The following is a 57,671-nucleotide window of genomic DNA, read 5'->3' as shown; positions in this document are numbered from 1 at the left end:
CTGCTGTTTCTTCTATTATGCTTGTATGTCTATATCGGTCTGTATTATCAACAAGTGTTACCCGGTATGCTGTATGCCACCCGAACCTTAGTGCGCTTGCGTCACTGGATCATGGTGGACGTATTTTTTATCGCCACTCTGGTGGCCTACATCAAAATCATCGGTATGGCTCAGATCCATTTCGGCCTAGCGTTTTGGTTGATGATGGTGCTGGCCATATTACTCATTCGTACCTCACAAGGCGTGCCAGAACATTGGATTTTTTATCAGATTCAAACCTTGACCGGTAACGATCCCACACTCATTAAACATAGTGAACACACCGTCAGTTGTAATTATTGCTTATTTGAGCAACCAGCCACTCAAAACATCTGTGGGGTATGCGGCTCATTTCTAAGCAGACGAAAACCACTCAGCCTGCGTATTAGCATGGCATTTTTACTGAGTGCCATCATCCTGTATATCCCTGCAAACCTATTGCCCATGATGATTACTCGTTCGCCAAATTCAAATTTGGCCAGTACCATTCTGGACGGCATTGAATACATGTGGAAAGATGGCGATATCTTGATTGCCATTGTCATATTTAGTGCCAGTATGGCTATACCCATATTAAAAATTATCTCCATGTTAGTATTATTATATTCGGCTGCTTACAAACCTTTAATGTCTCCAGCCAAATTGACCATACTTTATCGCATAACGGAATCTATCGGGCGCTGGTCTATGATTGACATCTTTGTCGTGATTATTTTGATGTCCGTATTTACTTCCCCGTTAGCGAAAGTGACTCCTGGAGCCGCCACAGTTTATTTTTGTGGCGTGGTCATCCTGACCATGGTTTCCGCATTAAGTTTTGATTCACGTTTACTTTGGGATGAAGCGAAAAAAACTCATCATCCTTATCGCCGCAGAAAAAGGCACCAACTATGACCCAATCTGAAGATACTCAACAGCAAACCACCGCCACGGTCAAGCACGCACCGCCTTTTAATGTTTTAGTTTGGATCATTCCTGCTTTAGCATTATTAACTGGAGCATGGCTACTATTCCAACATATTCGCAATACCGGTCCAGAAATTACCTTGTACCTAAATGATGCAGACGGCATTGAAATCAACTCCACAACCATCAAAGTATTAAATGTAACCGTTGGCAAAGTGACTGCAATCAACATCAGTCCGGATGAAAAAGGGGTGCAGATTAAAGCCAAAATGAGTGCAGATGTAAAAAGCATGCTGCGTGAAGACACTCAATTTTGGATTGTCAAACCACGTATTGATCAAAGTGGTATTACTGGGCTGAACACCTTGGTTTCTGGATCTTATATCGCTTTTACTCCGGGTCACAGCAAAGAAAAGGCCGATTCATTTAAAGTACTTGATTTACCGCCGGTGTCTGCCATTTCACAAAGTGGTCTGCGATTACGCCTGAAAGGTTACAGCGATAAATTGCTTACCCCAGGCAGTCCAGTACTTTATGGAGACATGGCCGCAGGTCAGATCGAAAAAGCCTATTTTGATCCAAAAGATCATAGTGTGCACTATCAAATATTCGTCAACGCACCTTATGACAGCCTTATCAACGATAAAGTCAAATTTTGGTTACAAACCGGCATCCAAATCAAAGCATCCGGTGGTGGAGTACACATAGACTCTGCGCCCTTGCCTGCCTTACTTTCTGGTGCCATATCTTTTAAAACAACTGAAAACGGTACGGGCAAACCTATTGCAAAAGATGCTGAAATGCCTCTATACCGCAGCGAGCAAGAACTGGATAATCTTCCCTCTAAACGAGCGCTTTATTATGTTATCTTCTTCAAACAATCCATTCGTGGCTTAAAAGTTGGTGCTCCAGTAGAGTTTCAAGGGTTAAATATAGGATCTGTTGCCGACGTTCCCTATTTCGCCCAAAATGACAGCCATCAACTGTTGCAACATGGCTGGATTCCGGTTCGCATCCGTATTGAACCTGCCCGTATGGAAATTAATGCTTCCGAACAGGATAATAAAATTTGGCAACAAAAAATCCAGCAAGCCATGCATAACGGCATGTTTGCTTCTCTAGAAAAAGATAACTTACTCACTGGAAATCAGTTTATTCTTCTGTCAACCAATCAGTCGTCTACAGCAATAGTCAGACCGGCAGAGGTTTATCAGGGCTATAGCGTTATTGGAAGCACCAATAATGGCTTAGATCTGCTGCAAAATCAGCTTTCTGCATTGTTGACCAAATTAAATAAACTGCCGATCGAACGATCCTTGCAGCAATTAGATGGCACCATGATCCAGTTGAAAAATACCTTGGCCAGTGCGGATCGATTGCTAAAACAAAATCAGACTCAACAAATTCCAGCACAACTGAATGCCACCCTACGCGAGCTGCGTACTACCCTACAGGGAGTGTCCAGCACATCTCCGTTATATGGCGATATTCAGCAAACATTACACAGTATCGACAGAACTTTAAAAGATGCTCAGCCAACTTTGAAAACCCTTAAACAGCAACCTAATGCCTTAATTTTCAATCGACGCGGGCAAGACCCAGAACCACAAGGAGCCCAATAATGAAAATCTTGTTATCGCTCATCTGTGCCTGCACACTGACCTTAGCCGGCTGTGCTGGCACACCTGTAACCTATTACCAGCTACCTAATAGTCATTACCAGCTACCAAGCGGTTATTACCGTACACCGGTACATATTAAAGTGGTTTTAACTGATAGCCTCAACCAAGGAAATTTGGTTTATCAGGATAGCCCGACTACCCTACATTTCGCCCAAAATCATCTTTGGGCTGACGATTTAGATCAGGAAATCACCCACATATTGGCCAACGAGCTAAATAAATATAGTCAACACTTCTCATTCATGCCCCAAAGCAACAGTAAACATACCCTTACTGTGTATATATCAGCCTTCCAAGGCAGTTATGATGGTCATATTCACATCAAAGGCTACAGCATGTGGGATGGTAGTAAAGAAAAAGGACAAAATTTCAATATTCGTTTGTCCCAACAGGGAAATGGCTACAGTAATATGGTCAAAGCATTGACCAAAGGATTAGAACAAGTAGCTATAACCATTGCCCCATAATCAAGATCAAACATATATTTTTCAACGACAAAGACTAAACATGAAACCATACCCATTAATCTTATGGATTGCCTCTTGTCTGACTGCTTGCAGTATCGGCATGCCCAACAATATTGCAGTTGGCATAGGCGGAGGCAACAGCAGCTTTGGTTTAGGCACCACCATCAATTTTCCCATCAATACTAAGCCTCTTCCTGCCGATCCTCCAGAAATTGCTGGAACAGAAAACCAACCTAAAGAAAAACCCAAACCAAGAAAACCTGTTTACTAGTCGCAACAATTTTCATAACAACCATAGAGACTATCAATTTCAACTTGGCTTTTGCATAGTGAGAAAAAGCGTCGGGTAACCAGCATCAACTAAAACCAATTTGAGTTGTTTAGTCCCCCGAAACCTAGATCTAGGCAAAAAATTAAACAGTTAAAAATCTTATGCAAAAATATATCGCAAAATAATTGTAACTAAACTGATTGAAGATTCAAACTGCATATAATCTGAGAAAAATCATTTTATTTAGTGCAGGTATTCCATCTTATCCAGAGAAATTCAGGGAATATGGATGAAAAAATTCATATCGATTACATAGCTTAAATAATTCATTCTAGAGTAAGCAGAAAATAGAAAACATATCCGTTAAAAGGTTGTGCAATGGCTAATGGCAATAAGATTATATCCTCTGCCTTGTTAGTCAGCATGGTCTAAAAACAATGCCAAAAAATCCTCCTCATGATTTAAAAGGCGATTATTTAAATTTAATAAGCTTTATTCTTGCTGCTCGATAATAATTAATCATAGATAAAGTAACATGATCTTAGAAAGCCATAATCGATCTTTTATATCTTTAAACAGCCAAAGTGATTAATGCATACTCATTGTTTTTTCGAATGTAATAAATTTACTCATGACAAGACTTAGCTAAAATACTTTCTGAATTTCCTACCCAATTTTATTCATACCCAGATTACAAATCTTATTATTTATCGTCACCTTTCCAACCAATACTTATGGTTTTAAGCTTTGTTCCAGCAAATACATTGACGAATAGATGACTGCATCTTTATTTGCTGCAGCCAATCAATTTCAACCATTTTTGCTGCTGCAACAGATAGCGAGCCAGCTATAATAAGATGTCAGGCGAATATATGACTATATGGTTAATATTGATGATTTATTAAACATAAAAAATCACATAAACCCATTATAATATGCCTAAACCTTATAAAAGCATGCTACACTTTTAAATTAAACTTCTTCTATTACACAACAGAGAAAGCTTTATGGCGGGCAATACTTTCGGGCAAATTTTCACAGTTACCACATTTGGTGAGAGTCATGGACCAGCGTTAGGTTGTGTTGTTGATGGTTGTCCTCCTGGTTTAGCTTTGAACGAAACCGACATCCAGCACGATCTCGATAGACGCAAACCTGGCACAAACCGTTACGTTACACAGCGTCGTGAAGATGATCAGGTGGAAATTTTGTCTGGCGTATTTGAAGGGAAAACCACTGGCACACCAATTGCATTACTAATTCGCAATAATGACCAACGAAGTAAAGACTATAGCTCTATTGCGCGCAGTTTTCGACCTGGTCATGCTGATTATACTTACTGGCATAAGTACGGTATTCGCGATTATCGTGGTGGTGGTCGGAGTTCTGCGCGGGAAACAGCAGCACGTGTGGCTGCTGGGGCAATCGCTAAAAAATGGTTAAAACAGACTTTTAATACCGAAATAATGGCTTATGTTACGCAGATTGGTGATAAAACCATCGCTTATGAAGACGTGGCATTTATCGCTGAAAACCCTTTTTTTGCCGCTAACCGCAGTCAGATTGAAGAGTTAGAGCAGTATTTGGACGAAATTCGTAAAGCACAGGATTCCATCGGTGCTAAATTGCATGTCCGTGCTACAGGTGTACCGGTAGGCTTAGGCGAGCCGGTATTTGATCGCCTTGATGCAGATATAGCACATGCAATGATGAGCATTAATGCAGTTAAAGGAATTGAAATTGGAGCTGGTTTTGCAAGCATTAGCCAGAAAGGCAGTGAACATGGTGATGAAATCACCCCTGAAGGCTTTTTGACTAATCATGCTGGTGGCATCTTAGGTGGTATTAGCAGCGGTCAGGATATTTATCTTAATCTGGCCATTAAGCCAACCAGTAGTATCGCTATGCCACGTCGCTCCATTGATATAGATGGACAGGCAATAACCATCTCAACTCATGGCAGGCATGACCCTTGTGTGGGTCTACGTGCGGCCCCCATTGCAGAAGCGATGTTAGCTTTAGTGCTAATCGATCACGCATTGAGACACAGAGCACAAAACAAGTGAGTTAAAAGCAATAAAGGTAAATAGCCAAACCAACGGTAGGGTTATATTTTCAACAGTTAGTAACTTATGCGATAATAACCGAGAATGTCCATCATCAACTGAACTACTCTTTTTGGAAAGAATACGTTGCGATGGTTTAATACCACAAGGATATACCTTATGAGTCAAGAAACAGCTTTGGGTGCAGCTTTGAAGTCTGCTGTACAAACCATGAGCAAAAAGAAACAGACCGATATGATTGCTGAGCATATCTATCGTAAGTATGACGTGTTTAAATATTTTAAACCATTAGCTATAGGCATTGATCAGGATCTTATTGCTGCATTGCCACAATATGATGCAGCTTTGATTGCCAGAGTACTGGCCAATCACTGTCGTCGTCCGCGTTATATTAAATCCCTAGCTCGAGGCGGCAAACGCTTTGATCTGAATAACAGATTCAAAGGCGAAGTATCAGCTGAAGAAAAAGCAATTGCTCAGCAACACCCTTCGATGCAAACTGCAAAAGCTGCTGAAGACGCACCTGCTCAAACTGCCCCCAACACGGTGGAAAATACTGCCGAAATTAGTGAAAATAATGAAAGCAAATAAATAATTTAAGACGATTTTTCTTTCTTCAAACATTTTTCATCATGCTATTTGATAGCCATTGCCACCTTAGCCATGAGCCTCTGGTCGAAAATCTACCCGAGATATTGGCTCAGGCGGCACACAAGCATATCAATGGTTTTCTCGTACCAGCCACGCAACCACCAGATTGGGAAGCTACCCTTCAGCTGGCGAAAGTGTATCCCCAAATTCATGCCGCAATCGGTATACATCCATGGTATATCTCTGCTTGCACCCTAACTGATTATGAAAAATTAGAGCAATTACTCGGAGAAAATTCTGATCTTTTGCTAGGCGAAATTGGATTGGATTTTGTACACGCACGAGATGCAGAAAGCCGTCAGCATCAAATTCAAAGATTTGAACAACAGTTAGACATTGCTAAATCAGCATCCCGACCCATCATTATTCATCACGTTCATGCTACTGCCGCCTGTCTAAATAGTATAAAGCGCTGTGCCTTTAAACACGGCGGATTCGCCCATGCCTTTTCAGGAAGCTTAGAAGAAGCGCAAGAATGGATCAAACAAGGTTTTTTAATTGGCATAGGCTCATTGCTATTACGTCCTCATGCTAAAAAAGCACGCTTGGCTGCTCAGACCTTGCCGTTGGAACATATGGTTATTGAGACAGATGCTCCTTATATGCCACCACAGGACAAACCCTACAATTCTCCCGCTAATCTACAGCAAATTGCTCAAATTATTGCTGAGCTTCGTGGCATAGCATATGAACAGGTAGCGCGCATTACCACACAGAATGCTATGGCGATTATTAACAAGATCCATTAATGCGCCTTCAGCATAATCCATAAACATCTCAAACCTTATCTAATTGCTTAAGATTCGCTGCGACACACCATTTGATTAGTGGCTCATCTCTAACCTATTCCAATTTATTGTCATGCGAGTTTATTCTGAGCACGCGATCGACATGACCGATGACACATACACTTAACCAAATCAATGAAGCTAAGGCTTAACCAGATGATTTTACAGAAACTAGTTATAAGCTGTTATTATGTTTTAACAAAGTATATGACCGACCAAATATAAAAATATGGCGAAGATTCAAACGTTAATTGATGATATATCTTAACCTAAACCAAATTTTCTAAAAATGGTTCACCAACCAATTTCTGTTAAATTAAATCATCCAAAGGAGCGGAACATATCAAAATCAACATACAAGATAAATCCATTCAGATCATTGATTATTTTTAACCATAATCATCTAAGAGCTCAGTATCGAAAATGGACATACTGTATGCCTGAAACTTACTTCACAAGTTGAGCAGAAACCGTTCTTGCGCCTTGTCGAGGATGCAACGACCAAATCTATTTTGCTAAAAGCACAATAGTAAGACGTTTTAGCTTAGAAGAAATAAAAAGAAGCCCAGATATAATCTGGGCTTCTTTTATTAATGATGGCGGAGAGTAAGGGATTCGAACCCTTGATACAGGTTTTGCCCATATACTCCCTTAGCAGGGGAGCGCCTTCGACCACTCGGCCAACTCTCCATCAAGAAGAGCGCACTATACCTAAATCCCGCCGAAGTGTCAAACAAATTTAGTGCCAGCAACAGTGAAAAAATTAACTTTCATTACTAACATATTAACTTTACTAAAGAATTAAGCAAACCGAAATTTAAGCATGATGAATCCTTTATACATTCTTACGTTTTTATTATAAACTTAGGGCTAGACAACATAAGATACTGAGTATGATCTTAATGAGTAGCGATCGCTGGATTATTAGCTAATGACTTAGCATTAGATTACTTTATGGCAACAAATATATAAATTTTTCTGATTATACTAGAATCATTTACGCTATCAACATACCAAGTTTTCACTATACAGGTATAATAGTATGCCTAAAAACTATACCAGTTTTAATGTTGTTAAATATTGTTTGTCCTGTTTTACCTAACTATCTCTGATATAAAATCGTGGAGACCTGCATGAGTGCAATTATCGATATTTTTGCGCGTGAAATTCTAGATTCACGTGGTAATCCTACAGTTGAGTGTGATGTGCTGCTTGAGTCTGGGGTAATGGGAAGAGCGGCCGTCCCTTCTGGTGCTTCCACTGGAGAAAAAGAAGCGTTGGAGTTACGTGATGGCGATCAGGATCGTTATCTTGGTAAAGGCGTATTACAGGCAGTAGAAAATGTAAATAACGAAATTGCACAGGCCTTAATCGGCATTGATGCTAGCGAACAAAGTTATATTGATCAGATCATGTTAGATCTGGATGGAACCGAGAATAAAGGTCGTTTAGGCGCCAATGCTACTTTAGCAGTTTCTTTGGCTGTCGCTCGCGCAGCAGCGGAAGATGCCGGACTGCCCTTGTATCGCTATATCGGCGGTGCAGGACCCATGGCGATGCCAGTACCGATGATGAACGTGATCAATGGTGGTGCACATGCCAATAATAGTTTAGATATTCAAGAATTCATGATTATGCCTGTTGGGGCTAACTCTTTCCGTCAAGCCTTAAGATGTGGCGCAGAGGTATTTCACCACCTCAAAAAACTATGCCATGATCAAGGTTTATCCACTACAGTTGGGGATGAAGGTGGCTTTGCTCCTAATCTCGCCAGTCATGAAGAGGCAATTAAGCTGATTTTGGCTGCCGTAGAAGCAGCTGGCTATGTAGCAGGTGAAGATGTTGTTCTGGCACTAGATTGTGCTTCCAGTGAATTTTACCATGACGGTCACTACAAACTGACTGCGGAAGGTTTGAGCCTAACCAGCGAAGAGTTCGCGAATTATTTGGCCGATCTGGTCAATAAATACCCCATAGTATCGATTGAAGATGGCATGAGCGAACATGATTGGGACGGTTGGAAAATACTGACAAAACTTCTTGGTCAAAAAATTCAGTTAGTGGGTGATGATCTATTTGTGACTAATCCCTCTATTCTAAAAGAAGGTATCGCAGAAGGTCTGGCCAATTCTCTTTTAGTCAAAGTTAATCAGATTGGAACATTATCTGAAACATTGAAAGCAGTTGATTTAGCTAAGCGCTATCGTTATACCAGTGTGATGAGTCATCGTTCAGGTGAAACTGAAGATAGCACCATAGCCGATCTAGCCGTAGCCACTAATTGTATGCAGATCAAAACGGGTTCTTTATCAAGATCTGACCGAATGGCTAAATATAATCAATTGTTGCGCATCGAAGAAGAACTGGGTACCGCTGCTTATTATCCGGGCAATAAAGCTTTTTATCAGCTTAATTAAAAGCATTACAGTTACAGGTAAATGCAATGAAGTGGGTTACGTTGGTATTAATATTAGCTTTAATTGGTCTGCAATATGATCTATGGTTCGGGCATGGTAGTTGGCATGACATGATCAGACTAGAAGAAAGTGTGATTCAGCAAAATGCCAACAATGAAGCTTTGGTTCAGCGTAATCGAGCCTTGACTGCGGAAGTTAAGGATTTGGCTGAGGGCAAAGATGCCATTAATGAAATGGCTCGAGCCAAGCTTGGCTATATTCAAAATGGTGAAGTGTTCTATCGTTTTACCCCACCAGCAACTGTGCCTACTGCGACAGGAGTTACCCAGTCAGCCACTGTAGCTGACAGATAATTCAACCGCAACGATCAAAAAAATGCAGCATTCTAACGGATGCTGCATTTTTGTTTCAGTGCAGATTACTTGATTTGATTCATCACTTAGAAAGTTGTTAAGTTGTAACTCTGAGACAAAATTTTATCGCGTGTTCAGATTTTTGATTAGGGCTAAGCTCTGTATCAACTTAAGTCTGCATGAACTCGAAGAGTATGTTATTTTATGATGGCTATTAGATATTGAATTAGAAATCTGCGTTGGAGACTATGGCATGATCCTGATCCATGAAGAAGGCTATGGCCTGAAAGTAGTGTTGCATGATGAATTTACCTTACAAGATTTTCAAAAACTTGAAGAAGCGCTGCTTAAAACACGTGAACTAGCACACTTACCGGATCTTTTGCTGGATTTAAGTGAATTGAAAGATTTCACCGTCGATATGGCTTTTGAACATTTGCGCTTCTTACGTAAACATTCACATCATTTCGGTCGTACCGCAATCGTAGTCTCAGATATTTGGATACGTTTAGGCTCTCATTTGGCCAATCTGCTGACGTTGTACCATCCAAAATATTTCGATGATGTTGGCAGCGCAGAAAATTGGTTAAAGCAAAATGGCGGTAAATAATAAGTCAGTTTATCAGTAAAAAAGTGACTCATTTGCGTACTAATCAATCACTTCAAAGAGATATTGAACTTTCAATGGAATTAAGCAAACGGAAAATTTGATCATTGCACTATAAAAATGAATTTCCTTTATTCCTGTTTAGCATTTATATAGTCTCGGCAGTTCAGTATCTAATCATTATATTGTATTTAAACGGCGATGAATGAACTCATCGCCGATTTAGCATTAACCACTATATGGATAAAAAATTAACTGTTGATGCCTTAAGATAGCCAATAAATCAATTTATCAACTTAAGGAATTGATCAGGTTAATGACCATTTTGGCAGAATTTTTGCCCGCCACTTGCAAAAATTCATCAAAGCTGATGCTGGCGTGAGCATCTCCGTTGTCAGATATCGCCCGAATAATGACAAAAGCCACACTAAGCTGATGGCAGGTTTGCGCAATCGCTGCGGCTTCCATCTCTACCGCCAAAACATCTGGGAAATTATTGGTGATTCTTTGATTTTGTTCCGCAGTGCCGATAAATTGATCGCCGCTGACAATCAGTCCTTGATGAATACCATGTTGATGATTAGATTCTTTCACAGCCAGCTTGGCGGCCTGAATTAAAGATTGTGCTGAATGATATCGGCTTGGTAATTGTGGTACCTGCCCGATGTCATAGCCAAATGCGGTGACATCCACATCGTGATGGGCAACCTCGGTTCCTATTACGACATCACCTATTTGCATCCCCTGCCCCAGTCCACCTGCACTACCAGTATTAATCACATATTGTGGAGCAAAGCGTTCAATAACGATGGCGGTTGTTACCGCAGCATTCACTTTACCAATCCCGCTTAACGCCAGCACCACATCGCATTGATCAATTTTGCCAACATGGAATTTGAATGCACCCATCACAATATCATTTCTTTGTTGTAATTGATCGAGCAGATAATCCAATTCAGGTTGCATTGCAGCAATGATGGCAAATAGAGGTTTTGACATAATTTTTATCTCTGTATGATTTTTATTGACCCAATGGATAGTATACAAAATATGAAAAAATAAAAATACTGCTTTCCTTTGATTGAGCAATATCATTGAGCTAACAGACAAATTAAGTTTCAACTAATAAATCAATACACTGTAATAACATTTTTAGATTAATGATTTTCTAATACTCTACATTCGATCACTCGGTTACTTTAAGTCATATAATTTTGGAATGGATTTTTTGGCAACAATAAAAGTTAATTATGCTGGAAACATTTTTAATAGCGACAAAATCATCCTCTAAATCAATAGTAATGAAACAATTCATAAGTGATTCAAGCTGGCTATTTATTCCAGCAGCTTTAAAAATTAACCCTAAATTTCTGCAGCACAGCATACAAGCTAATCCGAAGCTTCAATGAACATAAACAGCAGAAAGAGACATGGATGTGAACCATTAAATTGCATTGCGATGACAGTAGGATTTTAAGCCGCTGAGAAAAGCCGATTAGGACGGCGATTGCATAAGTTGATTAAGCGCTGTACGCAATCCACTGCGACGATGATCACTATTTTTAATCGCTTGCGTCAGCTGGGTGATGCTGCCACAAAAGGTGAAATGCTGTCGCGCGCGCGTTAAGGCAGTGTACATTAATGCACGATTGAATAACGGATCATCTGAAGACGCTTCTGATTGCGGTGCCAACAACCACACCTGATCATATTCCGAGCCCTGACTTTTATGCACCGTAATGGCGAAGGCGGGTTCATGCTGGGGTAAACGACTAAGAGCGATTTTGCGGAAAGTGTGCCCATGGGCAAAATAGGCCAATAGATGCTGAGCATCATCAGGATCAGGTAACATGACACCAATATCACCATTATATAGCCCTATATCATAATCATTTTGCGTGATTAGAATAGGTAAACCGGCAAATCCATTTTCAGTATCAACTTGCCATTGACGGGCAAGATATTGACGGTACAACTGGTTGAAAGTATTGGCATCAGCTTTTCTCACGGCTAAAAGAATGATATCAGTTAAATGAGAAAAAATAGTTTCAACATCATGCTCCCTCACCGCTTTCCACCACGAATGTTGTAATTGGTACCAGATTTCACATAATTCAGCTAAGCTAACTTGTCGACGTTCTAACTGCTGAAAAGACTCTATTGCCTGTACAGCCGCGTTGTCATCCCCACTGATACAAGCTGAAGCCAATGCCCCAATGCCTTTTTTCGGATCAAAACGATAGCTATGGGTAAGCGTAGCCACATGCGCAGCAATTCCGGCATCTGGTTGATAAGGCGGCAAAGATTGTTGCGGGAGTATCTGCTGCAATTGTTGGCTCAAAGCTGGCGTTAGAATTGTTGAAACGGATAAATCCGCCAGCACGTTACCCAATCCGACAGCGGGTAACTGGTTAGCATCTCCTAACAGGATCAATCGAATATTGGGCTTCAAAGAACGCAACAATGCCCTGAATAACGATAAATCCAACATGGATGATTCATCTACGACCAGAATATCCACTGGTAATGGATTGGTGGGATTGAATGGCCCAGTAAGTAATGGTGGACGCAATTGTAATAAACGATGAACAGTTTGACCACTCAGTTGTGACAAGGATTTGAGAATATCTGCCGACAAATCAAGTTGTTGTATTGCGTGATGTAAGGCACTTGCCATATGCGTGGCTGCTTTACCGGTTGGCGCAATTAAAGCGATCTGAGGCGGATATGGCGCTTGCCAGACGTGTTTCAATAGCAGTGCCAAAATTTTGGCAACGGTGGTGGTTTTTCCGGTTCCCGGCCCACCATTGATCAGAACAAACGGTTGTAACAAGGCTAAGGCAGCTGCAAACCGCTGTTCTGAGGCATGCTGATCAGGAAACCACTTTTGCAGATCTTCAGCTACAGATTTATCAAGGGATTGAGTTGACGGAGCACACAGCTTACTGATACAAGTGGCGACATCTTGTTCGAGCTGCCACATTCTGCCAAAAAATAATTGTTGCTGATTTAATATAAAAGGTGAATAGCTATATATATTGCCTACCAGCGTGCCACAGCAGCGTAGTTCAGCAAGATGATCTCGGGGAACAATGATGTAGCTATCACCTCGGTTTAAAGCTGATAATAAAGCTTCTGCCCAAGGCTGCACAATTTCCCATTCTGCTGGAGCCACTGTGCTTAACACTTTAGCAATAGCAGCCAGCGCGGGATGATGTGGGTGAGTGCTTTCTGAAAACTCAACAACTGGATCGGACATAAAGACTAAATGTGAATATCCACACCCATTAAGATGCAACCTGAGGAACTAGCTTACCATCGTACATGGTCATCACATGGTCAAAACGGGTGGCTAATTCATCATCATGAGTGACCACCACCAAGCTGGCACCCAATTCAGACTGCAATTCTAACAACATATCCAATACATTTTGCGCATTTCTGCGATCCAAATTTCCAGTCGGTTCATCAGCCAGTAGACATGCAGGATGAGAGACTAAAGATCGAGCAATGGCCGCCCGCTGCCGCTCACCACCGGATAACTCTCCTGGTCGATGCAGAACACGTTGTTTCAAGCCGACCTTGTCCAGCATCGCTAATGCCTTTTCTTCCGCTTCTGCCCTGCTTTTACGAGCAATTAATAATGGCATCATGACATTTTCCAGAGCAGTAAAGTCTGGCAATAAATGATGAAATTGATAGACAAAACCCAAATATCGATTACGCAGTTTACCAATGGCTTTTTGGCTAAGCTGAGACAGATCTTCACCCATAAGACGGACAGTACCGCTGGTTGGCTTATCTAATCCACCAAGCAAATGCAGTAAAGTTGATTTGCCACTGCCTGAAGCGCCAACTATGCTGACACTTTGACCGTGTTCAACACGAAAATTTAAATTTTCCAGCACCGAAACCTGCAAATCTCCATCATCATAGGATTTAGTAATCTGTTCACAATCAATAATATATTGAGGATTATTCATATCGCAAAGCCTCCGCTGGTTGGGTTTTGGCTGCACGCCAGCTGGGATATAGCGTTGCGAGAAATGACAGCAACAATGCTGCGAAAGCAACAGTACACACATCAGATACTTTAATATAGGAAGGCATATAGTCTACAAAGTAGATTTGTGAGGTAATTAATCTTCGGCCAATTAACCCTTCGATAAAGGCCACAATTTTTCCTACATTCAACGCCAGTGTGACTCCTAAAATAACCCCAATCAGTGTCCCCATCAATCCGGCTACTGCTCCTTGAATCATAAATATCCGCATAATTCCGCCCGGCGACATACCCAATGTGCGCAAAATAGCAATATCAGCTTGTTTTTCAGTCACCGCCATCACCAGAGAAGACACCAGATTGAACGCCGCCACGGCAATAATGAGCAACAAAATAATGAATAACATGCGCTTTTCAATTTGGACAGCATCGAAATAGCTGCGATTTTGAAAAGTCCAGTCATTGATCCATACCTGCGACTGAAGAGAAGCCGGTACAATATTCTGAATGACAGTAGGAGCCTCTTGTGGATCGGCCAGTTTGAGCCGTAATCCACTTACGGCATCACCCAACCGATACAGTTTTTGGGCATCAGTAATATGGACCATAGCCAGACTATTATCGACTTCAAAAATTTTGGTATGTAAAATACCGACCAAATTAAATTGTTTTAATCTAGGCACCATGCCTGCAGGCGTCACATTGCCATCTGGAGTGATGACAGTAATTTTGTCGCCAATATTCGCCCCAAGCGCTTCTGCCAAACCTTTACCCAGAATAATATCGAATTCACCCGGTTTGAGACTATTAAACCCGTTTGGCGATATGTCCTTACCATAATCAACCACATTACCTTCCAAGGCAGGATCTATACCGCGGATCTGTACACCGCGCACTTCACCCGCATTAGCCAGCAAAGCTTGATCGGCCACATAAGGTGCCGAACCCAAAACCTGCTTATTACCTTGTACCAGTTTTTGTAAATCTTGCCAGTGATGATCGTCACTGATCTGATAAAAGCCAAGTTCTGCATGTGGAGCCACGCTGAGTAATTGATTACGGATTTCCCTTTGAAATCCGTTCATTACCGACAAAACCACAATCAGAGTGATAACACCCAATGCGATACCGGCAATAGATACTGTACTGATAATGGACATAAACCCATTACGTTTCTTAGCACGCAAATAGCGTAAGCCTATCCATGTTTCCAAAGAAGCCATGTTCGTTTATTTCAGTCAAAAAAGAGATTGTACCCGACCCAAGTAATTGACGTCATGTTTTGTGAACACTCCAACTAGGTTAATATTTGTTATTTAACCAATTTTGGTCATCACATATTTCAATTATAGGTCATTTTAAGCGGGTTAAAAGCGATTTAATAACGACAATGATTTATTTAAAGAAAGTTTCTTACTGTTTACTTATCTTTAAAATATCCAAAAAATTAAACTTGATAATGAAAACAGCTCTAGGATTTATACAAAATATTTTCATCGAAAGCTTATTTTGACTAACAGAATTTCCGTTAAATCTTTCCTTAACCAATGATGGTAAGCGCTATTTTAAAGCAGCAGGACGTAGACAGAAACATCAAATGTGCTGAGCGTCTTCAATCAAAAAATTCATTGAGGCTTGCCGATACCTGTTATTCATCGAGGCTAACTCGTGATCGTAGCTAAATTGAATAAAACTCGATATTAATGGTGTGGATAGCCACCATCGAAACAATATCATCATCGGTTATCGATCAAACAAAGATTAATGTTTAAATCTAAGTTGCTGAACCCTTATTTCTGACCTAATCAATTCCCAACGCCCCGAGTGTGCGTATAGTTTTAACTTACCTATCAACGCCAGCAAATGGATTATGATAATGCTAATGCCCTAAAAAATCAGCACTCAACCCCATCATAAAAATACATCAATTTGACGTGCATCAAAATAATGAATTAAAGCTCCTCACAGATAAAATATTCGCCATCGAATTAATAGCTAAGCTTATTCTTTTAAGTTAACATTAGTTCAAATTCTAAGTACTAATTATTTACTTCCGTTCTACCTATTCTAAAGGGTGTTACATATGGATTACTCAACCTCCCCGTTATTTAGTCCCTTGACTCTGCCTAATGGCGCGGTATTAAAAAACCGCTTAATGATGGCACCTATGACCACATGTTGTAGTTTCCACGATGGTACGGTAACCGAAAATCAGGTCGAATATTATCGTGCTCGCGCAGGTGCTATAGGCACAATCATTGTTGAGTGTGGTTTTATCGATGAACGAGGTCCGGCTTTTCCGGGGGCTTTAGGTATCCATAATGATGATTGCATTGAAGGTCTGAGTTTGATCGCCAATGCCATCAAAGAAAAAGGTTCGAAAGCCATATTACAAATTTATCATGGTGGCCGCATGGTTGACCCGAAGCTAATCGGTGGTCAAATGCCCGTAGGTCCCAGTGCGATTGCTATTCCGCGTCCTAATGCCCCTACTCCTATTCCTTTGACTGCCGGTGAAGTTGAAGATATGGTGCAGAAATTTGGTGACGCTGCCCGTCGTGCCATTCAGGCCGGATTTGACGGCATCGAAATTCATGGTGCCAATACTTATCTTATCCAGCAATTTTTCTCACCTCATGCAAACCAGCGCGAAGATAAATGGGGTGGTAGTCGCGAAAATCGCACCCGTTTTCCCCTAGCCGTACTTGAAATCAGCCGACAAATGGCTAAGCAATATGCTTCAGATGACTTCATTATTGGCTATCGCTTTTCCCCTGAAGAGCTAGAAGTGCCGGGCATCACCTTCGAAGATTCCTTGTTCTTACTGGACAAATTGGCTATTGCAGGCCTGGAATATGTGCATTTTTCAATGGGTTACACATTGCGCCCTTCCATCATCAATACTGATGACAAAACGCCATTGATCGACAAATTTGTGCAGATGCGTTCACCTGCTTTAAGCAAAATACCTGTGGTGGGTGTGGGTAACGTTGTCAACAGAAGCGACGCTGAAACCGCTGTGGAACATGGCTATGATCTGGTTGCTGTAGGACGTGGTTGCATTGCCTATCCCGACTGGGCAGAACAAATCAAAACTAAAGATGACATACAACTATCCATTAACAGCGACCAACGCATTAATAAAATTATTCCCGAACCCTTATGGCGTTTTCCGCTGGTTAGTAGCATGGTTCGTGAAATTAGCACGAAAAAATTCCAGTCAGGTACCTATCGTCAGACCGTAAAAGATGACTACGAAAATGAATTCGTGATCAACGTTGAACTGGGACAAAACTTCATCAAAGATCTGACCCTAGTCAATGCAGAAGAATTAAATCAAGTTTCAGTTAAAAACTTCAATGAAATCAAAGATCGAATTCTGGCTGCGAACAGCCCCTACGTTGATACCATCAGTGGCGCCACATCACAATGTGAAGCGTTCAAAAAAGCCGTTACCAAAGCCATCGCCGAATCCTATCGCGTAGCCATCATTGCTGATGGTGGCAATCCTGATGAAAAAACAGTCGATGTAGTGGTGATTGGTAGTGGTGGTGCCGGTTTGGCTGCGGCAATTGAAGCCCATGACAAAGGTGCCAGCGTCATTATCATCGAAAAAATGCCGATTATCGGTGGTAATACCAACAAAGCTTCTGCAGGTATGAATGCCGCTGAAACAAAATTCCAGGAAAAAGTGGGTATCGTAGACAAAAAAGAATGGTTTTACAACGAAACCCTTAAGGGCGGTAAAAATAAAAACAATCCGCAATTGTTGCATTACTTTGTAGAACATGCGCCAGAAGCCATTAACTGGCTGGATGCTAAAGGCATTGAATTAAGCAACCTAACCACCACCGGTGGTATGAGTGTAGACCGTACCCACCGTCCAGAAAGTGGTGAAGCCGTAGGTGGATTCTTAATTAGCGGTTTAGTCAGAAATATCAACCAACGTAATATCGATGTCATGCTCGATACCTCTGTCACAGAAATTGAATTTGCAGATGGCAAAGTTAAAGCAGTGACCACCATTGATGAAGACGGCAATAGCCAGCGGGTCAATACCAAAGCCGTGATCGTAGCCACAGGTGGCTTTGGCGCCAATGCCGAAATGGTGACCCATTATCGTCCTGACTTAGCTAATTTTGTGACCACCAATCATAAAGGCGCAACCGGCAGCGGTATTGCCCTACTGCAAAAAATTGGCGCTGATACCGTTGACATGAATGAAATTCAAATTCATCCAACAGTGGAACAGAAAACAGCTTATCTGATTTCAGAATCAATCCGCGGAGGTGGTGCGATACTGGTATCACAAAATGGTCGCCGTTTTGTTAATGAACTAGATACTCGAGATAAAGTTTCCAATAGTATCATTGCTTTGCCTGAACATTACTCATACATCTTGTTCGATGAACAAGTAAAAACCGAAAACAAAGCAGCAGAAACTTATATTAGCAATGGCTTTGCAGCACAAGCTAATACCTTGGCTGAGCTAGCGCATATTCTTGATATCGATCCTGAAACTTTGGAGAGCACCGTAGCGCGTTACAACACCTTTGTAGAGCAGAAAGAAGACAAAGATTTTGGGCGCAATACCGGTATGCGTCACCCAATCAATCAAGCTCCATTTTATGCCATTCAAATAGCTCCAGGTATTCACCACACCATGGGTGGAGTAACCATTAACAGCAATACAGAAGTCTTGGATGAAAACAAACAGGTTATTTCTGGTGCTTATGCTGCGGGTGAAGTAGTCGGTGGCGTACATGGAGGTAATCGAATTGGTGGCAATGCAGTAGCTGATATCATTATCTTTGGTATACAGGCAGGTGATCAGGCCGCGGCATATAGTCAAAAAGCCTAATGACAAGCGATGCAGTAAACCATCATGAATGATGCATGCTATACCTATTCGCAACAGCTTATGGGTACAACGGTGTCCCTGCAACTGCTAACGGAAAATCCGCAAGCAGTTGCAGCGGTTTTTAATACCATCAAAGCTCTGGAAACTCGGCTAACCGTCAACCGACCACACTCCGAAGTCATGAGTATTAATCATGCTGCTGGCAAACATGCAGTAGTAGTGAGTGAATTGGTTTTTGATTTGATTAAACAAGCCAAACAAGCCAGTTTGTTACCGAATAGCTCATTTAACTTAGCCATTGGACCTTTGGTCAAATTATGGAAAATTGGTTTTAATGGTCATCGTGTTCCCGACGCACAATCCATTAACGAAAAACGCCGTTTAATCGATCCAAATCTGATTGAATTGAATCAACACAACCACAGTGTATATTTAGCCAAAAAAGGGATGGAAATTGATCTTGGCGCAATTGCCAAAGGCTATATTGCCGACATCATAAAACTTGTACTGGCACAGCATAATATTCACCACGCCATCATTAATTGTGGGGGTAATGTCCTGACCATTGGTTCGTCCCCTTTTACACCCAATCAGCACTGGCAGGTAGGACTAAAAAAACCATTCGCCTCTGCCACAAGCCTTCTGGGCATTATTCAGGTGCAGGATAAATCTGTTGTTACCTCTGGTATTTATGAACGCTATTTTGTGCAAGATGATCAAATTTATCATCATATCATTAATCCTGCCACAGGCTATCCCTTAAATAATGAACTCGATAGCATAACCATAATCTCCACCAATTCCTTAACTGGAGATATTTTCTCTACCATTATGTATGGCTTGGGCTGTAAAAAAGGGCTTGCAGCACTTAACGAAAGAAATTCAATGGGGGCAATTTTTGTCACCAAAGACAAACGAATTATTCTCAAAAATCAGCAACATTTCCAATTTCATTTATTGGATCAAAGTTATCAACTCTGTCCGGCAGACTAAGATAGTTAACCCTATTTTTTGCAACATATTCGACCGTTAACATCTTAATTAGTGCAAACATTTCAATATTTTAATTACATAAATTATGCGTAAAATATTACATCAATTAGCATTAAGTATACGCCAAAAAATTAGAGGCACTCCGAAATACCAATTACACAAACTTGCTTTTAACCGAGATGATAAAAAACAAGAAGTGAAGAGAATATTACATCAATTAGTGCTAAGAAACGACGTGGAAAATTTGGAAAAAGAACTTAAAAAATGTACTTTTGAAGATATAAACGTCGAAAACAAAGGATTAAAATTCACCCCTTTATTTACTGCAACCATACAGGGAAAGGTTGAACCCGCAAAACTGCTTATAAAATATGGGGCAAATGTCAATGCGTTAGATGTTTATGGTAGACCTCCGCTTTATTACATCGGAGACCCTAGCCCCGTACCAAGCGCAACAGCAGAAAACCGCTTACAGGTCGCCAAACTATTGCTGGATAAAGGAGCAGATGTCAATATCACTGACGCAGATGGCGCACAACCTTTATGGCGCATAGTATATAGTGCACTGGGTCAAGGAAAAGAAGATGAACTGCCGATTGTTAAGTTATTACTTGAATATGGTGCAGATCCTGATTTTAGAACTAAACCCGGTGGAAGCCCTTTAGACTTTGCAAAAAAAGTTGGTTACCAACCCATAATAGAATTACTTGAAATCCACAAAAAAATTTAAAAGCCAGCATATGTATATGCCAGAAAATAAGAGGTAACAATGAAATACCTCTAACTTAAACTCGCTTTTAACCGAAATTATAAAAATCAGAAGAAATAATCAGTAAATCTACAATAGAACAAATTACAGTTCATATGATGAATTTGACCTATGATGATAAAAATACTATATTAGTTCAAATATTTAAAAAAACGAATTGTATAAATGATGCGTAAAATATTACATCAATTAGCGTTAAGTATACGCCAAAAAATTAGAGGCACTCCAAAATACGACTTAAACAAACTCGCTTTCAGAAACGATTATAAAACACTAGAAGAAGTACTGTGTAAATGTACAATAGAACAGATTAATGAACCGGAAAAAGGGTTACGATTTACTCCAATCTTTTTTTCTGTTTTAGCAGGTGCAGTTGAATCCGCAAAAGTGCTTATAAAATATGGGGCAAATGTCAATGCGTTAGATGTTTATGGCAGACCACCGCTTTATTACATCGGAGACCCAAGCCCCGTACCAAGCGCAACAGCGGAAAACCGCTTACAGGTCGCCAAACTATTGCTGGATAACGGAGCAGATGTCAATATCACTGACGTAGATGGCGCACAACCTTTATGGCGCATAGTATATAGTGCACTGGGTCAAGGAAAAGAAGATGAACTGCCGATTGTTAAGTTATTACTTGAATATGGTGCAGATCCTGATTTTAGAACTAAACCCGGTGGAAGCCCTTTAGACTTTGCAAAAAAAGTTGGTTACCAACCCATAATAGAATTACTTGAAATCCACAAAAAAATTTAAAAACCAGCATATGTATATGCCAGAAAATAAGAGGTAACAATGAAATACCTCTAACTTAAACTCGCTTTTAACCGATATTATAAAAATCAGAAGAAATAATCAGTAAATCTACAATAGAACAGATTACAGTTCATATGATGAATTTGACCAATGATAATAAAAATACTATATTAGTTCAAATATTTAAAAATATGAATTGTATAAATTATGCGTAAAATATTACATCAATTAGCGTTAAGTATACGCCAAAAAATTAAAGGCACTCCAAAATACGACTTAAACAAACTCGCTTTTAGAAACGATTATAAAACACTAGAAGAAGTACTGTGTAAATGTACAATAGAGAAGATTAATGAACCGGAAAAAGGGTTACGATTTACTCCAATCTTTTTTTCTGTTTTAGCAGGTGAAGTTGAATCCGCAAAGCTGCTTATAAAATATGGGGCAAATGTCAATGCGTTAGATGTTTATGGCAGACCACCGCTTTATTACATCGGAGACCCAAGCCCCGTACCGAGCGCAACAGCGGAAAACCGCTTACAGGTCGCCAAACTATTGCTGGATAACGGAGCAGATATCAATATCATTGACGTAGACGGTGCACAACCTTTATGGCCGGTTGTATTTAATGCAAGAGGTAAAAAAGAAGAACTGCCGATTGTGAAGCTGTTTATGAAACATGGAGCCAATCCTAAGCATATAAATAAATATGGGAAAAACCCATTAGATATAGCTAAACTTTCCGATAATAGTGCATTACAAGAAATATTAGAAAGCCACCAAAAATAAAAAAATAGCATTGGTATACTTCTAAAATTAGAGGTCATTATGAAATACCACTTACACTATCTCCCTTTTAACCAAAATTATAAAAACCAAAATAAGTACTCTGTAAATCTACAATAGAACAGATTACAGTTCATATGATGAATTTGACCAATGATAATAAAAATACTATATTAGTTCAAATATTTAAAAATATGAATTGTATAAATTATGCGTAAAATATTACATCAATTAGCGTTAAGTATACGCCAAAAATTTAGAGGCACTCCAAAATACCACTTACATAAACTCGCTTGTAACCGAGATGATACAAGACAAGAAGTGAGGAGAATATTACATCAATTAGTGCTAAGAAACGACGTGGAAAATTTGGAAAAAGAACTTAAAAAATGCACTCTTGAAGATATAAACGTCGAAAAAAAAGGATTAAAATTCACCCCTTTATTTACTGCAGCCATACAGGGAAAGGTTGAACCCGCAAAACTACTTATAAAATATGGAGCAAATGTCAATGCATTAGATGCTTATGGTAGACCTCCGCTTTATTACATCGGAGACCCTAGCCCCGTACCGAGCGCAACAGCGGAAAACCGCTTACAGGTCGCCAAACTATTGCTGGATAACGGAGCAGATGTCAATATCACTGACGTAGATGGCGCACAACCTTTATGGCCGGTTGTATATAATGCAAGAGGTAAAAAAAAAGAAGAACTGCCGATTGTGAAGCTGTTTATGGAACATGGTGCAGATCCTAACCATATAAATAAATATGGAAAAAAACCATTAGATATAGCTAAACTTTACAATAATAGTGCATTACAAGAAATATTAGAAAGCCACCAAAAATAAAAAAATAGCATTTATATACTTTTAAAATAAAAGGTCATTATAAATACCACTTACACTAACTCCCTTTTAACCAAAATTATAAAAACCAAAATAAGTACTCTGTAAATCTACAATAGAACAGATTACAGTTCATATGATGAATTTGACTAGTGATAATAAAAATACTATTGCAAAAATGCATTGGTTGCATGCTACATTTGTTTATAAGTTTGATGATACTTCTGTTTGGGTTTTAGAAGGAAATCAGGCTAAAGGTGGTGCTGCTGTGAAAGATGATGTTATGGTTAATATTGTTAAATACAGACGAAATCAAGTTCAGGAATATTGAATGCCTAATGGATACTAAAAACGTAATAATGAAATGTTTTATTTTAATATTAACTTTAATCGTGAGTTGTTCTAATGACCCCAATCAAAAAAGATTAGATCAGCCTAAAGAAAACTTAAAGGTTACCATAAACAGGAATAAAAGTTGTAGGCCTTTGGATATTCTTATGTTAAAGGAAAAAGATGTAAAAACTTTATTTTTTCAAAAACTAGATTCAACAGTTAATAAACAATATTTAGGAAAGAAAAAAGAGTCTATAGATTTAACTCAGGAATTATTAGAAATTTTTTTGAATGATTTAAATACTAAATTTTTCTCAAGAAATTTAATATTCCAAAAAAAGTATAAGGCTAAATTTGTTATAGAAGATAAACAATCAAAAAATGAATCAACGACAATTGAGCTAAGCTATTTCCAAGAGGATTGTTTTTATAGGATGGCTATTTTAAACTACTATGAAACAGAAGAATATGCAGATGAAAGTAGTGTTATCTACTTTTTTAAAATTGAAAATAAGCAAATAACCAATTTTGGCAGACAAGAAGCTGGATAAATCAATTAGAAAAATAAAATAAAGCTCAAGAATTTACGTATCTAAAAGACTTGGGATATGGACATAGCATTTTTAAAAACCATATTAGTTCAAACATTTTAAACAATTTCAATTCGATAAATTATGGGTAAACTATTACATCAATTAGTACTTTGTATACGCCAAAAATTTAGAGGCACGATGAAATATGAATTACATAAACTCGCTTGTAACCGAGATGATAAAAGACAAGAAGTGAGGAGTATATTACATCAATTAGTGCTAAGAAACGACGTGGAAAATTTGGAAAAAGAACTCAAAAAATGTACTCCTGAAGATATAAACGTCGAAAAAAAAGGATTAAAATTCACCCCTTTATTTACTGCAGCCATACAGGGAAAGGTTGAACCCGCAAAACTACTTATAAAATATGGAGCAAATGTCAATGCATTAGATGCTTATGGTAGACCACCGCTTTATTACATCGGAGACCCCAGCCCCGTACCGAGTGCAACAGCGGAAAACCGTTTACAGATTGCCAAACTATTGCTGGATAACGGGGCAGATATCAATATCACTGATACCTCTGGAAACCAACCGTTAGGTTCTGTTGTTCATAATGCTGGTATAAAAGGAAAAGAAACAGATGAGCTACTAATTGTTAAACTGTTTATGGAACATGGCGCCGATCCTAACCACAAAAATAACTATGGCAGAAGCCCTTTGGATATTGCAACCAAACCTATGATAGAAATATTAGAAAGCCACCAAAAATATTCTTAATTATATTGATCTGTAGATAATATTTTATTATCAAAAAGCAATATAACTGCAAATATCATGACTGAGTGGCAATACTATATTTTTTTTCTTATTGATTTAATCTGTTACATAATGAATGATGACTCGATAACCCATTGAATAAGCTAAATCAAATATTACACTTCCTTTCTGTTGCACGATGTTTTACTCAACAAGGTCTATTAACAAAATGAATTTAGAATATCAAAGCTTGCAAAGCCTGTATTAATTGTTGTTGCTGTTCTGGGGTACCAACGCTAATACGCAGAAAATGCTCTATCCGTGGCTGAGCAAAATGACGCACAATCACACCTTGGCTACGTAAATGAGCATATATTGATTCAGCACTAAAATGAGGATGTGTGGCAAAAACGAAGTTGGCAGCTGAAGGTAGCACCTTAAACTGTAGAGCGACTAATTGCTGCTCCAGCCAGATTCTATTTTCGATTACCTGAGTAGACATTTGGCGAAAATAATCTTCGTCTTCAAATGCAGCTATTGCTCCGGCCTGTGCTACTCGATCAAGTGGATATGAATTGAAACTATTTTTAACCCGTTCCAATCCTTCGATCAGTTTTTCATGTCCCAAGGCCAAACCAACGCGCATTCCAGCCAGAGAACGGGATTTAGATAATGTCTGTGTCACCAGCAAATTAGGATAACGGTTAATCAGCGTAACCGCTGATTTTCCTCCAAAATCAATATAAGCTTCATCAATAACCACGACACATGATCGATTACTCTCAATAATCTGCTCAATTTGCGGTAAAGACAACAAACTACCAGTGGGCGCATTTGGATTGGGCAAAATCACGCCAGCTTTAGCACCACTATAATCTTGTGGATTAATGGCAAACTGTTCATTCAAAGCAATAAACTTTGGCTGTACGCCATATAACTGACAGTAAACCGGATAAAAGCTATAGCTTATATCTGGCAGTAGTAAATCATTTTTACCTTGAAAAAAAGTTGCAAATGCTAATGCCAGCACTTCATCTGAACCATTACCTACAAACACTTGTTTAATATCTAGCTGATAATAGTCAGCAATGGTTTGCCTAAGCTGGGTTGATTGTGGATCAGGGTAAAGGCGTAAATCAGCATTGACTGCCTGGCGCATTGCTGCAAGAACTTGAGGCGAAGGAGGATATGGATTTTCATTGGTGTTCAATTTAACTAAATTGTTCAACTTAGGCTGCTCCCCCGGTGTATAGGGATGCAAAAGTCTAGCCGTTTCACTCCAAAATATACTCATAATAGCTGCTACCCTTATTTTATTGATTTCTTCTGATGTTCCAGTTTAAATTTCTTCCTTTTTCTTTTATGGCATTCATTCTCTATCAGACTGATTGACTTAAAAGTTAACTTGCTTATTTTCTACTATTTTTTCTAAGGATACATTTTTTGCTAAATTTTTGATGATTTATCCAAGGATTCTGTAGTGACTAAATCTTTTATATCAATTTATTGAAAATCTTTATTGTTTGATGCATATCGTTTTAAAATAAATCCCGGTTCTTCCATTTTAAGCGAAGTATAGATAAATTGGTCATCTACTGCATCATTGGCTTTTAACTTTAACAAGATAGTAGTATAGCTTAGTCGCGTGTAGTTGCTTGAGGTTGAGCTGAAATTATCTAGTTGAAAAAGTAAATAAGCTGTACCTTTACTCTTAATATAGCTTAATCGTCGAGGTATAAAGGTTGTATAGTCTAAATTCTCTTTTATTGGCACATATATTCCATTAACAAAGATAAATAAGGCTGGTTTATCAGAGGATGAAATTTTTTTTTGATATAAGGGAAAATGCACCGGTTTTTTGGTGCAATTATCAGGATTAAATGTTTCATCGAATAAATTTGTGCTGTATGCATCAAAACGAATATGATTGATCGTATCTTCTACAAAAGATAGGGTATAGGGTCTATCTTCTTTTTCATATTCTCTAAATTGGAAATTGCAGAAAGATAAGTCATGCTTGATCGTTGTTATCTTTTGTACACTTTGGCATAGCACGATTGACGAACAAAAATAAAATAAGGCTGGAAATAATAACAATATTTTTCTCATAAGTTTCCTGTAATGGATTTTATCTATCAGCATATGCAGTAGGATTGCATAATCCAGTTGTTCCCAATGAGCCTTTGTCTACTCTACTCTTTTAAAAGAAGGCATTTGTTCAGAAGTGATTACAAATTTTCTTATACTTGGGTCGATTTTCTTTGGATATCCCTTCCCTTTTTCAAATAAGTTTTCTCCGGTTAATGTTCTGACAAAATAAGCTTCTTTAAAAAACAGACAAACATACCATCTATTTTTTTTACTACTTTTATAATTTGCCATTTCATTGACTCTGTAACAGCTATTCTTTTTTATTTCTGTGGTTATTGAAATTTATACATCCGCTTTTCTTAATCCTCTTTTTTAAGTGGACTTTAACTATAGCATCAGAAATCAATGTGTTTTCAGGTGTTTTTCCATATACCCATAACTTCTTCAACACTATACCGAGTAACATGGTCACAAAATAAATCTGTCTGCAATAAATCAACAGCTTTATTCTGGCTCAGTTGCTGCTTGGGCAAATAATTCAGCTGTTTTAATGCGAGTTTATCGAGATTTTGCTGGTTCAAACCACACAAAATTATGATCTTGCCCTGACAAGCCATTTTATGCGCAAATATTTGCAAATAAATCATCACGGTAACGCCTATACGACAACCATTACTGACATCCATATAAACGTGCTGAAAAGGTAGATCTTTAACTTTATTATTCACGTCGTCCAGTAGATATCGGGCATTTGCAAACAATAAAACTTGTGGCAATGTGATTAGAATGACATCATTTACTATCTGTATTTCAGTCGGCATTGATGGCCAAGCATGTTCTCTCACCACTCGCCACCACATGTAAATGAGACTTAAACTGACCACCAACCATAAGCCAGACAAAATGCCCAAAAATAAAATTATAAAGGCAGCAGCAAAAAGCAGGAATAAATCACCCCATTGATGCTTATATAAAGTTAATTCACTCCATTTAAACTGACAATACATCATATACAGCACGATCACCGCCAGAACCGGTAAAGGGACTTGTGCAGACCACCATAAATAAAAAGTACAACACACCAAACATAGCGTGATAATTAAAGATCGACGCTCAATCTTATAGACACGACCGGAAAAACGGCACAGACCTACCACCATTCCGCCAGATATAGCTGAAATGATATTACTTACACTCGCCATCACAAAATTGTGTTGCATTTTAAAAGCCAGATGTTGACAAACTTCCACGTAGATGAATAAAGCAACCGAGGCACTCATAAAAATTATAGATAGCCAGTCTGGTTGGGTCACTTGTTGCAAAGACCAAAACTGCCATGGTTGTTGCATAGGTGTGGCAACGCCCAGCAGCTCAAATGGCCATATAAGATCAATAATCCACATCAAAAGGATCAACCACAACGCTTTTGGTTGATAATCTGTACGCCATAATAGGAAAAGAAAAACTGATAAGATGGCAAGCACCAAGCTTGGCCAATTCCAGTTGTGCCAATTCAATATGGTCGTAAAAAAAGAATGCCAAGAACTGCCATCAGGCGTTACCCCCAGTATCACCGGCACTACTTGTAAAACTAATGTTCCAATAATACCCAGACAAATGCCATGCCAAACTGGTCTGGCTATCCATGTCATCCGTTTGGACGGAAAAACCACGGTGAGAAATAACAGCCACATACCAGTAAATAAGGTCAGCAAACTGACCACAGCTGATTGTTCAGCCAAGATGCCTTGATAAAATGTCATGGCTGTTGAAAGTATCAAAGTTGAATAAGGCGTTACCACCATTAACGCTTCAGTTCGCTCACCAAAAATGAGACAGCAGAGCAATGCGGCCACTACACTGACTATACCCATTATGATTGGTAATCCAGCTAAACCAGCACAGGCAAGAGCCATAGGCAAAATATAGCCGATAATCATCCAGCTATGTGGCAGGCTCGCCTTATCAAATACGCATTTTCCCGTGACAGATTGCAATCACATCCTCCTGTTGTTTTAATTAGTTACTTATTATTATTAAATCGGTTAAGGGGTTTATTAATTTAACTGACCACCTATCTCGTGTGCGGTACTGAATGCTTGATCCACATCATCAGCCAACACCGTAAAATGTCCCATTTTGCGCCCTTTTCTGACCTTTTTTTTGCCATATAAGTGTAATTTACACGCTTTGTGGGCGAGAATGAGCGACCAATCGGGCTCACCCTCTTTCGGCCAAATATCTCCCAAAATATTCACCATACAACATGGCTTAAGTAAATCTGGCTTTGCAGGTGGCAATCCACACAGGATGCGCACCTGCTGTTCAAATTGATCAGAAAGACAAGCATCTAAAGTGTAATGACCAGAATTGTGCGGTCTGGGCGCAATTTCATTAATTGCAAGCCGCATTTCTGAACCCACTACAAAAAATTCGACTGCCATCACCCCAATATAGTCCATCGCCTCAGCCAATTGTTTTGCCATAAGTTGCGCTTGCAGCAAAAGGTCTGCCGGCAATCTGGCTGGCACGAGCGAATAAGCAAGAATACCGTTTTGATGCACATTTTCAGCCACCGGAAAACTCACCAATTGATTGGTCTGCAAACGGGCAACGACTACCGATATTTCCGAATGCAAATCGACCTTTTTTTCTAAAATACATCGTACTTGTTGCAACTGATTAAAAGCAGCAATTAACTCATCCTGATTATGAACGGTGATTTGCCCTTTGCCGTCATAACCCAAAGTTGCGGTTTTTAAAATTCCGGGTAACATGTGACTATAATCAGCCTGTAAATCCGCTGCAGAATAAATCATCGCATACGGCACCGTAGCCAATCCGGCCTTATGAATCCATGCTTTTTCTTTTTCCCGATCCTGAGCAATGGCTACACAGTCACCGGATGGTGAGACGTGCGTGTACTGAGCCAACCATGTCATCGATGCAGCACTGACATTTTCAAATTCTGTGGTTACCGCGGCACATTGTGCCAGCGTTTGCAACGCATCATGATCTGTATAATTGGCACATAGATGTACATCCGCAAGCTTTCCTGCCGGGGCATCCGCATCTGGATCCACCACCGTTACACCATAGCCCATTTTTTTAGCCGCGAGCGTAAACATGGCAGCCAGTTGTCCGCCGCCTAAAATCCCCAGCATCGCCGGAGGCAAAATATAATCAGAAGACATCATCAACCCATTATCCGACAATCAAATTTAACCATAACACAAATTATCACTACACAAAATTACACAACCAACTTAAACACCCTTTAAAGATCAATATTTGTCTATTTCAGACATTTTTGCTGGTTATAAGAAACAAAATCAATATTCCAAGTGTCCAAGTTTAGAGATTAACAATGGAAGAGCCCCAGCTAAAAGAATGCAAAAGTTGATTGAAGAGTGAGCCTTAGAGCTTAGATAAAAAAACGACCAACCCTTTTATACATTCATAGCTGTTGTAACACTGCTCATTTAGGGCGTATTTCCCAGCATTGATGGATTTTAGCGTTACGAAAATCTTCTGGTATCGACTGCTTAGTGATATTGCGCACTTGATAATGTTGTTCTATCAAATGGTCTAATTCAAAACTACGCAAATTGTTGGAAAAAAATAAAATACCCTCTCGGTCAAGTAAGCGCATGGCAGCATCAATCAACCGAACGTGATCGCGTTGAATATCCAAGATATCCAACATCTTCTTGCTATTAGAAAAACTGGGGGGATCCATAACGATCAAATCAAAGCATTTTTGCTCAGCCTCAGCCACTTGTAGATATTGGAAAACATCAGCTCTGACAATGTGATGCTTAGACATATCCAACTGATTTAGCGCAAAATTCCGCTTAGCCCAGTCTAAATAAGTATTAGACAGATCTACCGTCTCGCTATATACCGCCCCAGCACTAGCCGCATAAACGGAAAAACTACCTGTATAGGCAAACAAATTTAAAAATCGCTTACCTGAAGCAATTTGACCGACTTTCTGCCGAGTTGGTCTGTGATCCAGAAATAAGCCAGTATCCAGATATTTGTCCAGATTTACCCAAAAAGCGCGCCCGTGTTCATAAACCACGAAATCTTCACCCTCTTTTCCCGTTTTATCATATTGTTCCTTACCCTTCTGACGGGTGCGACGCTTGACGTGAATATTTTCCTCAGGCAAACCAGTGACAAACACAACCGCTTCAATCACTTCTGCCAACCATGCCTCATAATCCCGCGGGTGCATCAACCAGCCAGTGTCATATTCCTGTAAATGAATATGTTCACCATAAATATCTACCGCAAAGGGATATTGCGGTACATCACGGTCATACATGCGCCAGGCATCTAGACCTTGACGCTTCGCCCATTTGCGTAGATGTTGAATATTTTTGCCCAAACGATTGGCAAACGCACTAATATCATAATCCATAAAACTTTACACATTACCCGATAAGCCTAAGCATACATTGTAACGGAAATACCCGTCTTTTGTGCCTTTTATAGCCACTTCAACATCTTAGGCATATTTGCTTTTCAGTGGAAAATAATTTATAATTTAATCCGATAAATTGAAATCATCGCATACAACCTAATTTACGGATCAATTAAATTAACCATCATTTAATCATATCCCGTCTTTTGATCTGCGCTCAATGCGCGAGTTGCTGGTTGTCGTCGATGTAGAACATTTAAACACACGCAAACGACAACCAATTGCTATCTTTGCTTTTTCATTTTTCTTAGTTAGCATCAGTTTTCAATAGCTTAGCGTATTGAAATACCTTGAGATTATATCGTTTGGTTGCCCGTTTAACCAAAGGAAAAACATGCCATTGTCTTTCTCAGACTTACATTTACAAAAACCTCTTTTAACTGCTTTGACTGCAGCCGGTTATGAAAAGCCGACTCCGGTACAATTGGAATCTATTCCTGCCGCTCTGGACAATCATGATCTTATGGTTTCAGCTCAGACCGGATCCGGTAAAACTGCAGCGTTTTTATTACCCACTCTGCAAAAACTGATTAAGCGCAGTGAAAAACCTGGTAAAGGTCCACGTGCATTGGTTTTAACCCCGACACGCGAGCTGGCGCAGCAAGTTGAAAAAAATGCGCAGATATATGGTAAAAATATGCCATGGTTGCGCAGCGTTACCCTAGTGGGTGGTACTTCATTTGGACAACAAATTAGAGCTTTATCTCGTCCAATAGATTTGATTGTGGCTACACCAGGTCGACTAATGGATCACATGCGTCAGGGACGTATTGATTTCAGCCGGCTAGAAGTGCTGATTTTGGACGAAGCCGACCGCATGCTGGATATGGGTTTTATCGATGATATTGAAACCATTGTTGCTGCGACTCCGGCTGAGCGTCAGACCCTGCTTTTCTCGGCTACCTGGGATGGCATGGTAGGTAAATTGGCACAAAAACTCACCAATCAACCTCAAAAAATCGATATTGCCCGCGAAGAAGAACAAGGCAAAATTGATGAGCAATTGCTTTATTGTGATGATATCCGCCATAAAAACCGCTTGCTTGACTACTTATTGCGTGATACCAGCATTGATCAGGCAGTGATATTTACTGCGACCAAAGCCATGTCCGAACAGTTGGCAGACAGACTGTATGAAAACGGTTTTTCCGCTAATTGTTTACATGGCGATATGCCTCAAGGCTGGCGTAATCGTACCTTGATGGACCTACGTAAGGGTCGCATCAAAATTTTAGTGGCCACCGATGTGGCTGCGCGCGGTATTGATGTTCCATCTATTACCCATGTCATCAATTATGATTTACCTAAGCAGGCGGAAGACTACGTTCATCGGATCGGACGGACTGGACGTGCAGGGCGGACTGGTTTAGCCATTACCTTTGCTGAAGTCAATGAATATGTCAAAGTGCATAAAATTGAACGTTATTTGAATCGAAAATTAAGCGAACAAACCATTGAAGGGATGGAACCAACGCGTAAACGCGCTGCCAAACCTGCTGGTAAAAGCCGTCGCTCCTTCAGCAATAATGGGCAAAACCACAGCAGAAATGGCAATTGGAATAATGGTCAGCGTCGTAGCAATGGCAACCATGGACAAAAACGTTCCAACCCACATTCTCAATCTAACCATAGTCGTAGAAATACTGCCCGTTCAGCGAGCAGCCCGTCCAAATAAGTCATCCTAGACGTCTATTACCCTAGTCAGGCAGCCATCACTGCTGTCTGACTATTTAAACTAAGTACCACTTCATATGGCTTGCCTTTTGCTGTGTTCGGATTAATCTGAATAAGCAGCTTGCCAATATTCAATTGATTCAGTATATTAACTGATACATCTTAAAAACATGTCAACAAACTGACATCCTGACAGCCCTATTTTTACATGCTGTCTTCATCGTTCATCTATATAAAAAAATATATTAATGACAACAGTTGGTGACCAACACCGACAAGCGAGAAAGGAAAAAACTATGCAACATCGTCGTCGATTACAAATATTTCAGGCTGCCAAGCGTGCTGCCTTTACCCAGCAGCATCAACCGGAAATGATCAAATCTAAATACAGTTTGCATAATGATAAAAACATTCATGTCAATCATGCAGCTACCGTTTAACATTTAATAATCCTAACCTTTAAGCTGTATTCCCTTAATAAGCGGATACAGCTTAATTTTTATATAAAATATCAGTTAAGCGCAATCCCTACTCTATATTTCTTCCGCCAACAAAACTAAACCACATGACAAAAAATGCTGGTAAAACATTGATCAACGCAGTTGATTTTAGGCTGTAAATCCTTCCATAGCCTACTTCGCATCCAGACAGTCCAATCCTCGCTAGTAACCTAACTCTATTTGTGAGAAAATCAGATTTATTTACTGGGCGAATTACCATGTTAGATAGAGAAGGTTATCGCCCCAATGTCGGGATTATCATCACCAACGATCGCAACGAAGTATTTTGGGGCAAACGTGTACACGAACATTCATGGCAATTTCCTCAAGGTGGAATTAAACCGGGAGAAAGTCCTGAGGCAGCTATGTATCGTGAACTGATGGAGGAAGTTGGTCTGCTACCCCATCATGTTAAAATTATAGGTAGAACACGAGATTGGTTACGCTACGATGTACCCACTCACTGGATAAAACGCGAATGGAGAGGCTCATATAAAGGGCAAAAACAAATTTGGTATTTATTGCGCCTGATAGGTCGAGAAAGTGATGTCCATTTGCGCGCCACCCATCATCCTGAATTCGATGCTTGGCGATGGCATCAATACTGGGCACCCATTGATGAAGTGATCGAATTTAAGCGTAATGTTTATCTGGAAGCCTTACATGAATTATCACGATTTCTGCATCAATTACCCAGCTGGAGTGATTATAACCAAACGCAGCAACACAATCCGAACACTTCGACACCCGCAGATTGAATTATCTAACTGCAATCGTCTTCACTGTTCACTATAATTTATACTGCTAGAAATTACCGGAAAATTAATATTTTTACGGTAATTTATTTTATATTGATTTGACTGATACTTACACAATACAATCATGAGTAAATCCAACAAATATGATGAATCCAGCGTTACCGTCCTAAAAGGATTGGCTCCGGTTAAAGAACGGCCGGGAATGTATACCCGTACCGACAGTCCCACTCATATCATTCAGGAAGTGATCGATAATGCCGCGGATGAGGCATTAGGTGGATATGCTCAGAACATCGACATCACTTTAAATCAAGACGGCTCAGTCACCGTCAGCGATAATGGCAGAGGCATTCCCACCGGTCTACATCCCAGCGAACACGTGCCGGTAGTTGAACTGGTGTTTACCCAATTGCATGCGGGGGGTAAATTTAATAAAAAAAGTGGCAATGGTGCTTATGCCTTTTCCGGCGGACTACATGGTGTTGGTGTTTCAGTCACCAATGCCCTCTCTAAACGCTTGGAAGTGACTGTCAAACGAGAAGGTCAAATTCATCACATCGCCTTTGCCGGTGGAGAGGTTATTCAGCCTCTTAGCGTCATTGGCAAATGCGCCGTTAAAGACAGCGGAACCGAAATCCGCGTTTGGCCAGATGAACATTATTTTGACAGCCCCAACTACAATCTAACCGAACTTGAACGTGTGCTGCGCGCCAAAGCCGTATTATTACCAGGCGTGAGCGTAACACTCAATAAATACCAAGCTGCCGATGGTCAGTTGCAAAGTCAAAAATGGTACTATCCTAACGGATTAAAGAGTTATCTACTCGATTTACTCAATGACGCCAACACCGCTACCCCCATTTTCGCCAGTGAAAATTACCTGACTGAACAAAACGACAGTGATTTTAATGTCGGTGAAGGAGCTGCTTTTGCTTTAACCTGGCTGGAAGAAGGTCATGTGCCAAGCGAAAGTTACGTCAACCTCATCCCTACACCCTTGGGTGGTACCCATGAAGCAGGACTAAAACAAGCCGTATTTCAGGCAGTGAGCAACTTCATCAATCATCACAACCTGTTACCTCGTGGCGTAAAACTGCAATCTGATGACGTTTTTTCCCGTATTGCCTTCGTATTATCAGCGCGTCTACTGGATCCCCAATTTCAGGGACAGACTAAAGACAAATTGACCAACCGTGATGCCCTTAAGCTTGTCGCCGGTATGTCTATAGACCCGCTGGAATTATGGTTGAACCAGAATATAGATATTGGCAAAAAAATTGCCGAACTGGCCATTCGTCAAGCTCAGATTCGCATGCGTTCAACCAAAAAAATCGAAAAGAAAAAAGGTTCTGGCGTTGCCGTTTTACCTGGAAAATTAACCGATTGCGAAAGTGAAGACATTCGTGAAAACGAATTGTTCTTGGTCGAAGGCGATTCTGCTGGCGGATCTGCCAAACTTGCACGCGATAAAAACACCCAAGCCATCTTACCTTTACGTGGTAAAGTCTTAAACAGCTTCGAAGTTCATCGCGACCAACTATTTGGCAATGCAGAAATTCACGATATTTCCGTAGCAATCGGTGTAGACCCGCATGAAAAAACCGACAATCCGGATCTGTCTGGCTTACGTTATGGCAAAATTGCTATTTTGTCAGATGCCGATGTTGACGGCGCGCATATTCAGGTTTTACTGCTTACCCTATTTTATAAGCATTTCCCCAAACTGATCGAAACCGGACATATTTACGTTGCGCAGCCTCCTTTATATCGAGTAGATGTTAATGCCCAGGGTAAAAGCAAGCCTGCACGCAAATTTTATGCTCAGGACGATCAGGAACTGGAGAACATATTACAGCGTCTTAATCTGGAAAAAGTGAAAGAAAGTGCTTATTCCATCAGCCGCTTTAAGGGTCTGGGAGAAATGAACCCTGATCAACTTAAAGACACCACCATGAGCCCCGATACCCGTCGCCTGCTTCAGGTACAAATACCGGATAACGACAGTGATGAAACCAAAAATATTTTCATTAAACTGATGGGCAAAGGTGAGGCCGCCTCGCGCCGAGCATGGATGGAAGAAGAAGGTGATAAAGTTGAAGCCGATATTTAAACCTTAAATGTCCCTTTTCAAAACCAAACCAGGCCACATTCGCTAGCCTGGTTTGGTTTTAAATCCTTATCCAGTAACATGCTAATCACGTTTACATGGATGCGCTGTCAGCAATAATTTGCTCAATCTACAACATCATAAATGATATTTGATAAGCAAAAATCTGATCAGTGTAAAATTCCACAAACAATAAATGCATAATCAATCATAACCAACCTTCATCCGGTGTTTTCGCCCCCCTCCTCCTCGTTTTATCATACATCCCTTGGTTTGAAATATGATTTCAGGGCTAATGCATACTGAAGCAGCAACAATTTTCGGCGTCAATTGTACGCTCTTAATGGATGTTTTTTCATTCCCAAACACTCAACTATTTCTTTTAATTCATATACTTCTTTTATCTTAGAGTGAGTCGGCATTAGATTTATAGTGACAAAGCAAGCGGATCAGATTAAAGGAATGGACAGTGATGGATCAATGTTGCAATAGGTTGGTTTTATTTTTGGTTTATCTTCTTGATAACATTTTAAATGTAAAGAATTCTTTTATTTTAGCAATTAAAGAGTATGATAAGTTATTCTCATCAATCAAGCTCGATCAGCTAAACAATGCAAAGACTACTACTTATTATTCTTTTTTTTATGTTTGTGGTACATGCAAAGCCTAATTTGGATCATGAAAATTATGGCAAGTGGGTGATGTTGACCGAGTTAAATAATAAATATGTAATTTATGAGCCTTGTGAATCCGGTAATAGATTCATCAATTATCAAAAAGGAAAACTGGATGATTTTGCCGGGCAAGAAATGATATCTTGTCAGATCAAATCGAGTTACTTTAAAGACGGCAAATATTTTATCAATTTAAAGCCAAGATGTAGCTATTCTGATAGCATAAGTTACGAAGTTAAGGATGAAAATACTTTAATTTGGCATTTATACAATTCACTTTCTTTTGTAACGACTAATCAGCCCGATAAGTTTGACAAGATCTATGAATTATGTGAGGAAAAACAGTAAAGTATTTACATTTACCTCTATTAAGACAAAAGTTTTGAACATGATTTCAGAACTAATACATACTGAAGCCCCCCAATTTTCTGCGTCATTTTACGCGCTTAATGTGTGTTTTTTCAGAGCCGCAAATTCGACTATTTTGTTTAATTCATATACTTTTTTTATCATAGCGACACATTCATCATAATCTGCATATTTTTGTAGGGTATAATTTTCAGTAACTCGCGGAATGTCTACCAACCATTTATTGTCGGAAACAAATAGAAACTGAATACATCTATCTTCATCATCTATAATTCCTAAAAAAGAGTCTTCCTCTTCCGACAGGTAATAAAATTCCTCTAATGCTTCATCTAATGTATATTCTTCGGGTTCTCTTTCTTCGTCTGTTTCAATGTCATATAAAAATAATTTCATTTTTAAAATTAATATTTTATCTAACTCTTTAATACATTTTTCTTTTGCTTTGGTAACATCTCCCGATAGATCGCCATAATGACCTTCTTTAATTCCTAATTTCTTTCTATATAAATCTTGAATCGTGATAATCATGCCGGTTAAAGCATCGGGATTTGTTTCATTTCTTATCGCACTATTGATATATTGGGTTATTTTTAATTTCGTTGATTTATGACGAAACCAAATTTGCCTCATCGCAGCAGCGCCACACTGACGTAATGTTCCTTCCGGATCATTTAACATACGTTCATTCAAATACCCTAAGTCTTTTGCAGTGCCAACCCAGCCCAATACAATGATACTGGCAAAGCGTATTGCATATTCAGGAGATTTTATTTCTTGGATGGCGAGTTTTTTCACTTTAGAATATCTTAGATATCCTAAAATTTTAATCAATTCTGCTTGCTTTTGGGGTGTTTTTTCTTGTTCAAATTTTTTTAATAGAAACTCCCCGACTTTAGTTTTATCTCTTTCATTAACCACTTCTGAGTAAAAGAAAGATTTTATTAAGTCTCTTTCACCACTATCCAAATTCTTATTGTTCATTAATAGATAATGATACTCTAAAAAATCATTGGAATCTGACGATAACAAATCTTTTTTTAATGCAAAAACATGATCCATAAACTCATCTGTTCCAATATATTTTTCATACTTTGCTTTTAATTCTTCTATATTCATATCACTGATGTCCTAAAAGGATTGAGATAGTTAAAATTTTCATTATCAAAATACTTTTCTAATTTTTCAATACCATATTTGCATCTATAGTCTCTTTCTTGTTTAGTGATTGGGATGAGCCAATAAAATGAAATTACTGTATTATGAACCCGAAATTTTTCTAATTCAGGTCCATCCAAATATGGGAGAGAAATTAAGCCATACTCGCACTTAGAATTAGGAAACCATGGTCTGCCAAAATTTACAGTGCCATTTAATTCAACGCTATTTCCGGTTAATTTGTAATAGGCGATAGCGGTTAAAATTTCTACTAAATCATCATTTTCGTTTTCTGAAAAAAGATGAATTTCAATCGGTTGTGACACAGTATTTGACATTCCGATAGTGGCATAAGTCCACATCGCCCTTTTATCATTTGGGGGAATAACTAAAACGGTGAAATCAGGATTCAATGATTTCATTGGACCTTTTTCTAATGTGATAAAGGAATAATCACCTAAAAGCCAATTTTTTTTATAATGTTCAAATAATTCTTTGGGTAAATTCATATTTTTTTAATTCAATAAAAGCCTGTCTAATTGATTAACCGAAATCTTTTTCCTTGAGTATTTTGACATCTCACTTCCTTGTTTATTTGATTCGATCCGAGGATGTTTTGGCATTCTCGAACAATCATTAGCATTGGCGTTACGCTCATTAGGTATCATTTAGTAACCTAATTTTTCACCTATTTTAGCATCTCCATCGTCATATGGTTTTAGCAATGGGGGATTATGGTCAATCACTTCGTCTTTCTTTGCTCCAAAAAACTCTCAACCGGACTTTTTAATTAAATCTATGCAGCATTTTTTTCTTTTATTGTTGCATGGGATAAAAATTTAAACCTTTAATATGGTTAATTTTTAATATGTGATAAAGTTTTTTTGAAATTATTGTATTTCTTTCAGTTAATCCTCCTGTACCGAAATACTCATGCGTATAAAAAAAATCAAATTCACCGGGTGAAGAATCAAAAGATGGATAATAAGAATCACCGCTTAAAACATATTTATCAATCTCCCAATTTACAATATGTGTTTTTTCTTTGATTTGAGTTTGATTAATCATTAAGTGAGATTGACTAATCCCTTGTTGAACTATTTGTACAACATTTTCTAATTTTGTTTGCGTTTTATAATTGATCACTGGCAAAGATTTAATATTTAAAGGTCTAAATATTTTTTCAAAAATTTCCGGTTTTACAAAAAAAGCATCTTCAATGTTATTTGCCGATGCAATTTCATTTCCTCTCCAATTAGGTTCATCTTCTAAAGAATAATAGCCGATTTGATTTCCTCTTAATATTCCAAATTGTTTGTCAGTATTAATTATTTCAAAGACACCTTTGTAATAAGGGTATAGATCAAATGGATATTCGTATTCATCTACAATAGATTCGTCATCTGGTTTTGCATATCCCAACATTTTATTTGCATATATATTTAAATACGGGGCTAATGATCTATCTTTTTCTGAACAATAAGCTTTCTTTTGAGCAACATTATCCCAATCCTGATGCAACATATTTTTTATTGGTTCAAAATTTTGATTATTTTCCTCGATTTCAAATGAATCCCACCCTTCTGCTACATTTATTCCTAATCTAGCTAAACTAGCTTGTTCCAGTTTATTAAAATATTTAACAACTCTAAATCTTATTCTCATCATTTTCTACTTTAAAAATTTGCATAATCTTTAAATTCTTTTTGCTCTTCGTTCATCATTGCTTGAGTAGGTTGAGTTTCGTATGGTAAAGCGTATCCCCATGCATCAAGGAAAATAAGATGTGTTTCTTTTGTTAATATTATAGATAGCATCACTCTTATTTATACCTACTATATGAGTAAAGCTTTTTTCAATAAAATGATAAATTTCAAGCCCTTTTACTTTTACTATTAAATATTATACTGTTTCTTTATCTCTTCTATATATTCTATATCCTCATAAATAAAATCCTGTTTATCGGGAAATATTTTTAGTAAAGCATGATGAAATTCTAGTGCAGCGTCTATAGAGGTCCTGATAAATTCATAAAATTTAAAATTTGTCTTATCATTATTGCTGATTATTGAAAGACGATGATCTTTCTTCTCCAAAATGACTTTGGTTGGCTGATCGGGAAAATAAAATTCAGTGTTAGTATGATTGATCAGTTCTTTCATTGCTGTCATTAAAGAAAACCATAGTTGATCTATAAGATCCCAATATTTAAATCCAAATATGATTTTATCTCGATGTTGTATGCTTAAAGCTCCTTCAAGGTATTCAAAATCTAAATTATGACGTCTTAAATCTTGATGTTTTTTTATATTTATGAATTTTGTTTGGTCTATCTTATTTAAATCTTTTACTCTATATTCCGGTAAAAGAATAAATGTTTCTATTTTTAATCTTTGCTGGTTATTTTCCATAATTGACTAATCCGACTTTTATTTCAGAAGCTAATGCAGACAAAACGATACTGGGGATCACTTCATCAATACCCAGACAAATCATGTCAGAATATCCCTTTTCATTTTCAATATCCCAACATTGCATAAGGGGTTTACTGATGAAGTTATTTGCCCAATCTGGGATAAAATATGAGTTGGTTTCTAATTGGGAAAGAAGAATTTGAACAATAAGTTCATCGGTATCATCATTCACAGTTATGTGTAAATAATATTCAGATAGTTTGATGACTATTTCGATGAAACCAGTCGTATTGCCGTCAAATTTTTTACCATAAATCTGCGTTATCGTTAATCCGATTAAATTTTCAAGTTTTATCATCACGATTTTCTTTATTTTAAATATTTCTGTGCTTTTTTAGATGACTGTTTAATTCATTTTATGATTGGATATTTTTAACAACAAAAATGAATATTAAATAATAAAATCAATGAATAATGATTATATCGCCGGCTACATTTTTGACAGACCAATCAGATTATCTTATCAAACTCCTTTGAATAATAAAAAAACAATAACATTTTTTTGCAATAATGATTTACATTCTCTATAATTATTCTTATGTAAAAGTTTTAGCAACGGCTTATAGCAGAGGATATTTCATGAATTACGATTTTATTAACAATGTATTACGAGCATTAAATAAAGTCCCAGATGTCACTTCTTCAGCTGTTATTTCTACAGATGGTTTACCGATAGCTTCAGTTTTACAAAATGGCATGGATGAAGACAGAATTGGGGCAATGGCGGCAGCTTTACTTTCATTAGGTAACCGGGCTTCAAAAGAAATATTAAAAGGCTCATTGGATCACACCATTGTTCATACCGATAAAGGTTATATGCTTTTATTTCAAGCCTCTGAAGCGATTCTGTTAACCATTACTACCACTCATGATGCTAAATTGGGTTTAATTTTATTTGAAGCAAAACGAGCGTTGAAACAATTAGCCCAACATTTTGAATAAATGACATCCTAAAATTAGAATATTCAATAGTATTTAAAATACTGTGATTAAAAGCAGTATTTTAAATATCCCCGTCGTTTCTATTGATTAAATATTAAATAATTCTAATCACTTTTTTCTATTTGTCATCAAAATTGCTTTTACAGCCAATCTATTTTCCGTTATTTCAACACGAATCAGATTCAACAGTTTCACTGTGCAGATAGGATTATCCATTATCGGTTATGAATTTAATGGGTTTTTTCTATTTCTTATAATGATTTATGTCCCAGTCAATATTTGTCTGGTTACGTATGCCATAAATCTTATTGGGTGACGAGTTTTTCGCGCTGAACGGATGCTGAAATCTACATCATAAAATGATGAAAAGTTTAAAATAGCTGTTTATACTCAACCAAGTTGGAAAAATACGTAACACAACAATTTTGCTCTGTATGCCAGGTAACCAATTTATTGGCAGAGATTGAATCTTTAAATAATGCCGAGCTAAGTGTATAAATGCTGAATTTGAGATGGCAAATAAAATTTATTTGAAATAACGGATCAGAATTATTTAATATTTGTTATTATTAATTTATTTGATTTTTTTAAATACGCAAAAGCTTATTAAATTAGAGTTATGAAAAAAATTTTGCTTAATTCAGGGGAAATATTTTGTATTCCTTTGTTTATGCCCAAAGATGATTGGAAATTAAAAATCAAGTTGTCTAATGAAGATTTAGATAAAGATTTTGCATTTGGCAGGGTTATAGAAACAAGTTCTTCGGTTTTAGTAGAGATATTCAAAAAAATAGGCTCCGCTAAGACCGATATAAACGAAATTATAAATTCGGGAATTATGTTTTCTCCCATTCAAATATTTTGGGATGGTATTGTTAAACAAAGATGGAGAATAATTGCCAAAACAGAAAATTACGATAAGTCAAAAGATTCAAACTATAATAATCTTAAAATGGTGTTTGGCATTGGAGAAGATTTTAGATTAAGAGATTTTAGTACAAAAAAAGAAACCCCAATTTCAAGAGAAGAATTTAATCTTAAAGGGTATGAATTTTCTACTGTTTGGTTTCCCATTGATTTAGAAAATAGAATATTAAATAACATCAAGTAGATAAAATCCGCTTCCCTTGATGCTTGTTTTATTGCGTTCAGCAAAACAATAAAGAATAAAACGGGCAAAAAAAAGGGTGGCAAAGGCATGCATTTAATATTACACACTGTGTCTTTTTTCTTTTATGTGACCACAAAAAAAATATTTTGTCCTTCGATGAAAACAACTTCAATATTTAGAATCCTAGACCATTAGGCTAAACCAGCTTAAGCTATGATCCTTTAACCCTTTTATCAAAATCAATTTTGCTAAATCTGCTTATTGTTGCTTCTGATATAATCAACTTGACTATCATTGATGTGCAAACCGATTATGGCAGCTGACAATAAAATTCAACCTTCCCCTTTTCTGCCAATCTTGCTGGCTATAGCGATTTTTATGCAACAGCTAGATGCCACTATTTTAAACACTGCCTTGCCAGCGATGGCGTCAGATCTTGGTCAATCGCCGTTGAACATGCAGTCTGCCATTATTGCTTATGCCATCACGCTGGCGATTATGATGCCTTTATCCGGGTTTCTGGCTGATAAATTAGGATCACGGAAACTGTTTATGGGATCAATGGTGGTTTTTATTATTGGCTCAGTGCTGTGTGCGGCCAGTACGAATCTTGGGCTATTAGTGATTGCTCGGGTAATACAAGGATTGGGTGGGGCAATGCTCACTCCCGTTGCCCGTCTAACCATGATGCAGGCTTATGACCGTTCCAAGTTGGTTACGGTAATGAATTACGCATTGATGCCAGCGCTTATCGGCCCTGTTCTTGGACCCATTATCGGTGGCTACTTAATTGTCTATACCAGTTGGCACTGGATATTTTTGCTCAATGTTCCAATAGGTTTAATTGGATTGGTGACCACCTGGCGAATTATGCCGGATTTCAGTCACCCGACTGATCATTTTGACGGTGTGGGTTTCTTTTTGTTTGCCGCCTCGGCGTTTTGCATGACGTTAACTTTTGAAACCATTTCTCAATTTAATAATATTTTATTTGGTGTGATGATCGCTGCTACTGGTATCGGTGCTCTAATAGCCTATTTATTGCATGCGCGTCAAAATCCACAAGCTTTATATCCACCCCATTTAATTTTAGTGCGCACATTTCGCGTTGGTTTAGCTGGAAATATGGTGAGCCGTTTAGGCATGAGTTCTCTGCCTTTATTGCTACCGTTATTATTTCAGGTCGCATTTCATTACGACGCGGTGACTTCTGGCTGGTTACTGATGCCTTTGGCTTTGGCTTCCATCGCAGCAAAACCGTTTACTAAACCGCTGATGAACCGCTTTGGCTATCGCAATTTATTAACCTTTAACACTCGCCTGATCGGTGTATTGATCATGTCTTTAGCTTTATTCAATGCACAATCGCCACTATGGCTGATTGTGGTCTTTCTGACTATTCTGGGTGGATGTAATTCGTTGCAGTTCACCAGTATGAATACCATTACTATGGCTGACTTGCGTGCAAATCAGATGAGTAGTGGCAATAGTTTAATTGCGGTTAATCAACAATTGGCACTTAGTTTTGGTATTGCCATCGGTGCCTTATTGGTTCAGATATTTAGTCGCATGAACTATTTTGCGCATAATATCACTACCTCTTTCCGCCTGACCTTTGTGATCTTAGGATTATTTACTTTTTTTTCGAGTTGGATTTTTGCGCGTTTGCATCCTACTGACGGGAATAATTTGCTGAGCCGAAGCAAATACAGCGATAAGTGATCACAACTTTTGCAAAATGCCTTTTTATGTCTCGGATTAGCCGAGTATCGTGCCACACAATTGTTGTACTGTAGCATTATCAACTGCCAATTTTTGGGGCATTGTCAGCTTTCCGTCGTTAGTGTCGCCTATAAACATGATTTGTCACCATTAAGCTATTTAAATACAGCCGCTAAATTGGTTGTGCAATAGCTGGTTTGTTTATTTATGTCCGAAATGGCATCAAGATGATTAATTAAGTTGATATGTACTGATTAACTTAGTGCGCTTGAAATGTACAAAAAAATTGGCTGTTGTCTTGATGCAGCAGCATAAAATGAATATATAAAGACCACAGCCTGTCAGAAAAAGACAGGCTGTGGTTTATTCACGGCGCAACTTAATGCGGCAATTTGTCGCTTAAATAGACTGCCGGTTCTGTATGATCATAGGGTAAAACCAGATTTAACACCACTGCAACGATACCACCCATGCAGATTGGATTTTGAAACAGGATAGGTAATTGCGAAAATACTTCTGGCTCAAAAGCAACACCCAAGCCAAGACCAAGTGACGTGGCACAAATGATGGCTTCTCGTCGCCGGATGCCGGCAGTAATGATAATACGGATGCCGGCTGTGACGATTAAACCAAACATCACGACCATCGCACCGCCTAAAACTGGACTGGGAATAGTGGTAAATATTCCGCCAACCCACGGGAAAAGACCGAGTAAAATTAGGATCACCGCTATGTATTTACCTACATGGCGAGAAGCGACGCCGGTCATTTGAATCACGCCATTATTTTGCGCAAAAGTGGTCAAGGGTAAAGATCCCAGTACAGTGGCAATCACTGACACCAGCCCATCAGCCATCACCCCACCCCGCAGCCGGCGGGTATATTCAGGTCCGTCAACTGGCTGATTGGATATCATGGCCGTGGCGGTTAAATCACCGACAGCTTCAAATACACTGAGTAAATAGATGGTTCCGGCTACCATAAAAGCATGCCAATCAAAAGAAAAACCATATTTGAACGGGATTGGGATGGTAATTAAAGGCAGATTGTGCAGATTGGAAAAATCCACCAACCCCATCAACAGGGCAATAATATAACCGGTAGTCAGCCCAACAGCGATACCAGCCATACGCCACCACGGATTTTTGAAACAATTGAACAACAAAACAATGAATAAAACCAGTGTAGAGAGCCCTAAATTAGACCAGGAACCGAAGGTATGATTGGCTTTGGCTGCTAAACCACCGCCATAATCAGTTATGCCAACGTGGATCAAGCTCAATCCGATCATTAACACCACCACACCGCTTACCGTTGGGGTAATGACCTTACGCAGAAAAGGAAGTAGCCATGATGCGCCAACTACTAAAAAGGCGCCTACAAACGAGACGCCTAATAAAGTAGAGATCATGGTATTTTCGCTCATACCGCCCTGTTTCATTTCCAAACCGAGCGCAATCATGACGGTAACAAAAGAAAAATTAACAGATTGAATGGACAGTAAGCCAGAACCGATCACGCCAAATCTGTGCACTTGAATATAGGTGCCGACTCCAGAAGCCACCATAGACATGGACACCAGATAAGCGGTCATTTCCGCATTCAGCCCCAATGCACCGCCCACAACAAGTGCAGGTGCCACCATGGGTACAAATAAAGCAAGCAGATGTGTCAGTGCGCTTAATAAGCTATTAAAAAAAGGAGGTTTGTCCTCCAGAGCATAGACTAGATCGGAGCGATCAGCATCACAGTGATCAGCGGAATTATTAGTCATATTATTTTCCTTCTTTGCTTTATATAGGTGATGAATGAATATAAAGCGGCTCATTTTAAAGCAAAAATAGGTATTTTTACCAGCACTTACTTCTTGTAAATCAAATTTTTAAATTTGACCAACTTTTCTTAGCGAATGATTTCTTTAAGCTGACAATTTTTCCATTTAAGGAAAAAATAAGCTACAATTGTGACATTTTCATCTTCCTTGAAAAGAGAGAATTATGTTAACAGGTAGCCTGGTTGCCATCGTAACGCCAATGCATCCTGATGGCAGTATTGATTACGAACAGTACAAAAAATTGATTGATTGGCAAATTGAATCCGGTACTGATGCCATCGTCGCAGTAGGTACAACTGGCGAATCAGCAACACTGAGTGTTGATGAACACCTGAAAGTAGTTCAGACTGCTGTTGAACACGTTGCAAAACGGGTTAAAGTTATTGCTGGTACGGGTGCCAATAATACCCGTGAAGCGATCCATTTGTCGCAGGAAGCCAAAGATGCTGGCGCCGACATGACTTTATCAGTGGTGCCCTACTATAATAAACCTAATCAGGAAGGCATTTACCGCCACTTTAAGGCCATTGCCGAAGCCGCGGATATTCCCATGATTTTATATAATGTGCCGGGTCGTACTGTGGCTGATATGCAACCGGATACGGCTTTGCGTCTGGCACAAATAGACAATATTGTCGGCATTAAAGAAGCCACTGGCAATATTGCCCGAGCCTGTTATCTTTTCAAACACGCTCCAGCCGATTTTGCTGTTTATTCCGGTGACGATCCTACTGCGCTAGCTTTCTTGTTATGTGGTGGTCATGGTGTGATCAGTGTAACGGCGAATGTGGCTCCTAAGCTATTTGCTGATATGTGTCATGCAGCCTTAAAAGGTGATATTGCTACTGCCCGTGCTTTAAATGACAAGATGCAAAGTTTGCATACTGATTTGTTCTGTGCACCCAATCCAGTGCCAGCTAAATTTGCGGTATCTAAATTAGGCAGAATGCAACCCTATTGTCGCTTGCCTTTAACAGAAATCACCCCAGCAGGAGAAGCTACGGTTGTGGCTGCTATGCAAGAAGCCGGTCTGATTTAATAAAATCTCAGCCAACTTCGCCGTTGTATCAACACAGGAAATGGTCAATGAATTTAAGTAAGACTTTCGTTTTAACTATGCTGGCTGCCAGTCTAGCTGCGTGCGCCAGTAAAAAAGATAATCTGCCTCAACTGGATTATCAGTCGGAAAATAAAAAAATTGTTCAACTCGATGTTCCACCTGATCTGACCGATCCGAACCAAGGCAATCGTTACAATGTACCAGGTGGTTCAATGATTTCCGGCACTGTTCGTGCCAGTGAGATAAATAACTCTACTCGCCATCAAGCACAAAATGCCAATAACCAAGTGCTCGCTCCGGTATCAAACATTCATTTGCACCGTGATGGCAACATCCGCTGGTTAACTGTCGATAATAAACAGGCGGCAGAACTGTGGCCCTTATTGAAAGCTTTCTGGCAAGAACAAGGCTTTAACATCGAACGCGAAGAACCTTCAATTGGTCTTATGCAAACCAGTTGGGCGGAAAACCGTGCCAAACTTCCTGCTGACTTCATCCGCGGTTTGTTTGAAAAAGTAGGCATAGGTGGCGTGTATTCCAGTGGCGAGCGTGATATGTTCACCATTCGTTTGGAACGAAATGCTAAAGGTGGCACCGACGTCTTTTTCAGTCAGAAAGGGATGAAAGAGGTCTATACCAATAGAGCTGCTGACACAACTGCATGGCAACCTCGTCCTAATGAACCAGAATTAGAAGCGGCTTTTCTGGCTCGTTTCATGCAATATTTAGGTGCTGATGCCCAACAGGTACAGCAACAAGTTGCCGCTCAGTTACAAAATTCGGATCAAAATGCTCTGGCTAAAATAGACGGAAATAGCATTATTTTGGTCGGCACTCACGATCGTAACTGGCGCCGAGTGGGACTGGCATTGGATCGCGTGGGTCTGAATGTGATCGGTGAAAATCCAACGGCTAATCTGTATCAAGTTGAAGTTGCAGCAGCCGAAGCTTCTTCTGTTAGCAACCAGAAACCGGGTATGTTTAGTCGCCTGTTTGGTCGCAGCAAGAAGAAAGAACAAGCTGTAACTGTAACTGAACAACCTCGCCTGATTGTACAAGTACTCCCCTTACAAGGCGGAGGCTCTCGTGTAAGCCTATTTAACGAAAATGGCTCACCCTATCAAGGTAAGGATGCCAAACATTGGCTCAAACTACTCACTCAGCAATTACGCTGATGTTGTGATCAGGCCTGCAACGAATGCAGGCCTTTTTTATACCTTGATTTTTTACTCGCCTATTCTCGCCTGTTGATTTCAGGTGAACATCACTTTAAATCTTCAACTTTCGCGCTCCAAAATCTATGCATTCAAAGCACAACACGTAGTGCACAACCATGATCAGATATTCAAAGTATGATTTAGTCAGATGTGTCTACAGATCGTGAATTGAAAAATTAAAATTCAGTTGCTGATCACTTCCCAAAATGGATTAATAAAATCTAAAACATTGGTAGAAGCATGCAAGAAATCAGATACCTGATAAAAACCGCAGGATTAACCTATGAAAGTTTTAATGTAAAACAAAATATTAATCATGTATTTTATGAAGAAGCAAGGTTACCTAGTACCCCAAAAGTGGTAAGTGATGCACTTATTGATAAGATGAGAGAAGATTCTTCTAAAATACCTAATCCTGCTAATGTTTCAGATATAAAATAAAAAATTATGAAAGAGCCTTTTTTATATTATAAAATTATTTATGATGGTAAGGTATTCCTTTTAAAAACCCCTAATAATAGATTAATGTTTAACAAAAATATAAATAGTATATTATTTTTTGACAACGGAAGTTGAATTAAAGATGATAGGAAAAATAGAGTTTTAATGGATAAGTATATGACCGGATGGATTGACGAAGATGATTATTTATCCTCGGAAGAAGTAAAAAATCTAATTGAGGAAAATCAGTTTAGCCATGAAATAACCATTGCGATGCGACGAACAAAACTTTTTCTGCTTATTCTTGCCTCTTGTACTGTTTTATTTGTAGCTTTGTTGATATTAGGTTGTTTGTATTGGCTGGAAGAGAAATCGATCATAGCCACTATTTGTTTTATCTTGGCATTTTTCAGTGTATTGGGACAAATCACTGCGCTAGCATTAACATTACGCGAACGTCAACGTCAGCATAGAACGGCAATCAAGTCTAAGCGCATGAAATCCTAAGTACATCTCGTGCATTACCTCTGTTTTACAAAAAATAGATTGATCATTTTAGTTATTCAGGCAAAATAAAGTCTATTTTCTATTAATGCTTCTTCGTTTGTTTATGGTGTCTATAGCGCGGTGTATCCGCTGTTTCTGTGCAACTGACAGACTGTAATATAATTAAATTTGTTATTTTTTGATGGAAGTGGTTATCTCCAAGAGCTTCCTAGTGATGGTTTTTTTATGAATAAAATTGTGCTTGCCAGCAATAATCAAGGCAAACTAACGGAATTTCAGCGTCTTTTTTCCACGTTGAATATCGATATCATCCCTCAGTCTGAATTTAGTGTGCCAGAATGCCCTGAACCGTATGTGACTTTCGTGGAAAATGCTTTGACCAAAGCGCGTCATGCTAGCCAACACAGTGGATTACCTGCTTTAGCCGATGATTCTGGTATCTGTGCAGTTGCCTTACAGGGAGCACCTGGCGTGCTGTCTGCCCGCTATGCTGGTGTCAGTCCGAAATCCGATGCAGCCAATAATGCCAAGCTTGATCACGAATTAAGCCTGCAGGCAGATAAACGTGTTTTTTATGTTTGTGTGTTGGTGCTCGTTCGTCATGCTCATGATCCACAACCTATCATCGCCGAAGCCAATTGGTACGGTCAGTGGCAAAGCGATGCCGCAGGCCATAATGGTTTCGGTTATGACCCTCATTTTTATCTGCCCGAACAGCAAATGACTGCAGCACAAATGAGTCAGGAAGAAAAAAACCGCTATAGCCATCGTGCACAGGCTTTAAGTATTCTGTTAAATAAACTGCGGTCTACCCACAATCTCACGCATGTCTGATTTTTCTATACCATTTACCATCCAGCCAGAAAAGCATAAGGCACCAGTTCCACACGCTTTGCCTCCTTTGTCTTTATATGTACATTTTCCATGGTGTTTGCGTAAATGCCCCTATTGCGATTTCAATTCACATCAGCTTAAGCAGGAGCTGGATGAACAGACTTATGTATCGGCTTTACTGACTGATTTAGAAAAGGAACTGCCCTACATTTGGGGAAGATCTGTGCACACTGTCTTTATTGGGGGTGGCACACCCAGTCTACTCAGCCCTGCTGCCCTGGAACAATTACTCAGTGGTATTCGTGCTCGAGTTAAATTGCAAGCAAATGCCGAAATAACTTTGGAGGCCAATCCAGGAACCTTTGAACAAAATCGTTTTCGCGCTTATGCCTCGGCAGGCATTAACCGAGTTTCAATCGGTGTACAAAGTTTTGTAGACGAGCAGCTTGTGGCATTAGGACGAATTCATAACCGTGCTGAAGCGCTGAGCGCGATAGAAGCAGCAATGGGTTTATTTACTAAGGTCAATGTCGATCTGATGTATGCTTTGCCCGGTCAAACGCTGCAATCTGCGCAGCAAGACATCACTACGGCCATTGACACTGGCGTTCATCACATTAGTGCTTATCAGTTGACCATGGAACCGAATACCCCTTTCGGGCACACGCCTCCTGAACATTTACCAGGAGATGAACTCAGTGATGAAATTGAAATGACCGTGCATTCTGCTTTACAGCAAGCTGGGTTTGAACAATATGAAACTTCAGCATTTGCTCATCATCAGCATCAGTGCGCCCACAATATTAATTATTGGCAATTTGGCGACTATATCGGCATTGGTGCTGGCGCCCATGGTAAGATATCCAGTGCAAGCGGAATTGAACGCACCGTTCGTAGCCGTCATCCAAAAGATTATATGCAGGCGATGCAGCACTTGCCTGATCATGCCATTAAACGCCAAATGGTTGCCTCTGAAGATCTACCGTTTGAGTTTATGATGAATGCATTGAGGCTAACCCATGGTGTACCCACTATATGGTTTAGTCAACGAACGGGGCTTCCTATCAATACAATTAAACCTATAATCACCCAAGCCGTTAAGCAAGGTCTGTTGGATACAGACCCGCAGTATTTGCGCCCAACACCCCTTGGGAGACGCTTTCTCAATGACTTATTAGCTCTATTTCTGAGTGACTAAGCAAAACCATTAATGTTTAAAGGAGTAATCATGATGAGTAAAAAAATAATCCACACAGATCAAGCTCCAGCAGCCATCGGTTGTTATTCACAGGCGGTACAGATTGACCATACTGTATATTTATCTGGTCAGATACCATTGGTTCCGCAAACGATGCAGCTGGTTTCCGATAATTTTACCGAACAGGCTCATCAAGTATTTAAAAATTTGCGTGCTGTAGCTGAGGCTGCCGGCGGCAATTTGAATAATTTGGTTAAATTAAATGCTTATCTAACAGATTTGCAGAATTTTGCTGCTTTTAATGAGGTGATGGCAGAATATTTTACCGCTCCCTATCCTGCGCGCGCAGCGGTAGAAGTTTCGGCGCTGCCTAAAGGTGCCATGGTTGAAGCAGAAGGTATTTTGATTCTGGATCAATCATGATTAATCTTTGAACGGCACCACTTGTCCAATTCTCATTGATAACTAAGGTTTAGATTATGACGCAGTATGTTATTGGAGATATTCAGGGATGTCTGGCTGAGCTAAATAGGCTCTTGGTAGAACTCGCCTTTAATCCCGGTAAAGACACTCTGTGGTTTACTGGCGATTTGGTTAACCGCGGTCCACAATCACTGCAAACACTGCGTCTGATCTACCAAAATGATGGCTGTATGCAAACCGTGCTGGGTAATCATGATTTGCATTTGCTGGCTTTACATTATGGCTATGGGAAGATCAAACGTTCAGATACCATCAGCGATATTTTGCTTGCGCCAGATAAAAACCAGTTGTTAGGCTGGCTTGAGCAGCAACCTTTAATGTTACAGCAGCATGATTTCGTTATGGTACATGCAGGCATCTGGCCAGAATGGAGCATCACCCAAGCACAAGCTTTGGCTCATGAAGTGGAAAACGAATTACACACCTCACCGGCGGATTTCTTTGCGCAAATGTATGGTAATAAACCTGACTGCTGGCACGCTGATCTGCAAGGAGCGGAGCGATTACGCTTTATCACCAATGTATTTACTCGCATGCGGGCATTAACGAAAAAAGGCAAGCTAGATTTTGATTACAAATCGACCTTAGCGCAGATGCCGGCTGATCTTATCGCCTGGTTTCAGGCTGATCATCGCCACAATACTGATAAAACCATTTTGTTTGGTCACTGGTCTGCATTGGGTTTATATCGCGGTCAAAATGTCATTTGTTTGGATACCGGTGCATTGTGGGGAGGATCATTAACCGCATTGAATCTTGACGATCTGTCTACGACACAAATACCAAGTCAAACAAAGTTAAATTTAGAAAATATATGATTAGAAAAATTCTCTTTAATCAATAACCTATTTATATAATTAGACAATTTAATGACCCAAAATACCCGTTGTAGACAATATTTCATCTGCCATCAGGGCTAATTTTAGAAGATACCTGATTTAAACATTTTTAAACTGTTTCAACATAAGACTAAAAAACAATAAGATACCTCTATTGCAACTTTACCTAAGCCAAGTATTATTAGCGATGTAATTGATCCTGAATAACTTTAATTTTACATATCAAAGGAATGAATATGAAAAAAGTACTGATCCCTGCTGCCATGCTGATGCTGGCCTTAACTGGTTGTGCCTCTAAATCTCACCATCACAGAACACCCGTGGCTAAAACCACCACTACTGTGACTACTCAGTCTACGACTACTGATGTACAGATTGATGGCAAACAAGAAGTCGCTTACCTTTGCGGTGCCGGAAGCGTGAAAAATCCTTTACGGGTAATGTACGGTTTTCAGGGTCAAAACGTTGTCGCCGCTCAGGTGAATTATCAAGGTGCTTTATCACCAGTGATGATGCGTGATAACAGCGATGTTAATTACAATACTTTTGTTTCTCCACAAGGCATATCCTGGAAAACTGGTTTAGCAACCAAAGATACTGTGGATAGAGTGAATGCTGTGGGTTTGGTACAACCTGCTAGACAGGTGATTAATGGTCAAGAACAGATTGCGCCACAGATCGTCACTCAAAATTGTATTATCGATGATGGTCGAGCTACTGCTGCTCCAGTGACTAAAGTGAAAAAAACCAAAACTGTCACTACTCGTAAAGTGTACAGAAAACGTAAATAATCTGATCGCAACTCTGAAGCATGGCAACCTTTTGGTTGCCATTTTTTTTTGCATTACCACCACAACCCTTTCTATTGCGTCTTTCTATTTCGGCATTAGTTAAATACACTATTTTTTCTTCTTATTGATATTTACAATCTTGAAAGCCAGCTATTGTGCCCCTATTTAAACGCTGTTATTTATTCTGACGGCCATCAATACCGTCATCAGCAAAGGATCCCCTAATATGCAGCAATTTGACGGCACTACCATCGTTTCCGTCCGTCGCGGCGAAAATGTCGCTATAGGTGGAGATGGTCAAGTCACACTGGGAAATACCATCATTAAAGGTACTGCGCGTAAAGTACGTAAACTTTATAACAATCAAGTATTGGCTGGTTTTGCCGGTGGCACTGCTGATGCCTTCACCTTGATTGAATTATTTGAAAGTAAATTGCAAAAGCATCAAGGTAAATTAATGATTGCAGCCATTGAACTGGCGAAAGAATGGCGTACTGATCGTGCTTTACGTCGTCTGGAAGCCATGCTGATTGTTGCAGATAAACACAATACTCTGGTTATTACGGGTAATGGAGATGTACTAGAACCAGAGCACAGCATAGCAGCGATTGGTTCTGGTGGTGCTTTTGCCCAATCAGCAGCTCGCGCTTTAATGGAAAACACCGAGCTTGAGCCCAAAGACGTGGTGAAAAAATCTTTGGAAATTGCCGGAGATATTTGTATTTACACCAATCAAAATCATACGATCGAAACATTATAATTGTATTGACCGTTTAACTGATTATTGAACGGTCAACCATCAGGATTTAAATAAGATGACTACATCTGTAATGACACCAAGTGAAATTGTTCATGAACTGGATAATCACATTATTGGCCAAACAAAGGCCAAACGTGCGGTAGCGGTAGCATTGCGCAATCGTTATCGTCGCAGCCAGGTTAGCGAGCCATTACAAAGTGAAATTGTGCCGAAAAATATTCTTATGATCGGCCCAACTGGTGTGGGTAAAACCGAAATTGCCCGCCGTTTGGCTCGACTGGCTAATGCACCTTTTATTAAAGTTGAAGCAACCAAATTTACTGAGGTTGGCTATGTTGGTCGTGATGTCGACAGCATAATCCGTGATTTAATTGAGATTGCTTTGAAAAACATCCGCAATCTAACCATCAGTAAAAACCGTGACAGAGCGCAAGATGCTGCTGAAAACCGGATATTGGATGCCTTACTGCCTCCGCCACGTTCAGTTGGTTTCGCTGGCGAACCGCAAGAACCCACTCCGGAAAACCACACTCGGCAGAAATTCCGTCAGATGTTGCGTAAAGGCGAACTGGACGATAAAGAAATTGATATCGAAGTTTCTGCCAATGCGTCCCCTACTATGTCAGTAATGGGTCCTCCAGGCATGGAAGAATTCACCAATCAGTTGCAGGACATGTTCAGTAATATGGGTCAAGGCAAAACCAAAACCCAGAAAATGAAGGTGAGCAATGCGATGAAACTTCTGTTGGACGAAGAAGCTGCCAAACTGATTAGTGAAGAAGAATTGCGTGAACAGGCAATCAAAGCTGTGGAACAAAATGGCATCGTGTTTCTGGACGAAATCGACAAAATTGCCACCGACAGCAGCCGTCAAGGTGGTGACGTCTCCCGTCAGGGTGTGCAAAGAGATTTGCTGCCTTTAGTAGAAGGCACAACTGTGCAAACCAAATATGGCATGATCAAAACTGATCACATTTTGTTTATTGCCTCTGGTGCCTTTCATTTGAGCCGCCCAAGTGATCTTATACCGGAATTGCAAGGTCGTTTTCCGATCAGAGTGGAGCTGAATAATTTAAGTGTGGATGATTTCAAAGCCATTCTAACCACTACCCATGCCAATCTGACCGAGCAATATAGTGCTTTATTGGCTACCGATGGTGTTAACCTGAAATTTAGTGATGAAGGTATTGGTCGCATCGCCGAAATTGCTTATCAGGTCAATGAAAAAACCGAAAACATCGGTGCACGACGTTTGCATACAGTAATGGAAAAATTGCTGGAAGATGTTTCATTTGAAGCGCCACAAGGTGATGTCGTTATTGACGCTGCATACGTGGATGCTCGCTTGCAGGATATCGCCGAGCGTGAAGATCTGGCTCGATACGTACTCTAAATTTTAGCGGCTTCGGCCGCTTTTTCTCGTTAATACGTGCACTTTAATTTGGTGGTTTGGATTAAAATGCTGTGAATCGCACAAATTAAATACCTAAAATAATGACATCTTTACCTACAAAAAGTTTTAAACCTTTCATAATTCAATTTTGCCCATTGCATCACTGGTGGCTTAAATTAATCATCACCACGATAGCTTCACTTTTATTAGCCCTTTCGGCTAATGTCAGCTTACCCATCCAACCGGTTCCGTTATCTTTACAATCACTGGCCGTATTACTTATCGGTGCTTGTCTGGGTCGAAAACTTGGCTGTCTGGCTATTATTGAATATTTAGCGCTCGGGGCATGCGGCTTACCTTTTTTTGCCGGTGGTCATGGCGGTATCTCTGTTTTAACATCCCTTTCTGCCGGTTACTTATACGGCTTTATTGCATCCGCCTACATTGCCGGCTGGGCTGCAGAAAAGGGTTATGATCGTTGTTTTTTGCGCTGTCTGGTTTCATTTGCGATTGCACATCAAATTATTTTTGTGTTCGGTGTCGCCTATTTAGCCTGGTATAACCAAATTAGCTTGATAAAAGCATTCAACATTGGTTATTTACCCTTTGCTGGCTTCGATGTGGTGAAATTTTTTATCGCAACCATTTTGATGTTTTTTTTATGGAACAGCAGAAGCACCCATGCCGCTTTGCATAAATAATCTATGTTTACGACAAATGTATCGCTGAGTGTTGATGCTTTTACATTTGCCGTAATGAGATGAACTAACGCTATCGGTCAACCAATTTCAATCTGTATCGGTAGTGATCGTAGCTCTTTATGCGCAATCTACTTTACAATGGCAAATAGCGTAAACCAGATTGCTGCTAGATTGGTTGAAAGAAAATAGGCTATAGATTAAATTTTCAAGCTTTTTATAAGGCTATGTAGCCCTGAGCAACTTTCAATTAAAAGAAAATGTTACTCATTAACCACGGTATATTTTTCAGATAAGTTTTAAAGCTATGTCACCACATATATAACTATAGTTTGATATATGCTGTTAGCAACCTAAGGTCAGTCATCTATTGCATTGACTTAGCTTATATTATTAGTTGAATAAGATAAAATTTAAAACAGGCTGTGTAAATCACAGCCTGTTTGCTTAGTTTATAAAAATTTATAATGCTGCATCATTTTTTTCACCGGTTCGAATCCGCACCACTTGTTCCACGGGCAAGACAAAAATTTTACCGTCACCAATTTTGCCTGAATGCGCCGCCGCTACAATAATTTCTATGGCTTGTTCTACTCTGTCATCCGGCAACACCAGCTCGATTTTCACTTTCGGCAAAAAATCCACTGCATATTCAGCACCG

Annotated in this window: 56 protein-coding genes and 1 tRNA gene (2 of these 57 running past the window's edge); 39 read left to right on the top strand and 18 right to left on the bottom strand. The window is 39.3% G+C overall.

Annotated elements, in window-relative coordinates; genetic code table 11:
• The 7 genes from J3U68_RS04315 to J3U68_RS04285 form a co-directional block, all read left to right on the top strand.
• Positions 1–933, top strand: partial view of a paraquat-inducible protein A gene (locus tag J3U68_RS04315; protein WP_267375049.1) — the 3' portion only. It extends 378 nt beyond the left edge of the window; only the last 933 of its 1,311 coding nucleotides appear in the window; its start codon lies beyond the left edge, outside the window; it ends in the stop codon at positions 931–933.
• Positions 930–2,567 carry an intermembrane transport protein PqiB gene (gene pqiB, locus J3U68_RS04310; RefSeq protein ID WP_267375047.1) on the top strand — a complete coding sequence of 546 codons (1,638 nt, stop codon included), beginning with the start codon at positions 930–932 and terminating at the stop codon, positions 2,565–2,567. Before J3U68_RS04315 ends, pqiB begins: the two co-directional genes overlap by 4 nt.
• Positions 2,567–3,094, top strand: a complete 528-nt coding sequence (locus J3U68_RS04305) for a PqiC family protein (protein WP_267375044.1) — start codon at positions 2,567–2,569, stop codon at positions 3,092–3,094. Before pqiB ends, J3U68_RS04305 begins: the two co-directional genes overlap by 1 nt.
• Before the next feature lie 40 nt (positions 3,095–3,134).
• Positions 3,135–3,365 carry a hypothetical protein gene (locus tag J3U68_RS04300; protein ID WP_267375042.1) on the top strand — a complete coding sequence of 77 codons (231 nt, stop codon included), beginning with the start codon at positions 3,135–3,137 and terminating at the stop codon, positions 3,363–3,365.
• A gap of 1,007 nt (positions 3,366–4,372) precedes the next feature.
• On the top strand, positions 4,373–5,431 hold the full coding sequence (gene aroC / locus J3U68_RS04295; RefSeq protein WP_267375040.1) for a chorismate synthase: 1,059 nt from the start codon (positions 4,373–4,375) through the stop codon (positions 5,429–5,431).
• 159 nt (positions 5,432–5,590) lie between these two features.
• Positions 5,591–6,022, top strand: coding sequence for a ProQ/FINO family protein (locus J3U68_RS04290; RefSeq protein ID WP_267375038.1), 432 nt, complete (start codon positions 5,591–5,593; stop codon positions 6,020–6,022).
• Between the two features lie 41 nt (positions 6,023–6,063).
• Positions 6,064–6,831 (top strand): TatD family hydrolase, encoded by a 768-nt coding sequence (locus J3U68_RS04285; RefSeq protein WP_267375035.1) that lies wholly within the window; start codon positions 6,064–6,066, stop codon positions 6,829–6,831.
• Between the two features lie 636 nt (positions 6,832–7,467).
• Here J3U68_RS04285 and J3U68_RS04280 read toward each other — a convergent pair.
• Positions 7,468–7,560: transfer RNA gene (locus J3U68_RS04280), tRNA-Ser, on the bottom strand.
• 443 nt (positions 7,561–8,003) lie between these two features.
• Here J3U68_RS04280 and eno point away from each other — a divergent pair.
• The 3 genes from eno (at position 8,004) to J3U68_RS04265 (ending at position 10,250) form a co-directional block, all read left to right on the top strand.
• Complete coding sequence (eno, locus tag J3U68_RS04275; protein ID WP_267375032.1) at positions 8,004–9,287, top strand: phosphopyruvate hydratase; 1,284 nt, start codon at positions 8,004–8,006, stop codon at positions 9,285–9,287.
• Between the two features lie 26 nt (positions 9,288–9,313).
• A complete protein-coding gene (gene ftsB / locus J3U68_RS04270; RefSeq protein ID WP_267375030.1) occupies positions 9,314–9,640 on the top strand; it encodes a cell division protein FtsB in 327 nt (108 codons plus the stop codon).
• A gap of 253 nt (positions 9,641–9,893) precedes the next feature.
• A complete protein-coding gene (locus tag J3U68_RS04265) occupies positions 9,894–10,250 on the top strand; it encodes an STAS/SEC14 domain-containing protein (protein WP_267375027.1) in 357 nt (118 codons plus the stop codon).
• A 288-nt stretch (positions 10,251–10,538) separates the two neighbouring features.
• Here the strand turns inward: J3U68_RS04265 and J3U68_RS04260 are convergent, their stop codons facing one another.
• From J3U68_RS04260 to J3U68_RS04245, 4 genes are all read right to left on the bottom strand, one after another.
• Positions 10,539–11,246: a 5'-methylthioadenosine/adenosylhomocysteine nucleosidase gene (locus J3U68_RS04260; RefSeq protein WP_267375024.1), complete on the bottom strand. Its 708-nt coding sequence runs from the start codon at positions 11,244–11,246 to the stop codon at positions 10,539–10,541.
• A gap of 496 nt (positions 11,247–11,742) precedes the next feature.
• On the bottom strand, positions 11,743–13,506 hold the full coding sequence (recD, locus tag J3U68_RS04255; RefSeq protein WP_267375021.1) for an exodeoxyribonuclease V subunit alpha: 1,764 nt from the start codon (positions 13,504–13,506) through the stop codon (positions 11,743–11,745).
• Between the two features lie 28 nt (positions 13,507–13,534).
• A complete protein-coding gene (lolD, locus tag J3U68_RS04250) occupies positions 13,535–14,230 on the bottom strand; it encodes a lipoprotein-releasing ABC transporter ATP-binding protein LolD (protein WP_267375018.1) in 696 nt (231 codons plus the stop codon).
• Positions 14,223–15,473, bottom strand: a complete 1,251-nt coding sequence (locus tag J3U68_RS04245) for a lipoprotein-releasing ABC transporter permease subunit (protein ID WP_267375004.1) — start codon at positions 15,471–15,473, stop codon at positions 14,223–14,225. The genes lolD and J3U68_RS04245 overlap by 8 nt, the downstream gene beginning before the upstream one ends.
• 860 nt (positions 15,474–16,333) lie before the next feature.
• Between J3U68_RS04245 and J3U68_RS04240 the strand changes: the two genes are divergently transcribed.
• From J3U68_RS04240 to J3U68_RS04200, 9 genes are all read left to right on the top strand, one after another.
• Positions 16,334–19,111 carry a flavocytochrome c gene (locus J3U68_RS04240; RefSeq protein WP_267375002.1) on the top strand — a complete coding sequence of 926 codons (2,778 nt, stop codon included), beginning with the start codon at positions 16,334–16,336 and terminating at the stop codon, positions 19,109–19,111.
• A 24-nt stretch (positions 19,112–19,135) separates the two neighbouring features.
• Positions 19,136–20,104: an FAD:protein FMN transferase gene (locus tag J3U68_RS04235; RefSeq protein ID WP_267375000.1), complete on the top strand. Its 969-nt coding sequence runs from the start codon at positions 19,136–19,138 to the stop codon at positions 20,102–20,104.
• A gap of 85 nt (positions 20,105–20,189) precedes the next feature.
• On the top strand, positions 20,190–20,834 hold the full coding sequence (locus J3U68_RS04230; RefSeq protein WP_267374998.1) for an ankyrin repeat domain-containing protein: 645 nt from the start codon (positions 20,190–20,192) through the stop codon (positions 20,832–20,834).
• Between the two features lie 207 nt (positions 20,835–21,041).
• Positions 21,042–21,632: an ankyrin repeat domain-containing protein gene (locus J3U68_RS04225; RefSeq protein WP_267374997.1), complete on the top strand. Its 591-nt coding sequence runs from the start codon at positions 21,042–21,044 to the stop codon at positions 21,630–21,632.
• A gap of 207 nt (positions 21,633–21,839) precedes the next feature.
• Positions 21,840–22,421, top strand: a complete 582-nt coding sequence (locus J3U68_RS04220) for an ankyrin repeat domain-containing protein (protein ID WP_267374995.1) — start codon at positions 21,840–21,842, stop codon at positions 22,419–22,421.
• Positions 22,422–22,628: 207 nt separating this feature from the next.
• Positions 22,629–23,267 (top strand): ankyrin repeat domain-containing protein, encoded by a 639-nt coding sequence (locus tag J3U68_RS04215; protein WP_267374993.1) that lies wholly within the window; start codon positions 22,629–22,631, stop codon positions 23,265–23,267.
• A gap of 136 nt (positions 23,268–23,403) precedes the next feature.
• Positions 23,404–23,595, top strand: a complete 192-nt coding sequence (locus J3U68_RS04210; protein WP_267374991.1) for a hypothetical protein — start codon at positions 23,404–23,406, stop codon at positions 23,593–23,595.
• A gap of 7 nt (positions 23,596–23,602) precedes the next feature.
• Complete coding sequence (locus J3U68_RS04205; RefSeq protein WP_267374988.1) at positions 23,603–24,148, top strand: hypothetical protein; 546 nt, start codon at positions 23,603–23,605, stop codon at positions 24,146–24,148.
• Positions 24,149–24,328: 180 nt separating this feature from the next.
• Positions 24,329–24,910 carry an ankyrin repeat domain-containing protein gene (locus J3U68_RS04200; protein WP_267374985.1) on the top strand — a complete coding sequence of 194 codons (582 nt, stop codon included), beginning with the start codon at positions 24,329–24,331 and terminating at the stop codon, positions 24,908–24,910.
• Positions 24,911–25,124: 214 nt separating this feature from the next.
• On the opposite strand, the gene hisC is transcribed toward J3U68_RS04200, so the two are convergent.
• The 6 genes from hisC to J3U68_RS04170 form a co-directional block, all read right to left on the bottom strand.
• Positions 25,125–26,183 (bottom strand): histidinol-phosphate transaminase, encoded by a 1,059-nt coding sequence (gene hisC / locus J3U68_RS04195; protein ID WP_267374983.1) that lies wholly within the window; start codon positions 26,181–26,183, stop codon positions 25,125–25,127.
• A gap of 209 nt (positions 26,184–26,392) precedes the next feature.
• The gene (locus J3U68_RS04190; protein ID WP_267374980.1) at positions 26,393–26,998 is read right to left on the bottom strand and encodes a hypothetical protein; all 606 of its coding nucleotides are present in this window, start codon (positions 26,996–26,998) and stop codon (positions 26,393–26,395) included.
• A gap of 78 nt (positions 26,999–27,076) precedes the next feature.
• Positions 27,077–27,271: a hypothetical protein gene (locus tag J3U68_RS04185; protein ID WP_267374978.1), complete on the bottom strand. Its 195-nt coding sequence runs from the start codon at positions 27,269–27,271 to the stop codon at positions 27,077–27,079.
• 122 nt (positions 27,272–27,393) lie between these two features.
• Complete coding sequence (locus tag J3U68_RS04180; protein ID WP_267374976.1) at positions 27,394–28,977, bottom strand: SulP family inorganic anion transporter; 1,584 nt, start codon at positions 28,975–28,977, stop codon at positions 27,394–27,396.
• Between the two features lie 60 nt (positions 28,978–29,037).
• Entirely contained in the window at positions 29,038–30,174 is a 1,137-nt protein-coding gene (locus J3U68_RS04175; protein WP_267374974.1) for a 5-(carboxyamino)imidazole ribonucleotide synthase, read from the bottom strand.
• Positions 30,175–30,458: 284 nt separating this feature from the next.
• A complete protein-coding gene (locus tag J3U68_RS04170; RefSeq protein WP_267374972.1) occupies positions 30,459–31,406 on the bottom strand; it encodes a class I SAM-dependent methyltransferase in 948 nt (315 codons plus the stop codon).
• A 397-nt stretch (positions 31,407–31,803) separates the two neighbouring features.
• Between J3U68_RS04170 and J3U68_RS04165 the strand changes: the two genes are divergently transcribed.
• The 5 genes from J3U68_RS04165 to J3U68_RS04145 all read left to right on the top strand — a co-directional run bounded on the left by J3U68_RS04165 (position 31,804) and on the right by J3U68_RS04145 (position 37,530).
• Complete coding sequence (locus tag J3U68_RS04165; protein WP_267374970.1) at positions 31,804–33,144, top strand: DEAD/DEAH box helicase; 1,341 nt, start codon at positions 31,804–31,806, stop codon at positions 33,142–33,144.
• A gap of 295 nt (positions 33,145–33,439) precedes the next feature.
• Positions 33,440–33,583, top strand: a complete 144-nt coding sequence (locus tag J3U68_RS04160; RefSeq protein WP_267374968.1) for a hypothetical protein — start codon at positions 33,440–33,442, stop codon at positions 33,581–33,583.
• A 278-nt stretch (positions 33,584–33,861) separates the two neighbouring features.
• Positions 33,862–34,401: an RNA pyrophosphohydrolase gene (locus J3U68_RS04155; RefSeq protein ID WP_267374966.1), complete on the top strand. Its 540-nt coding sequence runs from the start codon at positions 33,862–33,864 to the stop codon at positions 34,399–34,401.
• 124 nt (positions 34,402–34,525) lie between these two features.
• Complete coding sequence (gene parE, locus J3U68_RS04150) at positions 34,526–36,511, top strand: DNA topoisomerase IV subunit B (protein WP_267374963.1); 1,986 nt, start codon at positions 34,526–34,528, stop codon at positions 36,509–36,511.
• Between the two features lie 608 nt (positions 36,512–37,119).
• Positions 37,120–37,530 (top strand): hypothetical protein, encoded by a 411-nt coding sequence (locus tag J3U68_RS04145; protein WP_267374960.1) that lies wholly within the window; start codon positions 37,120–37,122, stop codon positions 37,528–37,530.
• A 90-nt stretch (positions 37,531–37,620) separates the two neighbouring features.
• On the opposite strand, the gene J3U68_RS04140 is transcribed toward J3U68_RS04145, so the two are convergent.
• The 5 genes from J3U68_RS04140 to J3U68_RS04120 all read right to left on the bottom strand — a co-directional run bounded on the left by J3U68_RS04140 (position 37,621) and on the right by J3U68_RS04120 (position 41,478).
• Positions 37,621–38,667, bottom strand: coding sequence for a HEAT repeat domain-containing protein (locus tag J3U68_RS04140; protein ID WP_267374957.1), 1,047 nt, complete (start codon positions 38,665–38,667; stop codon positions 37,621–37,623).
• The gene (locus tag J3U68_RS04135; RefSeq protein WP_267374955.1) at positions 38,664–39,215 is read right to left on the bottom strand and encodes a suppressor of fused domain protein; all 552 of its coding nucleotides are present in this window, start codon (positions 39,213–39,215) and stop codon (positions 38,664–38,666) included. Before J3U68_RS04135 ends, J3U68_RS04140 begins: the two co-directional genes overlap by 4 nt.
• Before the next feature lie 307 nt (positions 39,216–39,522).
• Positions 39,523–40,371: a hypothetical protein gene (locus J3U68_RS04130; protein WP_267374953.1), complete on the bottom strand. Its 849-nt coding sequence runs from the start codon at positions 40,369–40,371 to the stop codon at positions 39,523–39,525.
• A 230-nt stretch (positions 40,372–40,601) separates the two neighbouring features.
• Positions 40,602–41,117, bottom strand: a complete 516-nt coding sequence (locus J3U68_RS04125) for a hypothetical protein (protein WP_267374951.1) — start codon at positions 41,115–41,117, stop codon at positions 40,602–40,604.
• A complete protein-coding gene (locus J3U68_RS04120; RefSeq protein WP_267374949.1) occupies positions 41,107–41,478 on the bottom strand; it encodes a DUF6334 family protein in 372 nt (123 codons plus the stop codon). Before J3U68_RS04120 ends, J3U68_RS04125 begins: the two co-directional genes overlap by 11 nt.
• A 281-nt stretch (positions 41,479–41,759) precedes the next feature.
• Between J3U68_RS04120 and J3U68_RS04115 the strand changes: the two genes are divergently transcribed.
• From J3U68_RS04115 to J3U68_RS04105, 3 genes are all read left to right on the top strand, one after another.
• Complete coding sequence (locus tag J3U68_RS04115) at positions 41,760–42,122, top strand: roadblock/LC7 domain-containing protein (protein WP_267374947.1); 363 nt, start codon at positions 41,760–41,762, stop codon at positions 42,120–42,122.
• Positions 42,123–42,741: 619 nt separating this feature from the next.
• Positions 42,742–43,233: an Imm26 family immunity protein gene (locus J3U68_RS04110; protein WP_267374945.1), complete on the top strand. Its 492-nt coding sequence runs from the start codon at positions 42,742–42,744 to the stop codon at positions 43,231–43,233.
• Positions 43,234–43,545: 312 nt separating this feature from the next.
• Positions 43,546–44,955 carry a DHA2 family efflux MFS transporter permease subunit gene (locus J3U68_RS04105; protein ID WP_267374944.1) on the top strand — a complete coding sequence of 470 codons (1,410 nt, stop codon included), beginning with the start codon at positions 43,546–43,548 and terminating at the stop codon, positions 44,953–44,955.
• Between the two features lie 379 nt (positions 44,956–45,334).
• Here J3U68_RS04105 and J3U68_RS04100 read toward each other — a convergent pair whose 3' ends face one another.
• Positions 45,335–46,729, bottom strand: coding sequence for a nucleobase:cation symporter-2 family protein (locus J3U68_RS04100; RefSeq protein ID WP_267374941.1), 1,395 nt, complete (start codon positions 46,727–46,729; stop codon positions 45,335–45,337).
• 223 nt (positions 46,730–46,952) lie between these two features.
• On the opposite strand from J3U68_RS04100, the gene dapA reads away from it, so the two are divergent.
• The 12 genes from dapA (at position 46,953) to J3U68_RS04040 (ending at position 57,013) form a co-directional block, all read left to right on the top strand.
• Positions 46,953–47,828 carry a 4-hydroxy-tetrahydrodipicolinate synthase gene (gene dapA / locus J3U68_RS04095; protein ID WP_267374939.1) on the top strand — a complete coding sequence of 292 codons (876 nt, stop codon included), beginning with the start codon at positions 46,953–46,955 and terminating at the stop codon, positions 47,826–47,828.
• Between the two features lie 47 nt (positions 47,829–47,875).
• Complete coding sequence (gene bamC, locus J3U68_RS04090; protein ID WP_267374936.1) at positions 47,876–49,024, top strand: outer membrane protein assembly factor BamC; 1,149 nt, start codon at positions 47,876–47,878, stop codon at positions 49,022–49,024.
• A gap of 282 nt (positions 49,025–49,306) precedes the next feature.
• On the top strand, positions 49,307–49,507 hold the full coding sequence (locus J3U68_RS04085; RefSeq protein WP_267374933.1) for a hypothetical protein: 201 nt from the start codon (positions 49,307–49,309) through the stop codon (positions 49,505–49,507).
• Between the two features lie 177 nt (positions 49,508–49,684).
• Positions 49,685–50,014 (top strand): NGO_0222 family membrane protein, encoded by a 330-nt coding sequence (locus tag J3U68_RS04080; RefSeq protein ID WP_267374930.1) that lies wholly within the window; start codon positions 49,685–49,687, stop codon positions 50,012–50,014.
• Between the two features lie 225 nt (positions 50,015–50,239).
• Positions 50,240–50,848, top strand: coding sequence for a non-canonical purine NTP pyrophosphatase (locus tag J3U68_RS04075; protein WP_267374927.1), 609 nt, complete (start codon positions 50,240–50,242; stop codon positions 50,846–50,848).
• Positions 50,841–52,046: a radical SAM family heme chaperone HemW gene (gene hemW / locus J3U68_RS04070; RefSeq protein ID WP_267374924.1), complete on the top strand. Its 1,206-nt coding sequence runs from the start codon at positions 50,841–50,843 to the stop codon at positions 52,044–52,046. The genes J3U68_RS04075 and hemW overlap by 8 nt, the downstream gene beginning before the upstream one ends.
• A 33-nt stretch (positions 52,047–52,079) precedes the next feature.
• Positions 52,080–52,469, top strand: coding sequence for a RidA family protein (locus J3U68_RS04065; protein WP_267374922.1), 390 nt, complete (start codon positions 52,080–52,082; stop codon positions 52,467–52,469).
• A 56-nt stretch (positions 52,470–52,525) separates the two neighbouring features.
• Positions 52,526–53,347 (top strand): symmetrical bis(5'-nucleosyl)-tetraphosphatase, encoded by an 822-nt coding sequence (locus tag J3U68_RS04060; protein WP_267374919.1) that lies wholly within the window; start codon positions 52,526–52,528, stop codon positions 53,345–53,347.
• Positions 53,348–53,604: 257 nt separating this feature from the next.
• Positions 53,605–54,159 (top strand): hypothetical protein, encoded by a 555-nt coding sequence (locus J3U68_RS04055; RefSeq protein ID WP_267374918.1) that lies wholly within the window; start codon positions 53,605–53,607, stop codon positions 54,157–54,159.
• 226 nt (positions 54,160–54,385) lie between these two features.
• A complete protein-coding gene (gene hslV, locus J3U68_RS04050; RefSeq protein WP_267374916.1) occupies positions 54,386–54,919 on the top strand; it encodes an ATP-dependent protease subunit HslV in 534 nt (177 codons plus the stop codon).
• Positions 54,920–54,974: 55 nt separating this feature from the next.
• Positions 54,975–56,312 (top strand): ATP-dependent protease ATPase subunit HslU, encoded by a 1,338-nt coding sequence (hslU, locus tag J3U68_RS04045; RefSeq protein WP_267374915.1) that lies wholly within the window; start codon positions 54,975–54,977, stop codon positions 56,310–56,312.
• Between the two features lie 155 nt (positions 56,313–56,467).
• Positions 56,468–57,013, top strand: coding sequence for a biotin transporter BioY (locus tag J3U68_RS04040; RefSeq protein ID WP_267374913.1), 546 nt, complete (start codon positions 56,468–56,470; stop codon positions 57,011–57,013).
• A gap of 459 nt (positions 57,014–57,472) precedes the next feature.
• Here J3U68_RS04040 and J3U68_RS04035 read toward each other — a convergent pair whose 3' ends face one another.
• On the bottom strand, positions 57,473–57,671 hold the 3' portion of the coding sequence (locus tag J3U68_RS04035; RefSeq protein ID WP_267374911.1) for a P-II family nitrogen regulator. The gene runs 140 nt beyond the window's last position; only the last 199 of its 339 coding nucleotides appear in the window; the start codon falls outside the window, past its right edge; it ends in the stop codon at positions 57,473–57,475.

Origin of the sequence: Snodgrassella sp. B3882 (assembly GCF_026535915.1) — a bacterium.
GTDB lineage: Bacteria > Pseudomonadota > Gammaproteobacteria > Burkholderiales > Neisseriaceae > Snodgrassella.
This window is presented reverse-complemented; position numbering and strand designations above follow the sequence as displayed.

Coding starts and splice junctions, on each gene's coding strand:
- J3U68_RS04085 (WP_267374933.1), top strand. CDS start 49,307: ATGCAAGAAATCAGATACCTGATAAAAACCGCAGGATTAACCTATGAA.
- J3U68_RS04080 (WP_267374930.1), top strand. CDS start 49,685: ATGACCGGATGGATTGACGAAGATGATTATTTATCCTCGGAAGAAGTA.
- pqiB (WP_267375047.1), top strand. CDS start 930: ATGACCCAATCTGAAGATACTCAACAGCAAACCACCGCCACGGTCAAG.
- J3U68_RS04145 (WP_267374960.1), top strand. CDS start 37,120: ATGCAAAGACTACTACTTATTATTCTTTTTTTTATGTTTGTGGTACAT.
- J3U68_RS04175 (WP_267374974.1), bottom strand. CDS start 30,174: ATGTCTTCTGATTATATTTTGCCTCCGGCGATGCTGGGGATTTTAGGC.
- J3U68_RS04165 (WP_267374970.1), top strand. CDS start 31,804: ATGCCATTGTCTTTCTCAGACTTACATTTACAAAAACCTCTTTTAACT.
- J3U68_RS04160 (WP_267374968.1), top strand. CDS start 33,440: ATGCAACATCGTCGTCGATTACAAATATTTCAGGCTGCCAAGCGTGCT.
- J3U68_RS04290 (WP_267375038.1), top strand. CDS start 5,591: ATGAGTCAAGAAACAGCTTTGGGTGCAGCTTTGAAGTCTGCTGTACAA.
- J3U68_RS04265 (WP_267375027.1), top strand. CDS start 9,894: ATGATCCTGATCCATGAAGAAGGCTATGGCCTGAAAGTAGTGTTGCAT.
- J3U68_RS04245 (WP_267375004.1), bottom strand. CDS start 15,473: ATGGCTTCTTTGGAAACATGGATAGGCTTACGCTATTTGCGTGCTAAG.
- J3U68_RS04125 (WP_267374951.1), bottom strand. CDS start 41,117: ATGGAAAATAACCAGCAAAGATTAAAAATAGAAACATTTATTCTTTTA.
- J3U68_RS04205 (WP_267374988.1), top strand. CDS start 23,603: ATGGATACTAAAAACGTAATAATGAAATGTTTTATTTTAATATTAACT.
- J3U68_RS04225 (WP_267374997.1), top strand. CDS start 21,042: ATGCGTAAAATATTACATCAATTAGCGTTAAGTATACGCCAAAAAATT.
- J3U68_RS04305 (WP_267375044.1), top strand. CDS start 2,567: ATGAAAATCTTGTTATCGCTCATCTGTGCCTGCACACTGACCTTAGCC.
- J3U68_RS04105 (WP_267374944.1), top strand. CDS start 43,546: ATGGCAGCTGACAATAAAATTCAACCTTCCCCTTTTCTGCCAATCTTG.
- J3U68_RS04055 (WP_267374918.1), top strand. CDS start 53,605: ATGAAAAAAGTACTGATCCCTGCTGCCATGCTGATGCTGGCCTTAACT.
- hslV (WP_267374916.1), top strand. CDS start 54,386: ATGCAGCAATTTGACGGCACTACCATCGTTTCCGTCCGTCGCGGCGAA.
- hemW (WP_267374924.1), top strand. CDS start 50,841: ATGTCTGATTTTTCTATACCATTTACCATCCAGCCAGAAAAGCATAAG.
- hslU (WP_267374915.1), top strand. CDS start 54,975: ATGACTACATCTGTAATGACACCAAGTGAAATTGTTCATGAACTGGAT.
- J3U68_RS04210 (WP_267374991.1), top strand. CDS start 23,404: ATGAATTTGACTAGTGATAATAAAAATACTATTGCAAAAATGCATTGG.
- J3U68_RS04170 (WP_267374972.1), bottom strand. CDS start 31,406: ATGGATTATGATATTAGTGCGTTTGCCAATCGTTTGGGCAAAAATATT.
- J3U68_RS04220 (WP_267374995.1), top strand. CDS start 21,840: ATGCGTAAAATATTACATCAATTAGCGTTAAGTATACGCCAAAAAATT.
- J3U68_RS04190 (WP_267374980.1), bottom strand. CDS start 26,998: ATGAGAAAAATATTGTTATTATTTCCAGCCTTATTTTATTTTTGTTCG.
- ftsB (WP_267375030.1), top strand. CDS start 9,314: ATGAAGTGGGTTACGTTGGTATTAATATTAGCTTTAATTGGTCTGCAA.
- parE (WP_267374963.1), top strand. CDS start 34,526: ATGAGTAAATCCAACAAATATGATGAATCCAGCGTTACCGTCCTAAAA.
- J3U68_RS04260 (WP_267375024.1), bottom strand. CDS start 11,246: ATGTCAAAACCTCTATTTGCCATCATTGCTGCAATGCAACCTGAATTG.
- J3U68_RS04230 (WP_267374998.1), top strand. CDS start 20,190: ATGCGTAAAATATTACATCAATTAGCATTAAGTATACGCCAAAAAATT.
- J3U68_RS04100 (WP_267374941.1), bottom strand. CDS start 46,729: ATGACTAATAATTCCGCTGATCACTGTGATGCTGATCGCTCCGATCTA.
- J3U68_RS04215 (WP_267374993.1), top strand. CDS start 22,629: ATGCGTAAAATATTACATCAATTAGCGTTAAGTATACGCCAAAAATTT.
- J3U68_RS04135 (WP_267374955.1), bottom strand. CDS start 39,215: ATGAATTTACCCAAAGAATTATTTGAACATTATAAAAAAAATTGGCTT.
- J3U68_RS04240 (WP_267375002.1), top strand. CDS start 16,334: ATGGATTACTCAACCTCCCCGTTATTTAGTCCCTTGACTCTGCCTAAT.
- J3U68_RS04115 (WP_267374947.1), top strand. CDS start 41,760: ATGAATTACGATTTTATTAACAATGTATTACGAGCATTAAATAAAGTC.
- eno (WP_267375032.1), top strand. CDS start 8,004: ATGAGTGCAATTATCGATATTTTTGCGCGTGAAATTCTAGATTCACGT.
- J3U68_RS04120 (WP_267374949.1), bottom strand. CDS start 41,478: ATGATAAAACTTGAAAATTTAATCGGATTAACGATAACGCAGATTTAT.
- bamC (WP_267374936.1), top strand. CDS start 47,876: ATGAATTTAAGTAAGACTTTCGTTTTAACTATGCTGGCTGCCAGTCTA.
- J3U68_RS04155 (WP_267374966.1), top strand. CDS start 33,862: ATGTTAGATAGAGAAGGTTATCGCCCCAATGTCGGGATTATCATCACC.
- J3U68_RS04300 (WP_267375042.1), top strand. CDS start 3,135: ATGAAACCATACCCATTAATCTTATGGATTGCCTCTTGTCTGACTGCT.
- recD (WP_267375021.1), bottom strand. CDS start 13,506: ATGTCCGATCCAGTTGTTGAGTTTTCAGAAAGCACTCACCCACATCAT.
- J3U68_RS04235 (WP_267375000.1), top strand. CDS start 19,136: ATGAATGATGCATGCTATACCTATTCGCAACAGCTTATGGGTACAACG.
- J3U68_RS04130 (WP_267374953.1), bottom strand. CDS start 40,371: ATGAGAATAAGATTTAGAGTTGTTAAATATTTTAATAAACTGGAACAA.
- J3U68_RS04110 (WP_267374945.1), top strand. CDS start 42,742: ATGAAAAAAATTTTGCTTAATTCAGGGGAAATATTTTGTATTCCTTTG.
- J3U68_RS04060 (WP_267374919.1), top strand. CDS start 52,526: ATGACGCAGTATGTTATTGGAGATATTCAGGGATGTCTGGCTGAGCTA.
- J3U68_RS04140 (WP_267374957.1), bottom strand. CDS start 38,667: ATGAATATAGAAGAATTAAAAGCAAAGTATGAAAAATATATTGGAACA.
- hisC (WP_267374983.1), bottom strand. CDS start 26,183: ATGAGTATATTTTGGAGTGAAACGGCTAGACTTTTGCATCCCTATACA.
- J3U68_RS04285 (WP_267375035.1), top strand. CDS start 6,064: ATGCTATTTGATAGCCATTGCCACCTTAGCCATGAGCCTCTGGTCGAA.
- J3U68_RS04200 (WP_267374985.1), top strand. CDS start 24,329: ATGAAATATGAATTACATAAACTCGCTTGTAACCGAGATGATAAAAGA.
- J3U68_RS04185 (WP_267374978.1), bottom strand. CDS start 27,271: ATGGCAAATTATAAAAGTAGTAAAAAAAATAGATGGTATGTTTGTCTG.
- J3U68_RS04065 (WP_267374922.1), top strand. CDS start 52,080: ATGAGTAAAAAAATAATCCACACAGATCAAGCTCCAGCAGCCATCGGT.
- aroC (WP_267375040.1), top strand. CDS start 4,373: ATGGCGGGCAATACTTTCGGGCAAATTTTCACAGTTACCACATTTGGT.
- J3U68_RS04075 (WP_267374927.1), top strand. CDS start 50,240: ATGAATAAAATTGTGCTTGCCAGCAATAATCAAGGCAAACTAACGGAA.
- dapA (WP_267374939.1), top strand. CDS start 46,953: ATGTTAACAGGTAGCCTGGTTGCCATCGTAACGCCAATGCATCCTGAT.
- lolD (WP_267375018.1), bottom strand. CDS start 14,230: ATGAATAATCCTCAATATATTATTGATTGTGAACAGATTACTAAATCC.